Raw genomic sequence first — 56,573 nt, forward strand, 5'->3', positions numbered from 1 at the left:
AGCGAATGATCAAACTCCTGGTGTTACTACACTTAAAGGTGCTATGGCTATGATGGATATAGTTGAAACTGCTACAGCAAATCTTGATGCTATCAGAGCTGACATCGGTGCGGTGCAAAATCAAATCACAGCTACACTTAATAACATCAGTGTAACTCAAGTAAATATTAAATCAGCTGAATCAAACATCAGAGATGTAGACTTTGCAGCAGAAAGTGCAAACTTTTCTAAGTATAACATCTTAGCTCAAAGTGGATCTTATGCTATGAGTCAGGCTAATGCTGTACAACAAAATGTTCTAAAACTTTTACAATAAATCCAAAGTGGGTTTTTCCCACTTTATATTAAATTTCTTTTTTCTAAGATATCTTGTAAAGGCATAATAGCTATTTTCAAAGCTTTTTCTTGAATCAAGGTTAATTCTGCAATGTCTTCAAGCCAAGTTTTATGTGCTAGTATCCAAGCTGTAAGTTTGTTTTGTTTATCACTTTCATTATGTATAGGAGTAACATAAATTTGAGAAATAGTACTTTCTAAATGAAATAAAGAAGGAGAGATAACTTCTCTTAAAAAAATATATTTTTGACTTTCTAGTGTTGCTTTGAGAGTGTCTATTTGAGCGCTTAATTCTTGAGGAGTGTAGCGGATCTTGCTTTGATTATTAAGTGCTTTGTGTAATCTTTTACACTCTTTAAAAAATTTATTACTTGCTTTGATGTGTTGTTTGATTTTTTTATAAGCTTGTAACATAAGTTCATTACTATTTTTGCGTTTTGGTTTTTGTATTTTTGGAAAAGGCTTTTTGATTTCATTAGTAAGTAAATTTTTGCAAAGTTCTTTAAAAGGTTTTTCTATGGTTCCTTCTATTCTAGCTCCACCCTCTGTAGCATTATAAATTTTTGCTTTTGTTTGTTTGTGGAATAAATTTTCAAAAATTTGTTTAAAAATAAGCCATATTTCAGAGCTTTGCACATAGCCTTTTCCGCCATATGCTAGGGTTTCATATTTACCATGATCGCGCTCAAAATCCCCCTCATGATAACTTTCGTGTAAAAAGCCATCGCTGTGTGTTTTGCCATCATTAGCATAGGCTAAGTCTTGTCCTATTAAAATGATATTATCATGCCCTAATAATTGAGCTAGCTCATAATTTAGATGAGCAACACTCATTCCTCCGCTAACATAGCCAAAATCATGCAAACCCAAAGAATAAGCAAACGCATAAGCTCTAGAAACTAAAATATATTTTCTTTTATTTTTTTCTAAAAAATTAATACTATCTTGATGGACCAAAGAAACTAAAATAAAAGTTATATCTTTATCAAAATCACCAAAATCATTATCAAAACATTTAGCTACTATATCATCTCTTTCAAGCATACAAACATAATCAGGTTTTATACCTGCTTTTGCTAAGATAGGATAAGCACTATCAGCACAAAAGATAGTTGCTTTATTTGCATATTTCTTAAGCAAAGGAAGTTGTTTTTGTAGTGATGGTCCTGTAGCCACTAATATAGCGTTTTTGCTTTTATGACTTCTTTTTTGTTTTAACTCTTTAAAGCTTGGGTGTGTAAGCATTTTGGGTAAGTTTAAAACAAATTGCTCCACTCCTTGCATAGCATCTATTGGGTCATTTCCTTTTCGTAAGGCTATATTTTTGATTACTTTGGAATTTAAGGTGTTGATGTATCGAATTTCTTTTTTTTGATCTTCATAAAAATATGAGTGAATATGCAAATCATAAGTTCTTAAAAACAAACCTAATAAACTACAAATTAAATCCGCTTTAACATAATTTAATTCTTTGGTATGAACGACAATTAATCTTCCCTCTAAAAGTTCTTTGGAAAAATCAATCATATTAAAGACTAAAAATATAAGCTCTATATCTTTTTCATAAACAATAACCCTTTCATGGGTTTTATTGGTTAATAAATTTTTATAAAAAATTCCATTACCTAAGCCATAAAAAAATAACACAGGGTATCTTAGGTATTTTTTATTAAAAATTTCTATTTGCTCTTGTAATTCTTTTAGTGGATCTTTATATATATTTTTCAAATTTTTATAACAAATATTGCAGTTTAAAGGATCTTTATCAAAAACGTAAATATAATCTTTTGCTTCTTTAATTTTATCTAATTTTCTTTTTAAGCTCTGGTGTTCGCTTCCTTTTAAAGCTTTGATATTTTTTTTAAAAATTTCTGTTTTCATATTACCCTTTCACTTAAAGAAAATCGTCATTTTTTCAAATAAAAATAGTGTAGTTTTTTTGCTTAGAAAATAAAAATTTTAAATATATTTGTTTATTTATTATCAAGATTTTCCTTAATAGTCTCATTGTATTTTTCTAGGTATAAAATGATTTCCTCAAAAAAGTCAATTTGCTGAGATAAAAAAAATTCTAAATCTTTGACTTTCGTAACTTTGTGTTTTAAAACTTCACATTCGTTTTGAAAACACCTAGCTTGCACAATATCTGAAAAAAAATCACTTTTTGGTAGTTTTAATCTCAGTTTTTCTAGTTTTTCTAAGTTTTTTTCTTTAATAGCTTTTTTGCATTCATTAATAAATATTTCACATTGTTTTGTTTGTTTGATAAGTTTTTCTTTGCTTTGTTTGATTTTTTTTTGAGGATTTTTTGGTTTTGTTAAAGCGATGTTTTTGTCAATTTTTTCTTTTAACATTTCTTCACAAACTTCTTTAAAAGGCTTTTCTATGGTTCCTTCTATCTTAGCTCCGCCTTCTGTAGCATTGTATGTTTTTATATTTAGGATATTTTTTGCAAGAGCAATATCTTTTTCAAAACTTTTTAAAAACAAATACCAAGTGAGTTGTGTTTTAACCTTTCCGTTACCACCATAAGCAGTTATTTCCTTATAGACTACTTCCTCATCTCCTTGATCACCATATAGGTGTTCTTTTGGGTGTGATTTGCCATCATCACTATAGGCTAAGTCTTGTCCTATTAAAATGATGTTTTCAAATCTTAAAGCACCAGCTAATTCATAAGCCATATTGGCAACACTCATAGCATTTCCTAAAAAGCCATACTCATTTAAACCAAGCTTGCTTTCAAAAAATAAAGGTCTTAAAACAAGTATATAATTTCTATTATTTTTTTCTAAATACTCTATGGTTTTAGGATGAGTTAAAGAAGCAATGATAAATAATATATCTTTATCAAAATCTCCAAAATCATTATTAAAAAATTCACTTGTAAAGTCTACTCTTTCTAGTGAAAAAACATAATCAGGTTTGATTCCTTCTTTTGCTAAAATCGCATAAGAGCTATCAGCACTAAAAATAACAGCATTTTCTTGGTATTTTTTTAAAAGAGGAAGTTGTTTGATTAAAGAAGGGCCTGTTGAAACTATTATAGCGTTTTTTGCCTTTGTTTTTCTGTCTTTTATTAGACTTTTAAAAGGGGTGTGGGTGATGATTTTTTCTAGGTTTATAACATTATGTTTTATTCCTATTAAAGCATCTTTTGGGTCATTTCCTCGAGTAAGCATGAGTGTTTTGATTATATTTAGTAAAGTTTGCATTATATTTTGGGCGTTAGATGAGTAAAAATTGGTGTAAAATTCATTATAAAAATGAAAGTTAAAAATTTTTAATGTATGTTTGATGTTTGGATAATTAAATAAAACTTTGATTTGAGCGGTGTTAATATTTGGTGTAAAAAATAAAATCAATTTTTCCTTTCTTAAAAATGCAGAAAAATCAATCATATGAAAGGCTAAATATAAAATTTCTAATTCATCTTCAAAGATTACGATGTGCTTTAAGTGTTGATTTTTTAAAAGTTCTAAGAAAAATTTTCCATCACCAAAGCCGTAAAAAAACAATACTGGATATAGCTCAAATTTTTCAAAGTCAAAAGAGTGATTTTCGTCTAAAAGAATTTGATTGTGTGTATCATAAATTTTATTTTCTATAAGTTGAAACCGTTGAGTGTTAGTTAATTTTCTTAATTCATAAGCTAATATTTGATCAACTTCAAAAAGGGCTTGAGTGTTTTTTAAAAATAATTCTTTATTCATTAATATCCATTTTTATTTTAATTATAACAAAATTATATTGAATGTACTTTATATTAATCAACAGCTTTGTAGTTTTGTTGCTTTTATTTTATTTACATATTTTTCAAAGTTATTTTTGATCAGAAAATTTTCTAAATTTAATATATTTGTTTCTAAGGTTATTTTTAATGCAATAATATGTTCGTTAATAATTTCAATAAAAGATAAGTATTCTTTAATCCAAAGAAGCATTTTGTTAAAATTATCTTCTTGCGTTTTAGGGTTAAGCACTTGAATTCTTGCTAAATTAAGCTCAAATTGAACACTAATAGCGCTTGTTAGCTCTTTTAAAATATCTACTTTGATAAGTTTTGTTTTATAATTTTCTATTTCTTGTATTAAACTAATAAAATTTTTTTCATCACTCATTAAAAAACAAATACGATTGAGTATATATAAATTTTCTTTATGTAAAAACTCACAAAGCTTGATGGCTTGTTGTGTTTTATAAAATGTTTTAAGCATGAGTTCATTTTTTTTATTTTGTGTGATTTTATCAAGTTGTATGAATGATTTTGGTGTGGTGTTTTCAAATAAAGCTTCACAAAGCTCTTTAAAAGGCTTTTCTATGGTTCCTTCTATCCTTGCTCCGCCTTCAGTGGCATTATAAGTTTGGATGTTTTGTTTTTTATTATCAGCAATAGCTTCTTCTAGATAATGTTTAAACACCATCCATATTTCGTGTGTTTTCACCATGCTGTTACCACCATAACCCAAAGTTTGAATATGTTCATAATGACTTTCGCAGTCTGCCTTATAATGATAATCTTGAGGATGTGAAAATCCATCATCAGAATAAGCTAAATCTTGTCCTATTAAAATGATATTTTTGTGTTGTAAGCAAGATGCTATGAAATAAGCCATATTTGCCACGCTTGGAGTATTTATTAAGCTATCCAGGTCTTTTAAATGAAAAAGTTTACTAAAATCACCTATTTTTTGTATAAAAATAAAATCCCTATTGTTTTCTTTTAAATATTTAGGGGTGTTTTTATATACAATTTCAGTTAAGATGAATAATATATCTTTATCAAAATCTCCAAAATTATTATTAAAAAATTCACTTGTTTTTTCTATTCTCTCTAAAGATAAAACATAATCAGGTTTTATATTATGTTTTGCTAGTATAGGATAAGCACTATCAGCGCAAAAGATAGTTGCTTTATTTGCATATTTTTTAAGCAGAGGGAGTTGTTTGATTAAAGAAGGACCCGTTGAAACTATAATAGCGTTTTGGTAGGTGTTTTTTCGTTTTGATAATAATTCTTTAAAAGAATGATTTAAAAAAAGATCTGGTAGGTTATAAATAAAATTTTCTATACCTTTTAAAGCATCTTTTGAAGAATTGCCAAATTTTAAAATAGATTTTTTTATATAAGTTTGCATAGTTTCGTTTGTTTTTAAAATATCATTGTGAAATTTTTCATAATAATCACAATGGATATCTAAAAAATAAGTTCTTAAGAAATTAAAAAACGGCGAGCTATTGCATAAAATTTGAAAATGTGTATAGTTTATATTGTTTATATCTAAAATAATTAGTCGACAGTCTTTTAACTCTTCACTAAAATCTAAAAGATGAAAACTCAGATAAATAAATTCTATTTCTTTTTCAAAAATAACAATTTTTTGTCTATTTTTGTTTTGCAAGAGAATTTTATACAAAATTCCGTTGCCAAAACCAAAAAAATATAATATTGGATATAATAAATATTTATCATTGTATAGATTTATTTTTTCGTTTAACTCATCAAGTGTATTATTATATAACGCTTGTTCTCTTTTATGATGAATAAAATTAATATCCAAAGGATCAGATCCTTGTTTTATTTTAAAATTATTTTGCTTGAAATTTGTTAGTTTTTCTTTTAAATCTTTATTACTTAGAGCTTTTAAATTTTTATTAAAAATATTTTCTTGCATAATTACTCCAAAAAATCTTCTTTTTTTAACGCTTGTCCAAATTCTATATCACAACTTGCTTTTTTACCAAGTATGATAGGTAAAAATTTAGGATGTAAGCCTAGGTTTGGTCTTATGCTTTTTACATTTTCTTGTGTAAAAACCTCACCTTTTTTTATATCTTTACTAGCATATAAGCTTCTTGCAAAATGACGATTTTTTAAAGTTTTTTCATCCATGCTAAATTCTTTGTTTCCTAAAGCTTGCTCGCTTAAACGCACCATAGAACACATTTTCTTAAACTCTTCATAATCAAGACTAAATTTAGCATCGGCACTATTTAAGCTTTTATCTAATATAAAATGTTTTTCTATGACTCTTGCTCCAAGAGCTACTGCTAAAGTAGGTGCTAAAAAACCCTCACTATGATCGCTTAAGCCTACTATGGTTTTAAATTTTTCTTGTAAAGTTTTGATGGCGTTTAAATTTAAATCACAAATTTGTGAAGGATAAGCCGAAGTGCATTTAAGCAAAATTAGATTTGGGTTGTTTTCTTCTTGGAAAATTTTAACAACCATTTCAAGCTCTTCTTCATAAGCTATACCCGTAGAAACCAAAGTAGGTTTGTTTTCTTTTGCCACATAACGCACAAAATCATAATCATTTACTTCAAAAGAAGCGATTTTATAAGCTGGGGGATTAAATTGTTTTAAAAAATTCACATCCTCTTTAGAGAAAGGACTAGAAAAGCAGATTAGCCCTTCATTTTTAGCACATTCAAAAAGTTTTTCATGCCACTCATAAGGCGTTTTAGCTTCTTTGTATAATTCGTATAGTTTGCATCCATGCCACAAACCACCTTCGATAATAAAATCTTTTTTGTCAGAATTTAGCGTTAAGCTATCTGGGGTGTAGGTTTGAATTTTTATAGCATCAGCCCCTGCTTTTTTAGCTGCTTGTATGGTTTTTAAAGCCATTTCAAGACTGTTTGTATGGTTGGCTGAAAGCTCGGCAATGATAAAAACTTTTTCATCTAAATTAAAATTTTCTATAAACATTAAAAGCCTTTTAGCAAATCAAAATTATAGTATTTTATATTTTAATTATTAATTATGATTAAAGGTTTATTTAGTAAAATAAATTTATTATAAGTTTATTAAGGAAAAGCTATGACTAAAACACTTGAGTATTCGATTTATCATTTTTTTGAGCATATTTTAAAATTAAAAATTTCACAAAAAAGCGTGATTAGAGGCGAGCTTTATGGGGCTTCTATACCTTTGTATTTTAAAGATGAGGAATATAGTTTTTATTTGTTTTTTCAAAAACAAGCTTTAAATGAAATTGCACAATTTTTATTACATGAAGAATTAAAAGAAGATGGATTGGCAGATTTAGTTAAAGAAGTGGCTAATCAAATCATAGGCTATGCTAAAAAGCTACTTAATGATACTAATGGAAAAGATGAGTATCGTTTAGGTGTTCCTGAGTATTTAGGGCGTATTGATGGATTTTCAAAAATTAAACTCAAAGAAAAATTTACTTATGAAGTAAAAAATGCTTCCTTTAGAATAGGTTATAAAAAAATATGATAGAAGATCATTTAGGATTATTACAATCTTATGAAGATATTTTAGATATTAGTGTTGATTTTGTTAGTGAGCTTGGCACGACTAATATGAGTGTGAGAGAACTCTTAAAGCTAGAAGTTGGTTCTGTGATAGATCTTGAAAAGCCAGCAGGAGAAAGTGTGGAGCTTTACTTGAATAAAAGAATTTTTGGTAAAGGCGAGGTGATGGTGTATGAAAAAAACCTTGCCATAAGAATTAATGAGATTTTAGATTCTAAATCAGTATTGCAGTATTTTAAAAAAGAATTGCAATGAGATTTATTTGGATTTTACTACTTGCTTTGCCTCTTTTTGGGGCAAAAATTCTTGATTATAATATCTATCCTAGAGAAGATAGGGTGGATATTACTTTTTCATTTGATATTCCTTATAAAGAAGGCATTAGTCAAAAGAGAAAAGGCGATATTATTATCTTTACACTAAATGCTCAAAGTGTTAAAGAAGAAGATAAGACGTTAAATTCTAGCATAATTAAAAAAATAAAAATTTTTTCAGAAGGTAAAAAAACTTTTATAGCCTTAAGTGTTGGTGATAAGATACAAATTAATGCAGATACGATTGGTGAATATGGATTAAGACTACGCGCTCAAAAAGAAGGTATGAATTTAGCAACTAAAAATAGCTTAGAAGAAAAAAATGAGGAGATAAAAATGCAAGAGTATGATTTTACAAATTATATTTTAGTTGTAAGTGTTTTGATACTTTTGCTTGTTGGACTTTGGTTTTTAAAAATGTATTTAAGGCAAAAACATCCTTTAGATAGAAATTTTACTTTGATTTTTCAAAGACCACTTGATAGACATAACCAACTTGTAGTCTTTGAGTATGGCTTAAAACGCTATACTATGATCATAGGAAATTCTAATGTGGTATTAGAAACAAGTGAAGCTATGATGAAAAATGAGGAACAAAACAAAACATCCCAAAAACCAAAAGAAAAAGACTTTGATTCTTATTTTGAAGAAAATAAACAAAGATTGCAAAATTTACTTTTAAAACAAAATGCTTAATTAGATTGATTAAAGGCTAAAACAATAAGTTTTGGCTTTGAAATTTTTTTGATTTCTTCTCTTGAAAAATAAATTTGTTTTTTTGTTGAATAAATATATAAGGTATGATTTTTTAATGTAAAATCAAGATTTTCATCACTATCTTTAGCAAGTTTTTTTGCTAGTGCTAGAATAAAATTAAGCCAAGCTAATATATGGTTATTTGGTAATAATTCTTTAACATGTTCCATAGCAAGGGGATTTATTTTTTTACCATTGGCTTTTAAAAGAGTTGCAATAAGCAAAATTTCTTTGTGTGAAAAGCCAAAGTTTAAGCCACTCATTGCCATATAGGCGCTATGTTCATTAGCAAAATAAAAATTAATTTTTTCACCTATATGGGCTAATTTAGCAGCGCTTAAAAGATCTTTTTTAAAATCTGAACTTATTTTGTGAATAGGTGAAAGCACATCAAATAATTTACTTGCAAAATAAGCACTTTTATCTTTATAATCAACACCAAAGCGATCTTGTAAGGATTTTAAACTTGGGTTGAAATTTGGCGGAAATTTGGCATTAAATTGCGAAAAGTCATTAGTGTCGTTTTTTATTTTGGCGTATTTTTGAAAAAGATTAGATAAAAACACGCCTTCTCTGACACCTACTGCAGAAGTGATGATATTTTTAGCTTTGAGTTTTTTAGCTAAGGCTAAAAATATAACACAACCTTCTTTTATAGTATCAAAGCGATCTTTTTTGATATCAAAATCTGTTAAATTTTTTGCATTTTGAATTTTTTCTATATAATTTTTTTCTCTTTCAAAGCTGTAGCTGAAATTATGGATTATTTTTAAAGGATAGGAATTTTTTTTCATTATAGAATTTGACAATGCTCTTAAGCTTCCACCTATGGCAATAATATTTTCACTTTGAAAATGTTTTGGAACTTGCATTAGAGCTTCTTGTATGAATTGATCTAGAGCATTTAATCTTTTAGTATCATAAAAAATCTCTTTTAATCTTACGGTTCCTAGATCAAGCGAAATACAATCTATAATTTTACCTTCTTTAATCAAGCAAAGCTCGGTTGATCCTCCACCTATGTCTATGGTGGTGGCATTTTGAATATTTGATAGTAAATTTAATGCAGCAAGACCACCTAAAAATGATTCTGTTTTACCATTAATGCATTTTATGTTTAAACCCACATTTTTTGATATTCTAGTAATAAATTCTTTTGCATTAGGCGCATCTCTTAGCGCAGAAGTTCCAACAGCAATAATTTTCCTACATTTTTCTTTTACAGCTTTTTCTTTAAAATAAGCTAGTGCCTTCTCGGCCTTAAACATGGCTTCTTCTTGGAGGATTTTGTTGTTATTATAAGCATTTTCTCCAAGTCTTACTTTCTTTTTGTGTTCACTGCAAATAAAAAAACCATATCTTGAGGTTCTTTCAAAAACAACCATACGAACGGAGTTAGAGCCAAGATCAATTACTGCTGTTTTTTTAGCCATTAAATATCTTTATTTTTATGTTTTAAGCGAAGCTCATCAATACTTTCTACATTATCAGGATCAGGTATGATACAATCTACTGGACAGGCCACTATACAGGCTGGTTCTGAAAATTCATTCACACATTCAGTACATAAATCAGGATCTATGACATAGATTGGATCATTATCATAAATTGCTTCATCTGGGCATTCTTCTCTGCATGCATCACAGGATATACATTCTCTAGTGATTAAAAGTGACATACTTTTCCTTTTATTGATAATAAAGCAAACTTATACTATATAAAAACTTATAGCTAATTTAAAAAGAGATAAAAATATTTAATTTTTAGAATGATTAAATCATTCTAAAAATTTTTAGTTAGTTTTTTTAGGAAAACAAAAGCGATATCCTCTGCGGCGCACAGTTTCTATAGTGGAAATATTAAGAGGTTTATCCATTTTTTGTCTTATTTGATTGATTGCAACTTCTATAACATTTGGAGTTACAAGTTCAGGTTCTTCCCAAATAGCATCTAAAAGTTGTTCTTTTGATACGATTTGATCAGAGTGTCTAGCAAGGTGAGTTAAAACTTCAAAAGGCTTTCCTTTTAACTCTATGTCTTTTCCTTGATAAGTGATTTTTTCTTCATCAGGATCAATCACTAAATCATCAATCTTAATCACATTTGTCCCGCCAAATCTAAGTCTAGCTTCGATTCTTGCCATTAAAATTTCAAAATCCAAAGGTTTTTTTATATAATCATCTGCTCCAGCTTTTAAAGCTTTGATTTCATTTTCTTTATCTGCTTTTGTACACATTGTTACTATAGCAGTTCTTGGAGATTTTTGTTTGATAGCATTGATCAAATCGCTTGCATCATTATTGCCTATAGTCCAATTTGATAATACTAAATCATAATGTCTAATACCTATAAAATACTCAGCGTCTTTAAAATTTTCTGAAGTGTCGCTTTGGTAGCCAAACTCATTTAAAGTGTTTGATAAGGTTTTATTAAGCGATGCTTCATCTTCTACAACTAAAATACGCATTTTATTCCTTTGAAGATAGTTTTAGTGCAAAAGTATAACACAAATTAAGCAAATGTTCAAAATTCTTTAAAAAATTTTTAATATTTTTTGCTTAAACTAGCTCCAACGCATGCATTTTTGATGATATCGGGCTTATAACAAGTAATATTTATAAATTGAAGTTTTTTATGATGTTTTTTGATATCTTTGCATATATATTTTAAAGATTTTTCTATAGTCTTAAATTTTTTCTTTTTATAGATTTTTTCTATTCTAGTGCATAATTTTGCATAATCTAAAAATTTCTTACTTTTAGCTTCTAATTCTATTAGGACTTTTTGCTCTTGGATTCTTTCAAAATCCAAAAGCCCTATAATGCATTTAAATTCTAAGCTAACTTTTATATGACTTTGCATTCTTGTTTTCCAATAAGCCTTAAAATATTTGGTATGTGTTTATAAACTACTATAAAAGCGATGATAAATATCGGCGCATGGGTATTAATCACAGGCATATCATAATGAAATATAAAAGAAGTTGCAATTAAAACAATTAAAGCTCCAAGTGAGGCCAAGCTTGAAATTTTAAATACCTTACCTATAATAAACCAAGCCAAAAGTGCACATATAATCTCAAAAGGTAAAAATACTGCTAAAACCCCAGCTCCAGTAGCTACTCCTTTGCCACCTTCAAATTTTAAATAAGGAGAAAAACAATGGCCAAATACTGCTAAAACCGCCATAGTCCATAAGATATTTTCATCATAGCCTAAAATTTTTGCTACTAATATAGGTGCAATTCCTTTAAGTGCATCTAAGACAATTGTTGCAACAGCAAGTGTTTTGGCAAGCTTAGGATCGCTTTCTTTTACTACTCTTAAAACATTGGTAGCACCTATGCTTTTACTGCCTGCATTTTTGATATTTGTTTTGGCAAAAATTTGAGCTAGTAAAAGACCAAAAGGTATAGCACCTATAAGATAAGCTAAAAGATAAATTATTAAATTTTCCATTTACTTTCTATCCTAATTCTATAAAGATTTATAATAATGATAGCAAAAAACTCTGAAATAAATATTTAAGAGATATTTTATCCTATAATAATTTTTATTTTTAAATATAAATTTTTTATTTTATTTAAAGAAAATTATAGATATATTTTCAATAAGTTTATTTTAAATAGGCTTTATTTTATCTTATTTAGGAGTGAATAATGAAAAAAATTTCATTATTAGTTGCATCATCATTATTAGTTGCATCAACTGCTTTTGCTAACGATAAAGCTTTGCTTGATGAAGCAAAAGCAGCAGGTTTAGCACCTTTGCCAAAGGATCAAGCAGGCGTTGAAAAACTATTAAAAGAAATGGGCGTTAAAGCTAGCAAGTTTTCTAAAGAAAAAGCTAATCTTGGTAAAAAGCTGTATTTTGAACCAAGACTTTCTAAAAGTGGTTTGATTTCTTGTAATACCTGTCACAACTTAGGTATGGGTGGTGCTGATGGTATAGCAGCAGCTGTAGGACACAAATGGACTGCTAATCCTCATCATTTAAATTCGCCAACAGTTTATAATTCTGTTTTAAATTCAACTCAATTTTGGGATGGTAGAGCAGGTACTTTAGCAGATCAAGCAAAAGGACCAATCGAGGCAGAACCTGAAATGGCAACTCCTGCTAAGTTAGCAGTAGAAAAAATTTCTTCTATGCCAGAATATGTTAAAGAATTTAAAAAAATATATGGTAATGATGGGGTAACTTTTGATAATATAGCAGATGCTATTGCTACATTTGAAAGAACACTTCTAACTCCATCTAAATTTGATAAATTCTTAGAAGGTGATACAAAAGCTTTAAGCAAAAAAGAAAAAGAAGGTTTAAAAACTTTCATCGATAAAGGCTGTACAGCTTGTCATACAGGAGTAAATTTAGGTGGTAGCATGCAAGCTTTCCAAGTGGCAGCTAAATATAAATTTGCAAATGTAGGTGATTTTAAAGGTGATGCAAATGGTTTAGTTAAAACTCCAACTTTAAGAAATATTGCCGAAACAGCTCCATACTTCCATAATGGCGCTATTTGGTCTTTACAAGATGCGATTAAAGAAATGGGTAGTGTGCAACTTGGCATAGAAATTTCTGACAAAGAAGCAGCTTCTATAGAAACTTTCTTACATGCTCTAACAGGCAAAAAACCAAGCATTACTTATCCTCAACTTCCAAAAGCTACTGAAAAAACTCCAAAACCAGAGCTTTAATTAAAATTTTCCCTAAAGATATTTCTTTAGGGAATGTTGTTTTTTTGTTTATTTTTTATATATAATACATTCTTAATTTTTAATTAGGAATTGGCTATGAAAAATAAAATTTTATTTAGTGTGATTGCATTAACAGCTATTTTATTTAGTGCGTGTGCTAATCATGCAAAAGTAAACAATGAATTAGAGCAAAAGTTAACCCAAAAGATATGTTCTGATGAATTTTTTACTCAAGAAATGACTAAGGTAGATAAAAAAGATGATCCAGTATATGTAGGATTAAATGCAGGTTTAATCGCAAAAAATTGTGGAGATTTTAATCTTAGTAATGAATTTTTTGATAAGGTTGAGGAATCTTATCAAGTTGATGTGGATTTAAGAAGTGGCGCTCAAAAAATTGCTAAAACAGCTGTAACTACATTAATAAATGATTCCATATTAGACTATGATGGCTCTTTATATGAAAGAATAATGGTAAATACATATAAGGGTTTAAATTTTATGAGTGAGGGTGATTATAATAATGCAAGAGTGGAGTTTAAAAGAGCTTTATTGCGTCAAGATAGAGCAAAAGATTATTTTAAAGCTCAAATTGCTAAAAATAAAGCAGAATTAGAAAAGGCCAAAAAAGAAGATCCAAATTTTAATAAAAATTTTAGTGAATCAACAAAACAAATAAATGCTCAATATGAAGTTTTGTTTGAAGAATTTTCAACAAGTAAAAATTTTACCAATCCTTATGCAACTTACTTAGCTTCGATTTTTTATTATATGAGTAAAGATTATACTTTGGCTAAAGATTTATTTAAAGAAATAAAGATTTTAAACCCAAAAAATAAAGAAATTAATAAAGAGTGGAAAGCAATTAGCAATGCTAAATCAAAAAATAAATATGTTTTTATTGTTTATGAGAATGGTTTTGGTGTGATAAAGGATGAGTTTAAATTAACTCTGCCTTTGATTTTAAATGACACTCTTACGACAACTTCTATTGCTCTACCTAAGCTAAAAAAAAGAAGTCAGTCTTTTGAGTATTTAAGTGTAAATGATACTAATACTACAAAATTAGTTGATTTGGATAATGTTGTAGCAAGCGAGTTTAAGTTCGAGCAACCATCAATAGTTACAAAAGCAATAGTTTCAGCTATCTTAAAAACTACTTTCAATGCAGCAGTAGCTAATAATGACTCAACAGGAGGTTTTTTAAGCCTTGCTAGTGGTATCATGAATGCAGCAACTACTCAAGCTGATGTTAGATCTTGGAGAGGATTGCCACAAAATATTGGTGTTGTTATGATTAAAAATACAGGTAAAATTATTATCAAAACTCCAAGTAATGATGTGCTATTTGAAAGACAGATTAATCCAAAGAAAAATGCATTGGTTGTAGTGCGTTCTTTTGCACCTAATATTGCTCCAAGTATAAATATTATAGAAAAATGAAAAAGATAATTTTTTTATTGTTATTAAATTGTATGTTATTGGTTTCGCAAGATACTTTTGATGCAAATTTTAAACATACAAATGTAAAAAGTATAAAAGAAAGAATAAATAATGCAGGATTATTAGAAGTGCAGATTACTTTTTATAGTTCTGTTGATAAAAAGCTTTCTTATAAAATAGAATGGTTTGATAAGGATGGGTTTGTTATAAAAAATACTATTGATAAAAACTATAAAAATATAAGATTATTAGCTAAACAAGAGTATATTATACAAAATATAGCTAGCAATAAGGAAGCAAAAAAATATAAAATATATATTAAATAAAAAAGGATAAAAAATGCAAAAAATTAAAATTTTAACAAGTGTAGTGGCTATAGGTGTTTTATTTAGTGCGTGTATGCAACAACCTATTTATGTAGATGGAACTGCGACAAAAGTAAAACAAGGCGATTCTTTAAGCATGGCTTTAACTGGTGAAGATTTTGACAATACAGCTAAAGAAATGTTAAATAGTTTGTTTAATTCAAGTTATGTTGTGAATAAAATAGGAAATTCAGGTAAGGCTATTGTGGCAGTTTATGATGTGGTAAATGATACGGCTTTAAGAATAGATACTAGAAATTTGACTGATTTGATGGTAGAAGAACTTATAAATTCAGGTAAATTTGCAGCTTCAGCTACTCAAGGCAATGATAGTGCTACTCAAAATAATATGGATGATGTAACGAGCGATAAAGATGATGATAGATATGATAAAGCTACAGTATCTAAAAATCATACGCAAATTAGTGCTTCTTTGACTTTACAAGGAAGAATTGGTCAGCAAAATATAAAATTAAGCAACGGTAAAACCCAGGTTGAATACTTTTTTGTTATGAAATTAGCTGAAAAGGGTAGTGGTTTGGTAGTATGGCAAAAAACTAATAGAATCAATAAACTAGGATCTAGTAAAACTGTAAGCTGGTAATATAAAACAACAAGGAAAGATATGATGAAAAAAAGATTTGTTATTGGATCATTATTGGTAGCGAGTTTTCTTTATGCTCAAGCAACTCCACAAGTTGAAATTACTCAAGAAGATATTAAAATTCAAAATGAAATGTCAGATGCTAGCTCTAAAGATATTACTCCAAAATCTTTAGATGATTTTTTTGAAGAATTTGCAGATAATTTTGGTATAGAATATGGTATTACAAAAGATGGAAAAACCTTTTATACGGGTAGAAGTGTAGTTGCGCTAAGCGATAGCGATCCTCAATTTGCTCAAGCTTTGCAAAATGCTTACCAAAAAGCTATGCTTAATTTACAGTCTGATTTTATTGAAGATGCCTTTGGAAGAATGGCAGTGAGTAAAATTCAAAATTACGAAGCTGATAATTCTACTAATGCAAAAGAATTTGAAGAACTACCAAAAGGAAGTGTTGTAGGGCAAATTTTTGATAAACTGGTTCAATTAAGTGGTGCAAAATTAGATAAAGCTTTGAGAGATTTGGGTATTAATGTAGAAGGTTTAACAGAGGAAAGAAAGAAGATTTTATTAAAAGAAGAGTTTCTTAATAAAACAATTACTAGTGCAGTTGGCTCAATGAGCGGTTTAATTCCTGTGCAAACTATAGTTACGCAAAGAAGAGGGCAATATGATATTGGTGTAATTGCAGTTGTTTCTAAAAAAACTCGTCAACTTGCTAAAGATATGTCTTTAGCGCGTCAAAGCAAGATCAAAGGTAAAGGAAAAAATATCAACGAGTATTTACCAAAAGACAATAAAAGCTTTCTTAATGAATATGGCATTCGCTTAGTTTATGATGAAAAAGGTTCACCGGTTATTTTAAGCTATGGAAATTGGGGTTATATTGCTGATGCAAATAATGCCAAGAAGACAAATATATTAGAAGATAGGGCTAAAGATACAGCTTCAACTATGGCTGATGCAGCTATAATTGAATTTATCAATACAAATTTAAGTTTAAAAGATGAAAAAACTACAGGTGAAAGTTATGAAGAAATCATCAAGCAAAGCTTAAATATCAATGACAACACTACTCAAGAACAAATTCAAGATTTCACAAATATTGTAGAAAAAATCAATACAAAAATAAAAGCAAGTGCTAGCGGAAAAATCAAAGGCATAGGAACACTTAAAAGATGGAATTATACAAGCGAAAATGGTATAGAACATGTAGGTGTTGTAAGATTTTATTCTTATGATAATGTGGCAAATATTAACGAAGCTTTAAAATCAAATTCAAACACTAGTGTCCCAAAAACTGAACCTAAAAAGTCTTCTAATATACAAAGAAGTTCTAATGTTGTAAATGATATAGATGATTTTTAGGAAAAATTTATGAAGATATTACAAATTTGTATTTTGATTTTATGTTTTCATTTGAGTTTATATGCCAAAATAATCACCACAAGCACTACCAATTCAAGTACAGGCGAGGGTATAGGAGCTAGCAGAGAAGAGGCAATAAATAATGCCATAATAGAAGCTATTGGTAAATTAAATGGTGTTAATATTGACTCAACCAAGCAGTCTTTTGTCGGGGTAAATTCAAATAATAAAAAGACTAATATAGAAGATAGCTATAAAGAGCAAATCATAAAAGCTACAAAAGGCAGAGTTGATGCATATGAAATTGATAGTGTGGTTCAAGAAAACGACAAATACATAGCAAATGTAACCATTTTTAAAACTACTACTCATAAAAAATATCAAATACCAGGTTATAAGCCAGATAGTAGAAGAAGTATTACGGTATTTAATACCTCTTCTAAATACCAAGAGCTTGGAAATATTTTACAGCAAAAAATTATCACAGATTTACTTCAAAGTAGGAAATTTAATGTTTTAGATAGAGATTCTAAAGGTTATTATGAAATGGAGAAAGCTTTGATAAATTCATCTAATACGCATAAAGATGAAATTTACAAACTTAAGAATGTTTTAGCTACTGATTATATATTATTATTTAATGTTGGTGGAGTTGATCTTAAAACCAAAGGAAATAAAAATAAAATAGATGTTGTGGTGGATTATCGCGTGCTTTTATTTGCCACCAGACAAATTAAATTTTCAAATACTTTAACCATGTCAGCTTCTGTTAAAGGTGATTCTTTAGTAGCTAGTGAAAAGCTAAGTGAAAAAATTGCAAAGAAAATTTCAGATGATATTTTAAATGCTATTTATCCTTTAAAAGTTGCACAAGTTAGTAATAATGAAGTAGTCTTCTCGCAAACTTTGAGTAATGATGAAATTTATGAGTGTTATTCTTTGGGTGAAGTGATAAAGGATGCTTATACTAAAGAAAATACAGCAAGAATAGAAACAAAAAGTGGAAAGGTTCAAATTATCCGCTCAACACCAAAACTATCATATGCTAAAATTCTTGAAGGAAGTGTTAAAAAAGATGATATTTGTAGACCTTTAGATGATAGCGGTGTTGGAATGGAAAAACAACATAGTGTAAATCCAAATGGTACAGTAAATTTAGGTTGGTAATTAACCTAAATTTAAAATTATTTTGAGTATAATCTCAAGTTTTAACCACTAAAGCTTTTTAAATTTATGTTTTATACATAATGCTTTATGGTGCTACCAAAATATTTTAAGAAAGGATAGCTGTATGTATGCTATTATAAAACACAGTGGAAAACAATATAGAGTAAGCCAAGGTGATGAGCTTAAACTAGATCGTTTTGAAGCTGAAGCAAAATCAAGCGTAGAAGTAAGTGAAGTTCTTGCTGTATGCGATAAAGAATTAAAGGTAGGTGCGCCGTTTGTTGCGGGTGCAAAAGTTGTTTTAGAAGTGATTGCTCATGGAAAAGACAAAAAAGTTGTGATTTATAAAAAAAGACGTAGAAAAGACTCAAAATTAAAACGCGGTTTTAGAAGACAATTTACTCGCGTTAGAGTAGTAGATATTAAAGCTTAAGGAGTAAAGAATGGCACACAAGAAAGGTCAAGGTTCAACTCAGAATAATCGTGATTCTATAGGTCGTCGTCTAGGTGTTAAAAAATTTGGTGGAGAATTTGTTCGCGCTGGTAACATCATCATTCGCCAAAGAGGAACAGCAACTCATGCAGGTAATAACGTAGGCATGGGAAAAGATCATACAATTTTTGCTTTAATTGATGGTTTTGTAAAATTTGAAAGAAAAGATAAAAATAGAAAAAAAGTTTCTGTTTATCCTGCATAATTTTTAAGGCTACTTTGTAGCCTTTTTCTTCTTTTTAATCTTAATATATTAAAAAAAATATAATATCATTTTAAAAATTTATACTTTGGTGATTGTATGTTTATAGATAATGTAAAATTAGTTTTAAGTTCAGGTAATGGTGGTAAAGGTGCTGTGAGTTTTCGCCGTGAAAAACATGTTCCACTTGGTGGACCTGATGGTGGCGATGGTGGAAATGGTGGCGATGTGTATTTTATATGTGATAACAATACCCATACCCTAGCGCACTTTAAAGGCAAAAAAGAACTTAAAGCACAAAATGGCCAACCGGGTTTAGGTCGTAATAAAAATGGTAAAAGAGGGGAGAGTTTAGAGTTGATTGTCCCTCAAGGCACTCAAGTAATTGATGCACAAAGTGGGGAAGTTTTACTTGATATGCTAGTAGAAGGCCAAAAAGAACTCTTTTTAAAAGGCGGTAAAGGTGGTCTTGGTAATACTCACTTTAAAAACTCTACTAATCAACGCCCAGATTATGCCCAACCAGGCGTGGCAGGAAAAACCTTAAGTGTGTGCTTAGAGTTAAAACTCATAGCAGATGTTGGGCTTGTAGGCTTTCCAAATGTAGGAAAATCTACTCTTATAAGCGTAGTGTCTAATGCAAGACCTGAAATAGCTAATTATGAATTTACTACTTTAACTCCAAAACTTGGTATGGTTGAAGTAGATGATTGTAATTCTTTTGTAATGGCAGATATCCCAGGTATTATAGAAGGTGCAAGCGATGGTAGGGGTTTGGGACTTGAATTTTTAAGACACATAGAAAGAACTTCTTTTTTACTTTTTGTGCTTGATCCATTAAGAGATATGAGTTTAAAAGAACAATTTTGCATTTTAAGAAAAGAATTAGAAAAATTTTCAAGCAAACTTTATGCAAGAAATTTTGGCTTAATGCTTTCAAAAAGTGATAGTGTAAATTTAGGTGAGGAATTTGCACAAAAAATGGAAGATGATTATAATGAGTTAAAAGCTTATTTGCAAAGTCAAAATAATCCACAAAGCTTTTTTGTTAAAGTATCAAGCCTTGAAAAAACAGGTTTAAAAGAGCTTAAATTTATGCTTTTAGAAGAAGTTAAAAAAATTAGAAGTCAAAATAATCTTTGATGAGTGAAAATTTAACTATAGATTTTATCCAAGAATATATCAAGTCCAATTTTAAAGGTTTGGTATATAAATTTACCTATAAAGAACATAGCTTTTTTTATAATCCCGATAAGGTTTTAAAAAACGGAGTTTATTTTTGTACTATTAAAGAAAATGATGGCATAAATGATAAAGCTTCGAATTTAAATAGAGAAGGTGTGTTTCGTCTAAGTTGCTCTCTTTGTGATCAAGATTACCAAAATCTTTTTGGTCAAAAACCTAAAAAAGCTTTAAAGGGTGAAATTGTTAGTTTAAATTATGATTTTTCTATGCTTGATCTTATCATGCCTCATCCAATTTATGCTTATATGGGATATATTTGTATTAACAATCCTTCAAGAAAAAATTTTGAAATTTTTAAAGATTATCTTGAGCTTTCATATCAAAAAGCTATAAAAACTTATCAAAAAAGGATAGTGGCGCTATGAAAAATATCATTTTTATGGGAACTCCCTCTTATGCAACATGTATTTTAAAAGAGCTTGTTGATAAAGGGTTTAATGTCCAAGCTTTATTTACCCAGCCTGATAAACCTGTGGGAAGAAAGCAAATTTTAACTCCAAGTGATACTAAAAAGTTTGTTTTGGAAAATAATTTAAATATAGAAATTTTCACTCCAAAAAGCTTAAAAGATGAAAACACAATCAATGGAATAAAAAGCTTAAAACCTGACTTTATAGTTGTTGCTGCTTATGGGAAGATTTTACCAAAAGAAATTTTAGATATTGCTCCTTGTATCAATTTACATGCTTCCTTGCTTCCTAAATATCGTGGCGCTTCGCCTATACAAAGTGCTATTTTAAATGGGGATAAAATAAGCGGGGTTTGCACTATGCTTATGGAAGAAGGGCTTGATAGTGGTGCTATTTTAGAAAACATAAAATGTGATATAGAAGGTAAAAATTCAGCTGAAGTTTTTATTATGCTTTCCAATTTAGCAGCTAAGCTTACTATTTCTACACTTTTGAATTTTGAAAAAATTGTCCCAAAAAAGCAAGATGAAAGTTTAGTTACACATTGTAAAAAAATTAAAAAAGAAGATGGCTTGATTGCTTTAAATAATGCAAGTGAAATTTATCAAAAATTTCTAGCTTTTGCACCTTGGCCTGGAATTTTTTTAGAAAATGGTTTGAAATTTTTAGACATAGAGCTAATTGATAGTGAAAAAACTCAAAAACCAGGTGTGATTTTACAAATAGAAAAGGAAAGCTTTTTGCTTTCATGTACAAAAGGTATTTTAAGGATTAAAACTTTACAAGAAAGTGGAAAAAAAGTTTTAGACGCTAAGACTTATTTAAATGGAAAAAGGTTAAAACTTGGAGATAGTTTATTTTGATGAACTTGAATCAACTCAAGTTTATTTAAGTGAAAAAATTCGTAGCGGAGAAATTACTAACAATACAGCCATTTGTGCTTTTATCCAAAGTGCTGGTATAGGTAGTAGGGATAATACTTGGCAAAGCAAGCAAGGAAATTTACATGTATCTTTTTGCATAAAAACTCAAGAATTAGCACAAGATCTTCCTTTGGCTTCTGCTAGTATATACTTTGCGTTTTTAATGAAAGAAGTATTGCAAAGACAAAATTCAAAAGTATGGATTAAATGGCCTAATGATTTTTATATAGAAGATAAAAAAATAGGCGGATTGATGAGTTCTAAAATCAATGATTTTTTGGTTGTAGGAATGGGGATTAATCTTAAATACGCCCCATTTAATGCTGAAATTTTAGATATAGAAGTGGATATAGCAAAACTTTTAAATGAGTATTTTTCTTATGTAGATGAGAAAATTTTATGGAAGAATATTTTTAGCAAGTATATGCTAGAATTTGAAAAATCAAGAAATTTTTTTATACATAATGAAGGTAAGATTTTATCTTTAAAAGATGCTTTGTTGTATAAAGATGGTTCTATATTGTTAGATAATAAAAGGATATATAGTTTAAGATGAGTGAGATAATAACTATTGCAAATCAAAAAGGTGGGGTAGGTAAAACTACTACCGCTATTAATCTAGCGGCTTCTTTGGCAGTAGCTGAAAAAAAGGTTCTTTTGATAGATATTGATCCACAAGCTAATGCTACAACAGGACTTGGTTTTAATAGAAGTAATTATGAATATAATATTTACCATGTTTTTATAGGTAGGAAAAAACTTTCTGAAATTATTTTAAAAACTGAGCTTCCGCAATTATATTTAGCTCCATCGAATATTTCTTTGGTTGGAATTGAGCAAGAAGTAGTAAAAGAAAGCGGAGAATATAGAACAATTTTAAGAGAAAAAATCAAAGAAATTGCCAAAGATTATGATTTTATTATCATTGACTCACCTCCTGCGCTTGGAAGCATTACGGTAAATGCTTTTGCGGCAAGCGATAGTGTTATTATCCCTATACAATGTGAGTTTTATGCGCTTGAGGGTGTTGCGATGGTTTTAAACACTATTAAATTTGTGAAAAAAACTATCAATCCAAAACTAAAAATAAAAGGCTTTTTGCCAACTATGTATAGCTCACAAAATAATCTTTCAAAAGATACTGTGGAAGATTTAAAACAAAATTTCAAACAAAAGCTATTTAGAACAGGTGATAATGAAGATGATTTCATCATCATACCAAGAAATGTAAAACTTGCTGAAAGTCCAAGCTATGGAAAGCCTATTATACTTTATGATATAAAATCTCCAGGTTCAGTGGCATATCAAAATTTAGCACATTCTATATTAGGATAAAAAATGGCAAAAAAAAGTGCATTAGGAAGAGGTTTAAGTAGCATTTTGGCTGATATTGATGAGGTTTATGAAAAAGAATTAGGCTCTAATGAAGGCAGAATAGAAGAAATTGATATAGATTTAATTAGTCCAAACCCTTATCAGCCAAGAAAAAATTTTGATACCCAAGCTCTAGAAGAACTTGCAGGTTCTATTAAAGAATATGGTTTGATTCAGCCTGTTGTGGTTTTTAAAAAAGATGAATTTGATTATATTTTAATAGCAGGTGAGAGAAGATTTAGGGCATGTAAGCTTTTAGAAAAAGAACAAATTAAAGCTGTAGTTTTAAACGTAGATGATATAAAATTACGTGAGCTTGCTTTAATAGAAAATATTCAAAGAGAAAATTTAAACCCTATAGAATTAGCACATTCTTATAAAGAGTTATTAGAAATTCATGATATCACTCAAGAAAAATTAGCAGATCTTATTCACAAATCAAGACCTCAAATTGCTAATACCTTAAGACTTTTAAATTTAAACGAGCAAACGCAAAATTTCATTATAGAAGGTAAAATTTCACAAGGTCATGCAAAAGTTTTAGTGGGACTTGAAAAAGAAGAAGAAAAAATGATAGTTGATACTATCATAGGGCAAAAACTCAATGTAAGAGATACCGAAAAGTTAATTAAAAATTTTAAAAACACAAACCAATTAGAAAAAAACACAACTTTAAACAAACAATATCAAACTATAATAAATTTAAAAGAAAAAATTGAATCTTTAGGCTTAAAAGTAAATGCAAAAGATTTAAAAATTACTATAAATTTTGAAAATGAAGATGAGGTTAGGGAATTTCTAAAGACATTAAATTAAATATGTTTTTAGGTATGTTTTGCTATAATTTCGCGTTTTATTTAGATTTATTTAGGAGTATTAATGTTTAATGATGTACATTTTTCCATCATGATAGCCACCGGTGTCATTTTTTTGCTTATGATAGCGATTTTAAATTCTATGCTCTATAAACCTTTGATTAAATTTATGGATTCTAGAGATTTAACCATAAAAAATGATGAAGAAAAAATGAAAAAAAATTCCGACGATGTTTCAAATGTGGAAAGTGAGTTGGAAAAAATTCATATCCAAACAAGAGATGAAATCAATCAAATCAAAGCAAAAGCCATAGAAGAAGCTAAATTAAAACAAGAAAAAGAATTATCAACAAGAAAAAGAGAATTAGAAGATCAAATGCTTGTTTTTCTTAAAAGTCTAAAAGAAAAAGAAAAAGAGTTAAAAGAAGAAATGCGTTTAAAAATGCCAGAATTTAAACAAAGCTTTAAAAATAGCTTGAGTAAAATTTAAGGAAGATAAATGTTGAAAAAAATTACATTATTATCAATACTTCCTTTTTATGCTTTTGCAGCAGGTAATGGAAGTGGTGAGTATGATATTATTCCAAGAGCGGTGAATTTTGTTTTATTTGCTGCTATTTTGTATTATTTCATAGCAACACCTTTGAAAAATTTCTATAATGGTAGAATTGCAAAGATTGCATCTAGAATGAATGAAATTCAAGAAAAACTTATTGCAAGTAAAAATCATAAATTAGAAATGATGAAAAAATTAGATTTAGCCAAACAAGAAGCTGTTAATGCAATTGCTCTTGCAAAAAAAGAGGCAGAAATTATTACTGAAAAAATCGAGAATGAAACAAAAATGGAAATTAAAGCTCTAGAAAAAACTTACGAAGAGCACAAAGAATATGAAATAAGAAAAATGGAAAAAGAAGTTGTGCAAGCAGTTTTAGAAGAAATTTTTGAAGATCAAAATTTACAGCTACAACAAAAAGAAATTTTAAATATCATGATGAAAAAGGTGTCTTGATGGAAAAAGTAATTGCTAAAACATATGCAAAGGCAATATTAGAAAGAAATGATTTTGAAGATTTTTATTCTAATTTGTTAGAGTTAAGCTCAGCTTTTGCATCTAATAAATTTATAGATATTTTAAATTCATACGAAATAAAACAAGACAAAAAATTAGAGTTAATACTTTCATTATTGAATAATCCAAGTGATGCTTTTAAAAATTTTATAAATTTGATTGTGGATAATAAAAGAGAAATGCTAATTCCAGAAATCACTAAAGAATTAAGTGAACAAAAAGCATCAAAAGAAAATACATTTTTAGGACAGGTTTACTCAAAAGAAAAATTAAGCGAAGAAGAAATTAAAAATTTAGAGGAAAAACTTAGTCTTAAATTTAATGCAAAAATTAGATTAGATAGTAAAATAAGTGATAATGACAGTGTGAAAATTAGCTTAGATGGACTTGGATATGAAATTTCATTTTCAATGCAAAGCTTAAAAGCTAAGATGAATGAATATATATTAAAAGCAATTTAAGGAGATTTGATGAAATTTAAAGCAGATGAAATTAGTTCTATTATAAAAGAAAGAATTGAAAAATTTGACTTTAATCTTGAAATAGAAGAAACCGGTAAAATTATTTCAGTTGCCGATGGTGTTGCTAAGGTATATGGCCTTAAAAATGCTATGGCTGGAGAGATGGTTGAATTTGAAAATGGCGAAAAAGGAATGGTTCTTAACCTTGAAGAATCAAGTGTTGGTATTGTTATCTTAGGTAAAGGACTTGGACTTAAAGAAGGAAGTTCTGTAAAAAGATTAAAAAAACTTTTAAAAGTTCCAGTTGGAGATGCGTTAATAGGACGTGTTGTAAATGCTTTAGGAGAGCCAATTGATGCTAAAGGCGTAATTGAAGCGAGCGAATATCGTTTTGTAGAAGAAAAAGCAAAAGGTATTATGGCTAGAAAAAGCGTTCATGAGCCATTACATACGGGTATTAAAGCTATTGATGCTTTAGTTCCAATTGGTAGAGGACAAAGAGAATTAATCATCGGTGATAGACAAACAGGTAAAACAACTGTAGCAATTGATACAATTATTAGTCAAAAAGGTAAAGATGTTATTTGTATTTATGTTGCAATTGGTCAAAAACAAAGTACTGTAGCTCAAGTAGTTAAAAAGCTTGAAGAATATGGTGCAATGGATTATACTATAGTGGTAAATGCGGGTGCATCAGATCCTGCTGCGTTACAGTATCTTGCGCCATATGCTGGGGTAACTATGGGTGAATATTTTAGAGATAATTCAAGACATGCATTGATCGTTTATGATGATTTAAGTAAACATGCTGTTGCATACCGTGAAATGTCTTTGATTTTACGTCGTCCTCCAGGTCGTGAGGCTTATCCTGGTGATGTGTTCTATCTACATTCAAGATTGCTTGAAAGAGCAAGTAAGTTAAGTGATGAGCTTGGCGCGGGAAGCTTGACTGCACTTCCTATTATTGAAACTCAAGCAGGGGATGTTTCAGCTTATATTCCAACCAATGTTATTTCAATTACAGATGGTCAAATTTTCTTAGAAACAGATTTATTTAACTCAGGTATTCGTCCTGCGATTAATGTTGGTTTATCTGTATCTCGTGTTGGTGGTGCCGCGCAAATTAAAGCAACAAAACAAGTTTCAGGTACATTAAGACTTGATTTAGCTCAGTATAGAGAATTGCAAGCTTTTGCACAATTTGCAAGTGATTTGGATGAAGCTAGTAGAAAACAACTTGAGCGTGGACAAAGAATGGTTGAAGTTTTAAAGCAACCTCCATATTCTCCACTTTCACCAGAAAATCAAGTTGTGATTATTTTTGCAGGCACTAAAGGTTATTTAGATGATGTTGCAGTTTCGAAAATTGGAGAATTTGAAGCAGCTTTATATCCATTTATTGAGGCTAAGTATCCAGAAATTTTTGAGCAAATTAGAACTAAAAAAGCTTTAGATAAAGATTTAGAAGAAAAACTAGCTAAAGCATTGAGTGAGTTTAAAGCAAACCATATATAAGGTTTTTAAATGTCTAATTTAAAAGAAATTAAAAGAAAAATAAAAAGTGTTCACAATACACAAAAGACAACCAATGCGATGAAGCTTGTCTCTACTGCTAAACTAAGAAAAGCAGAAGAGGCAGCTAAAAAATCAAAGGTTTTTGCTCAAAAAATCGATGAAGTTTTATCAGAAATTGCGTTCAAGATCAATCAATACGATGGGCTTGATGACAAACTTCCATTTTTTAGAAAAAAAGATAATATAGAAAAAATGGATATTATTTTTGTCACAGCCGATAAGGGTTTGTGTGGTGGATTTAATATTAAAACCATTAAAGCCGTAAATGAAATGCTTGAAGATTGCAAAACAAAAAAAATCAAGGTAAGATTAAGAGCTATTGGTAAAACAGGTATAGAATATTTTAATTTTCAAAATATAGAAATTTTGGAAAAATATTTAGATACAAGTTCAAGTCCAGATTATGATAAGGCTTGTGCTATTATCCAAAAAGCTGTTGATGATTTTGTAAATGGCGTGACAGATAAAATTGTAATCATTCACAATGGTTATAAAAATATGATTTCTCAAGAAATTTGTATTAATGAGTTGTTGCCAGTAGAAGCTATTGTTGGTAAAGAAGAACAAAAGTCTGAATCTTTAATGGACTTAGAACCAGAAGATGAAGAAATTTTAAACGATTTGTTAAAAACTTATTTTGAATATAACATGTATTTTTCTTTAGTTGATTCTTTGGCAGCTGAACATAGTGCTAGAATGCAAGCCATGGATAATGCAACCAATAATGCAAAAGCTAGAGTTAAGCAGCTTAATTTAGCTTATAATAAAGCAAGACAAGAATCTATTACCACCGAGTTGATAGAAATCATCAGCGGTGTTGAGTCAATGAAATAAATTTAGGAGTGATGATGCAAGGTTTTATTTCTCAAGTTTTAGGACCAGTGGTTGATGTTGAATTTAAAGACTATCTTCCACAAATTAATGAAGCTATTATTGTTAATTATGAATTAGAAGGAAAAGAATGCAAGCTAGTTCTTGAAGTAGCTGCACATTTAGGTGATAATAAAGTAAGAACCATCGCTATGGATATGACGGATGGTCTTGTTAGAGGTTTAACAGCTGTTGCAACTGGAAATCCAATTAGCGTTCCAGTAGGCGAAAAAGTTCTTGGAAGAATTTTTAATGTAACGGGTGATTTGATTGATGAGGGCGAAGAAATCAATTTTGATAAACACTGGTCAATTCATAGAGATCCGCCTCCATTTGAAGAGCAAAGTACAAAAAGTGAAATCTTTGAAACAGGTATAAAGGTTGTTGATTTGCTAGCTCCTTATGCTAAGGGTGGTAAAGTTGGTCTTTTTGGTGGTGCAGGTGTTGGTAAAACCGTTATTATTATGGAATTAATTCACAACGTTGCATTTAAACACAGCGGATATTCGGTTTTTGCAGGTGTTGGCGAAAGAACTCGTGAGGGTAATGACCTTTATAATGAAATGAAAGAAAGTAACGTATTGGATAAAGTTGCATTGTGCTATGGTCAAATGAATGAACCACCAGGAGCAAGAAATCGTATTGCGTTAACAGGTCTTACTATGGCTGAGTATTTTAGAGATGAAATGGGACTTGATGTTTTAATGTTTATTGATAATATTTTTAGATTTTCTCAATCAGGTTCAGAAATGTCAGCGCTTTTAGGAAGAATTCCTTCAGCTGTTGGTTATCAACCAACCCTAGCTAGCGAAATGGGTAAGTTCCAAGAAAGAATTACTTCAACCAAAAAAGGATCTATTACTTCAGTTCAAGCAGTTTATGTGCCAGCAGATGACTTAACAGACCCTGCGCCAGCAACAGTTTTTGCACACTTGGATGCAACAACAGTTTTAAATAGATCAATTGCTGAAAAAGGTATTTATCCAGCTGTTGATCCACTTGATTCTACTTCAAGAATGCTTGATCCGCAAATTATTGGTGAAGAGCACTATAAAGTAGCACGTGGAGTACAATCAGTATTACAAAAATATAAAGATTTGCAAGATATTATTGCTATTTTGGGTATGGATGAGTTAAGCGAAGAAGATAAATTGATTGTTGAAAGAGCAAGAAAAATTGAAAAATTCCTATCTCAACCATTCTTCGTTGCTGAAGTTTTCACAGGTAGCCCTGGAAAATATATCAGCTTAGAAGATACAATTGCAGGATTTAAAGGTATTTTAGAAGGTAAATATGATGATTTACCAGAAAATGCTTTTTATATGGTTGGTAATATAGATGAAGCTATAGCAAAAGCTGAAACACTTAAAGAAGTTAGCAGAAAAGACGTTTGTTTAGATAATTGTAAAGTGGATAAGGCTAAAAAAGGTTAATTTATGCAAGATTTAATATCTTTAGAAATCATTACACCCCTTGGTATGATTTATCAAGGGGATGCAAGATTGGTAGTTCTTCCTGGAAGCGAGGGTGAATTTGGTGTTTTAAAAGGACATGCATCTTTAATCTCTTCTTTAAAAGCAGGAATTATAGATATAGAAAAATCAGATTCAACTCATGAATTAGTTGCTATTGATTCAGGTCATGCAAAAGTTTCTGAAACTAAAGTGAGTGTTTTAGCAAAAGGCGCTGTATGGGTTGGAGGAAATAGTGATAGTGAAATAGCAAAAAGATTAGAAGAAGCAAAAGATTTAATTAAATCTATGAGCAGTGATAGTATTGCACTTGCTTCTACTTTTGCTAAAATGGATAATAATGTAAGGCAAAAATAGTGGATTTTCAAGCAATTTTTCATTTTTTTGAAAATACAAGCTTAATCACTTATATAGTATTAGCTTGGCTTTCGGTGTATTTTATACTTAGTTTTAGTATATTATTTTCAAGGTTGATGCTTATTAATAAATGGACTCAAAATGAAAGCCAAGCTTTAGAAGCTTTAATGAGAGGCGAAAAAGATTTAAGTCAAAGTGCATCAATTTTAAAAAAATGTGTTGAAGTTGATGAAACAAAGATGAATATTTATAAAAATTCTGTAGAAAAAAAAGCCACAATAGGATTAACTTGGCTTAGTATTATCGCTTCAACCTCTCCTTTTATAGGTCTTTTTGGCACGGTTATTTCTATACTTGAAACTTTTGGTGGCTTAGAGATGCAAAATTCTTTAAGCATTATAGCTCCTAAAATCAGTGAAGCTTTAGTGGCTACAGGTTGTGGAATTTTAGTGGCAATCCCTGCATATAGCTTTCATTTGATTATCAAACGCAAAGCTTATGAGTTGATTAATATCTTAGATAGTGAAATCAAGGTGCTGGTAAGTTCTATAAAGGCTTAATTTATGTTTTTAGAAGAAAAACCTGAACTCAATATTACACCTTTGGTAGATATTATGCTTGTGTTGCTTGCTATTTTAATGGTAACAGCACCAAGTATCACATATGAAGAAAAAGTTCAACTTCCTCAAGGTTCGCAAAAAACTTCAAGTGCGCCAAATATTAAAAGTTTGATTATAACAATTAATGCAAAAAAAGAAATTTTTATAGGAAAAGATAAATTTGATTTTATAAGTTTTGCGGATAATATGAATGCTTTAAAAGTTCAGTATAATACTCAAGAGACAGTTTTTATCAGAGCGGATAAGAATCTAAAATATGATGATGTAATGAGTGTTTTAAGAACAATGAAACATTTAGGTTTCCAAAAAGTTGCTTTGCAAACTGAGTAAAAAATGGAAGAAAATTCTACACATAATCTTAAAGCTTTTATTTATGCAACTTTAGTTTATTTTTTTGTTGTTTTTTTGGTATTTTTTAAGTTGGTTGAGTATAAACCAAAAGCCATTGAATATACTGATGATCCTAATAGTTTTATCAATATAGAACTTGGAGATAGCATAAATCAAAATCAAGTAAATATGATACAAGAATTACAAAAAGAAAATCTACAAAGTTTATTTGAAGAAAATCTTCTACAAAAATACACTACCAATAAAAGCGTTAACACCCAAAATATAGAACAACAAGCAAGTGTTTTTAATGAGTTGTTTGGTAAAATAGAAGACTATCAAGAAGAAAAAACGACTAAAGTGCAATCTTCTATGCCTTCAAAAAAACCTACTTTTGCCCAAAGAGAAAAAATCAATGATTTTTCTAAGCAACTCAATGAAAATTTAAAAATAAATCAAGAATTAGGTCAATCTGTCATGGAGCAAAAAGTAGGGGTTTATGATCAATTCTTAGGCGCTGTTAGAAAATATCTTGAAGATAGATGGAGGATTTATAATCCTAGTGGTAACTTAAGTATAGAAGTAGAATTTGTAATTGATAATAATGGTTATTTTTACCTGTTAAACACTACTAGTGCACATAGTGATAATTTTGATAAAAAAGCAAAAGAATTTTTACAAAATTTAGAAGGAAAATACATAACTTTACCTCCAAATGGTAAAATAAGAAAAATTAAAATGCAACTTAGTGATATAATTGAGTTTAAAACGGAGAAACAATGAAAAAAATACTAGTATTTTTATTTTTTTGTTCAGTATTATTTGGACAAGATGCAACAATATCTGTTGTTAATAAAGGTATGCAATTGCCAAAAATTTATATTAAAGATCAGTCTAAATTGAATGATTTAGATCTTAAAAAAAGTTTTTATAACATGCTTGTTAATGATATAAAAGTAAGTTCAAATTTTGAGATAACTCAAGATGAAAAACAAGGTGATTATATTTTTTCTTATATATTAAATAAAAACGGCAAACTTTTAGATATTGATGTTGAAATTTTAGCTGCAAATGAAACTAAAACAAGATTTTATGAACAAATTCTTTCCATCGAAGAGTATCCATTTTTAGCACATAGAAGTGTTGCTCAAATGAATAAAAAGTTAGGTTTTGCTCCGGTTGATTGGATGGATCATAAAATTTTAATAGCTAGAACACAAGGTAGTAAGCAAAGTGATATTTTATTAGCAGATTATACTTTAACTTACCAAAAAGTATTGATTTCAAAAGGTTTAAATTTGTTTCCTAAATGGGCAAATAAAGAACAAAATGCATTTTATTTTACTGCCTATGAAGATGAGATTCCAACTCTTTATAAATATAATATGAAAAATAAAAATATAACAAAAATTATTGCTAGCAAAGGTATGATGGTTGCTTCTGATGTGAGTGATGATGGTAAAAAAATTTTACTTACCATGGCTCCAAAAGACCAACCTGATGTATACTTGTATGATGCAGATTCAAAAAATCTGACACAAATTACAAACTATATGGGTATTGATGTAAATGGCAATTTTGTTGATGGTGATAAAAAAATTGTATTTGTGTCTGATCGCTTAGGCTATCCAAATATTTTTATGCAAAATTTAGATTCAAATTTAACAGAACAAGTTGTTTTTCATGGTAAAAATAATTCTTCGGTTTCTACTTATAAACACTACATGGTTTATTCTAGTAGAGAAGTAAATCAAAGCGGAGTTTTTAATCTTTATTTAATGTCAACCCAAAGCGATTACATAAGACAACTCACTGCAAATGGTAAAAATCTTTTTCCAAGATTTTCAAGTGATGGAGAAAGTGTTGTGTTTATTAAGTACTTAGGCTCTCAAAGTGCTTTAGGTGTTATTCGAATTAATGCAAATAAAGCTTTTCATTATGGCTTAAAAGTGGGTAAAATTCAATCAATTGATTGGTAAAATACTAAAATCATATTTTTTTTGTTATAATTAAATTATGATTTTTAAATAAACAAAAGGGGAAATCAATGAAAAAAATCATTTTTGCTTCAATTACTGCATTTGCTGTTATTGTAAGTGGTTGTGCTACTAAAAACACTAGCGTTAGTAGTTCAAGTAGTGTAGATGGCTCAAAAGGTAGCGGTGGATCTGATAGATTTGAAAATCTTGAATCTTTAAATTCTGTAGCAAATGTATATTTTGATTTTGATAAATTTAATGTTAGATCAGATATGCAAAAGGTTATTGCAAATAATGCTGAAATCTTTAATAAAGAAGCTGCTAATGCTGCAATAGTAGTTGAAGGAAACTGCGATGAGTGGGGGACTGATGAGTATAATCAAGCTTTAGGTTTAAAAAGAGCTAAAGCAGTAAAAGAATCTTTAGTAGCTCAAGGTGTTAGCGCAGATAGAATTAGCGTTAAAAGCTACGGAGAAACTAATCCTGTATGTACTGAAAGAACAAAAACTTGCGATGCTCAAAATCGCCGTGCAGAATTCAAATTATCAAAATAAGTTTTAAATAAATGAAATTAAAATTATTATCAGTAGCTCTTTTAGGAGCTACTTTTTTACACGCTGAAATTTCAGCTTTTGATGCAGGAAAAGTAGATACAAAAACACCTTATGGTTTAACTCAAAATGAAAAATTACAATATGAAAATCAAGAACGCCTAAGAGCACTGAATGAATATTATACAAATTTAACAAGTAAAATAAATACAGCAGTAGAGAATATAGAAGGATTGCAAAGTGTAACAGAGGGTTTGAATGCTCAATATTCAAAAGCTAACACAAAATTGCTTTCATTAGAAGAAACTTATCAAAATTTTGACGCAAACATAACTCAAGAAATTCAAAATTTAAGAGCTTATGTGGAGGAAAATAGGCAAATTCAAGAAAAAAATCATCAAGAAATTCAAAAAGTTTTAAGTGAAATTACAACTTTGATTAATAAAATCAACGATGATTATATTTCAAAAGAAGATATGAATAAAACCATAACCTTCTTTCAGTCTGAAATAGCTAGAGTGCAAAATCAAACAAAAATTACTTCGGTTGTTCCTGTTGTAAGTGATGATAATAAAACCGAAGAAATTATTCAAGATGTAAATGAAACTCAAGATGAAGTGATTGAAGTAAAAGATGATAGTTGGAAAAAATTGCAATCTAGTGAAATTTTGAAAAAAGCGATAGAAGAAACTAATAAAAATCAATTTGAGGATGCAAAAGAAAAATTTGAACATCTAATAAGTATTCACTACAAACCTGCTAGATCTACTTTTTGGCTTGGAGAAATAAGATATAAACAGCAAGATTACGCAGGTGCTTTGGGGTTTTATAAGAAAAGTTCTGCTATAAGCACTAAAGGAGATTATGTACCGAAATTGCTTTATCATACAGCCATTAGCTTAGATAAGGTTGGGGATCCAAAAAGTGCAAATAAATTTTATAAAGCTTTAAAGACGGCTTATCCTGATAGTCCTGAAGCAAAAGTTTCGCCAGATAGAAAATAACAAAGGAGATAAAATGGCTATAGAAAAAAATAGTGTAGTTTCAATGTTTTATGAATTAAAAGATGCAAATACTAATGAAGTTTTAGAATCAAATATTTATGCTGAACCTATTTCTTTTATTTTAGGTAAGGGTCAAATTTTAGAAGGATTAGAAGAAGAAATTCAAAAGCTTAATGCTCCTTGTAATGCTGATATTGTGATAAAAAAAGAAAATGCTTTGGGCGAATATGATGCAAATGCATTACAAACTTTACCAAAAGAGCAGTTTGCAGGGATTGATTTGCAAGTTGGTATGGAGCTTTTTGGCGAAGGTGAAGATGGTAATACGGTAAGAGTAATTGTTAGAGAAATCACCGAAAATGAAGTTACTATTGATTACAATCATGCTTATGCAGGAAAAGACCTGTTGTTTTCAATCAATATTGTAGATGTTAGAGCTGCAAGTGAAGATGAAATTTTAACAGGAATTATTGCAGGCAGTAGAAGCTGTGGATGTGGTGGTGGAGGACATCATCATGATCATCATCACGGACATGGTGGCGGTGGATGTTGTGGTGGCCACGGACATGGCGGCGGCGGTTGCTGCGGTGGTCATTAATGAATAGCGCATTTATTTTCCCAGGTCAAGGTTCTCAAAGTGTTGGCATGGGTTTGAGTTTTTATGATAATTCTAAAAAAGCGAAAGAATTATTAGATAATGCTAGTGATTTTTGTAAAATTGATTTTAAAAATTTGCTTTTTAAGGAAAATGAAAATTTAAATAAAAGCGAATTTACACAAATGGCCATAGTATTAAACTCACTAATGGCTTATGAAGCTTTGAAAGAGCAAGTTGATATAGAAGCTAAGTACAGCCTAGGTCATTCGCTAGGAGAATTCAGTGCTTTGGCAACCCAAAATGCATTTAGCTTTTTAGATGTTATAGCGCTTGTTAATAAACGCGGTAAGTTTATGCAAGAAGATTGCTCTAAAATAGAAGCTGGTATGATGGTGATTTTAGGGCTTGAAGATAAAGTGGTAGAAGAACTTTGTCAAAAAGCATTGAGTGAGAAAAAAAACATTTTTGCGGCTAATTATAATTGTGATGGGCAAATTGTAGTAGCAGGTTTAAAGCCTGATTTAGCTTTTTATGAGAGTGAGTTTAAAAATGCAGGAGCTAAAAGAGCTATGCTTTTGAACATGAGCGTTGCAAGTCATTGTCCATTATTAAAAAATGCTTCTTTAAAACTTACAAAAGAATTAGAACCTATTTTAAAAGAGAGCTTTAAAAGCGTAGTGTCAAATGTTAATGCAAAAGTGTATAATGATAAAAATCAAGCTCTAATGCTTTTAAGCGAGCAACTCATCAAGCCTGTTCTTTATAAACAAAGTATTAAAGCAATAGATGAAGAAGTAGATTTTTATATAGAATTTGGTGCAAATGTGTTAAAGGGATTAAATAAAAAAATCACTCAAAAAGAAACTTATACTTTGAGTAAAATAGAAGACATTGATGAAATTTTAAAGGTAATTAAATGAAAATAGCTATTTTAGGAGCTATGCCTGAAGAGGTCACTCCTTTACTAGAAACATTAAAAGAGTATCAAACAATAGAATATGCAAATAATACTTATTATCTTGCAAAATATAAAAATCATGAATTAATTATTGCTTATTCTAAGATAGGGAAAGTCAATTCTACCCTTAGTGCGACTATTATGATAGAAAAATTTAAAGCCGAGCTTTTACTCTTTACGGGTGTGGCTGGTGCTTTTAATCCTAGTTTAGAAATAGGGGATTTAATCTATGCTACAAAATTAGCTCAATATGATTTAGATATCACAGCTTTTGGGCATCCGCTTGGCTATGTTCCTGGTAATGAAATTTTTATAAAAACAGATGATAAGCTAAATAATCTTGCCATAGAAGTTGCTAAAGAACTTGGTATTAAATTACAATCAGGTGTTATCGCTACGGGTGATGAGTTTATTTGTGATGAGAATAAAAAAGCAAAAATTAGAGAAATTTTTAATGCAGATGCTTGTGAAATGGAAGGAGCTAGTGTGGCTTTGGTGTGTGATGCTTTAAAAATTCCATGTTTGATTTTAAGATCTATGAGTGATAAAGCAGGTGAGAAAGCTGAATTTGACTTTGATGAGTTTGTAGAAAAATCAGCCAAAATTTCAGCTAATTTTGTTTTAAAAATTTGTGAGAAATTATGATAAATCTTAGTAAAAAACTAATCAGAGAAGTAGCTAAAGCTAATGCTAAATTTTCTTTAATAGGAGACAATGATAAAGTTTTATTAGGACTTAGCGGTGGAAAAGATTCGCTTGCCTTAGCACATCTTTTAAAGCGTATGCAAGCACATGCGCCTTTTAAATTTGAACTTAAAGCAGTAACTTTAAGCTATGGCATGGGTGAAGATTATACTAAACTTCATAATCACTGCAAAGAACATGATATTGATCATGAAGTGATTGATTCTAATATTTATGAAATTTCAGGTGATACGATTAGAAAAAATTCAAGTTTTTGTAGCTATTTTTCAAGAATGAGGCGTGGTGCTTTATATACTTATGCTTTGGAAAATGGTTTTAATAAATTAGCTATAGCTCACCATTTAGATGATGCGGTAGAGAGTTTTTTTATGAATTTTATTTATAATGGCTCTCTTAGGAGTCTAGCTCCCAAGTATAAAAGCAAAAGAGGTGTAGAGGTTATTCGTCCTTTGATTTTTGTAAGAGAAAGACAATTAAGAGAAAATGCTATTAATAATGAATTAGAAGTAATTGGTAATGAATTTTGTCCTGGCATGAAATTAAGTGAAAAAAATGTAAAATTTCCTCATGCAAGAGAAGAAGCTAAGCAGCTTTTGGCAAATTTAGAAAAAGAAAATCCAAAATTATTTACAAGTTTAAAAACTGCATTTGAAAATATCCACACGGATAGCTTTTTTATGGTCAAGGATAATGGCTAATCTTTTAGTTGTTGTTGATTATCAAAATGATTTTATCGATGGTAGCTTGGGTTTTGAAGAAGCTACCAAGATAAAAGATAATATTCTTGCTCTTTTAAAAAATCATCAAGGTGATATTGTTTTTACTTTTGATACGCATGATGAAAATTATTTAAAAACTCAAGAAGGAAAAAATTTACCTACTTATCATTGCATTAGAGATACTTTAGGTTGGCAAATGCCAGGTGATTTTGATGTGTATTTAAAAAATGCAAAAAAAATATTTTATAAGAATGCTTTTGGTAGCTTAGAATTAGCCAATTTTTTAAAACAAAATTATTATGAAAGTATAGAATTTTGTGGTCTTGTTTCACATATTTGTGTATTTAGTAATATTATTTTAGCTCAAAGCGCTAGCATTAACTCAAAAATTATATTACATAAAAATGCAACAGCGAGTTTTAGTAAGTCTTTGGAAAATAGTGCATATGAAATTTTGCAAGCTTATGGCATAGAACTTTTATAAAATGCAAGGGTATATTTTACACACTCAGAGTGTAAAAGATGAGGATTTAATCGTTTATCTTTTAAGTACTAAAAAAGTTATTAAAAGTTATAGATTTTATGGCATGCGTCATTCTAATATACTAAGTGGGTATAAGATTGATTTTGAGCTTGAAGAAAGTTCGAGATTTTTACCACGTTTAAAAGATGTTTTACATATTGGTTTTTCTTGGATTTTAGATAGAGAGAGAATGTTTTTTTGGCAGGAATTTATTAGACTTTTTTATTGGCATTTAAAAGATGTTGAGGAAATTGATAGTTTTTATTTTGAGCTTTTAGAAGATTGTGCTAAGCGTTTTGAAAAGCAAGATTGCAAACGTGTTATAGTGGATGCTTATTTAAAAATTTTAGATTTTGAAGGGCGTTTGCATAAAAGTTTTGTATGTTTTTATTGTGATGAGTATATTCAAAAAAATGTTGTACTAGTAAGAGCTTTTTTGCCCGCTCATAAAAAATGTGCTTTTGGTTATGAGTTTAATGCTAAAGATCTTGTAAAATTATATAGGAGTTTTAATTCATCGCATTTTAGCGATGAATATATTGATAATTTATATAAAATTATCAAAGAGGGTTTTTAAGGGTAATATCATACATCATAATGACTTCTTGTCTTAATCTTGCAATGATATTTGCACTATCTTTGTGTATATTTTTTGTGATAGTATCTTGGCTATTTTTAATATTTTCAAGCAAATTTTCAAGTTCTTTTTGAGAATTTTGTAAACAAGTTTTTATACATTTTGGTTGGGTTTGTTGTAAAACTTGCTCGAAATTTAAACTTTGATTGTTAAGCTTTGAAGCATGTGCTGCTAAATTATTCGCACTTGTTCTAATGCCACCTAATGCTTTGTAAATCCCTTTTGAATTGATATGAGCTGCCATGAACCTTCCTTGTTTTATGGTATCTCTTCATTCATATTGCTTGATAATTTACAAGCAAAAATCATTCCTTATTGAAAAATTCTTGAATATATTTTCGCATAATTTCTGCATCATTAATGCGATTAACACAATCTCTAAAATTAGAAGCATCATCATAGCCCTTAGAATACTCATGTAAGTGTTTTCTAAAGATGCTTATGCCTTGTTCTTTATAATGCTTTAACATTTCTTCAAAATGTGCAAAAATGATTTTATTTTTCATAGCTTTTTCGATTTTTTTACCAGTTTTTATCTCATAAAATATCCAAGGTTTTCCTACACTTGCACGTCCTATCATCAAAGCATCACAATTTGTTATTTTAAACACTTCTTTGGCATTATCTTCACTAATATCACCATTTGCAACTAAAGGAATTTTGATATTTTCTTTGGCTAAAGCTATGGCTTCATAATCAGCATTTCCACTATACATTTGTTTTCTAGTGCGACCATGCATACTGATAAAATCTACTCCAGCATTTTCACACGCTTTAGCGATGGCGATGGGATCTTTTTTATCAAATCCTAATCTTACTTTGACACTAGTTAGTTTTTTGTTGCTTGCTTTTTTGATAAGTTCTAAAATTCTTTGTAATTTATCAAGATCTTGTAAAAGAGCACTACCTGCGCATTGTTTTATAACCTTATTTACAGGACAACCACAATTAAAATCAATCCCATCTATAAAATCAAAACGATTTAAAATTTCTACCGCTTTTTGAATTACACTTTCATCTGAGCCTGCAATTTGAACTATGTAAGGATTTTCAAGTTCAGCTTTTTCTAGCATTTTAAGAGTTTTTGAGCTCTCATATACTAAGGCATTAGAACTTATCATTTCACTAATGGTTACATCAGCCCCAAATTGTTTAACTAAATTTCTCAAAGGCAAGTCAGAAAAACCTGCCATAGGGGCTAAAAATAAAGGCTTTTTATTAAAATCTATCATTGTATTAATTTTTCAAGTTCTATTTTTTTATTATGTTCTCTTAAAAAGAGCAAGAGTCTAAAGTCTTTATGCTCATTTTGATCATTTCCTAATTCATTAAGCAATTCATCATACATACCAAATTCTGCCAAAGTATAAAGATAAGCTCTTAAAGCTTGAGAATAATTATCTTTTAACTTTTTAAATAAAGCAATCAACACTTGAGGTTCTATTTTTTTACAAAGTATTTTAGCACAGCGTAAATATGACTTATCATCCAAAGTATTCATACTAAGTAAAACTTCGATTTCAGCGTGATTTAATTCTAAGTTTTCTTTTTCAAATCTATCCAAAAGCAATAAAATATCATCTTGGTTTTTTTGAACTTTTAGTGTTTTAATCTGACTATAAGGCGCATTTTCTAATACCATTTTATAAGCAAAAATTTCTAGCTCACTAGCTAAGGTATCTTTGTTTTTGATAAAAGAAAAAGCATAATTGCTATCATTTTGAAAGCGATTTTTTTCATTTAAAATGAAAATTTCATTATTTGAATCTAATTTATATTTTTTTAATTCCACAAATTCTTTTTTATCTAAGTGTTCAAAAATATCAATAATTTCATCTATTTTGGGATTTTGAATTTTTTCTTTAAAACAAAGAGCTTGCGTATCTTTTGCAATGTTTTGAAATTCTTGAGTTTTGAATTTAACCCTGCTTATTTTTTTTAAAAAAATATCAATAATAAAATTTTCATAATTTTTACTATCTTTAATTAGATTTTTATATTGTAAATGTTTTAAAAAGCCATAAAAACTCATATGTGCTAAAGCTAGTATCATCAAAAGTAAAGCAGGCAAAACAACCCATAAGCTAATAGGCAAATTTAATTCAAAAGTGGAAATTGTAAAAGTATAATTTCCTAAATTTAGATTATAAACTAAGGCTGCGATGATTAGAAGATAAACTAAACTTGCAAAGAAAAATAATCTAATTTTCATAGCTCTTTCCTTTTTTCTAAATTTTCACGACAATTTATGCAATATTTTGCGTGAGGTTTAACCTTAAGTCTTTCAGGATGAATATCATCTTCACAATATTCACAAATACCATAAGTATTGTTATCTATTTTGCTTAATGAATGTTTAATTTCTTCTAGTTCAGCTTTTAAATTTTCATTGATTTTAAAGTCGATATGAGAGCTATTGTCAATTTGCTGTAAATCAACTTCATCTCTAGGTTCACTATCTTGTAGATTATGGATATTGTCTATATTGCCTTGAAGTTCTTGTAAAATTTCTTTTTGTCTTTGAAGTAATATATTTTTAAATTCTTCAAGATTTAATTCTTGCATAAACGCTCCTATTTGTGATATGGGTGATTTGTATTAATGCAAAATGCACGATAAATTTGCTCTAAAAGCATAGTTTTAGCAAATTTATGCACCAAGGTCATTTTGCTAAGAGCTATACTTGTATGCATTTGTGCAATAAATTCTTGCTCAAATCCATAAGCACCGCCTATAAAAAATGTAATTTCATTTTTATCTTGCAATAATTTTGCAAATTCTACACTTGTAAATTCTTTACCCTTTTCGTCTAATGCTATGCAAAAACCTTTTTTGTAAGGACTTAGTGCATTTGTATAAGATTTTTTTGCTTCTATGGCGTTAGTATTTTGTGCTTGATTAATTTTGTTATTAAAAACACATATATCATTAAAACTACAAAATTTCTTAATAAGCTTAGTATAATGCTCATCTATCTTGCTAAATTCATCATTATTATTTTTTTGAATGCTTAAAAGATTAATTTGCATTTTTAGTTTTTAGAAAAAAATCTTAAAAAGTCTGCTATAAATTTTTTATGTTCACTTCTTTCTACAATCGCATCAATCAACCCATGTTCAAGTAAAAATTCAGCCTTTTGAAAGCCTTCTGGTAAATCAGCCCCTATGGTTTGTTTGATTACCCTAGCTCCTGCAAAGCCTACTAGGGCACCAGGTTCAGCCATGATGATATCTCCAAGCCAAGCAAAAGACGCGCTTACGCCACCCATAGTTGGATCAGTTAATACTGAAATATAAGGAAGTTTTTCTTCTGCTAGCAGTTTTAATGCTGCACTTGTTTTGCTCATTTGCATTAAAGAATAAGTGCTTTCTTGCATCCTAGCTCCACCGCTTGCGCTCACTATAACAACAGGGGTTTTTTTCTCAATCGCTCTTTCAATAGCTCTAAGAATTTTTTCACCTTCTACTGAGCCTAAGCTTCCACCCATGAAAGAAAAATCAAAAACAACTAATTGAGTTTTTATCCCATCTATGGTGCATTCCCCGCTTATTATAGCACTTTTTCTACCTGTTTTTTCTTCATTTTCTGCTAATCTTTTTTTATACGATTTGCTATCTACAAATTTAAGTGGATCGATTGCATGTAAGTCTTTATCCATTTCCACAAAAGAGCCTTCATCGCTAAGTAATTCAATGCGTTTTAGAGGGTTTAATCTCATATGAAAATTACATTTAGGACAAACATTATAACAAGTTTCTATTTCTTTATAATACATTAACGCATGACAAGAATTACATTTTACCCAGTGATTTGGAGCTTCGCTTGGAGCGGCTTGCTTGCGTCTTATACTAGAAAAAATATCTAAAAAATTCATTATCTCTACCTAAAATAAAATTTCAAAATTATAGCAAGATTTTATTGCTTTTAAAATCTTGCACCCAACATAAACTCAAATTTGCTCAAATCATCTTTTGAGCTAGTATTAAATGGTTTAGCAAAAACTAAATTTAAAGCACCTAGTGGGGTTAACCACTCAAAGCCAACGCCTGTACTCCATCTTTGAATTTGATTTAAAGAACTCTCTCCTATAGCACCATAATCAAAAAATACACTACCTCTAAGTTTGATTCTATCAAAGATTGGAAAGCTAAGTTCTACAGAATTTGCAAAAGCCACTGTACCACCTGTTTCATCACCCCATTCATTTTTAGGACTCACACTTCTTCTATCAAAACCTCTAATAGTTCCTATACCACCAAGATATAATTTTTCATTGATAGGTAAATAGCCTTGATCCCATACTTTATAAAAACTCGCTTTATAACGATAAATCAAATCCCAACCTATAAACTCTTCCAAGCCTTGATAATAATTAAATTTAGTAGTAGAACTTATGAATTCTTGATCCCCGCCTAAGCCTGCATATTCAAGCGAAGTTGAGGCGATAAAACCTGATCTTGGTAAATAATAATCATCTGTATTGTTAAACACTATCGAAGGAGTGATAGAACTTTTATAAGTTTTACCAAGTTTATATCCTTGAGCGATTAAGCGATCACTTAAATGATAAATATCACTTTGTTCAAGATTATAAGTTAAATCTATGCTTGTATATCTTCCTAAAGTTTTACCAACGCTTATGTCAAAACCATAGTTTCTCTCATCATAGCTATCCCATTCTAAACGATCCGAATATAATGATCCTCCAAGAGAATAATCACTATCATTTACTCTAGGATTTCTTAAAGATACTCTACCAGAAAGTGTATCATCGCCTTTGTCTATACTCACACTTCCTTTCATACCAGAGCCTAAGATATTTGCATCAGATAATGAAGCGCTAAGTAAAATTCCATCACTAGTTCCATAACCAATACCACCTGAAATGGCTCCAGTTGAAGCTTCCTTGACTTCTACTATCAAATCAATATGCGTATCATCTACTCTTTGTTCTTTAATATCTACATTTTCAAAATATGCAGTTCTTCTTAAGGCATTTCTTGAGTCTATTAAATCAGTTCTATTGTAAAGATTACCTTCGGTTAGGTAAAGCTCTCTACGAATAACTCTATCAACTGTTTTGGTATTGCCTGAAATTTCAACATTTCTAACATATACTTTTTCATTAGGTATGACTTTAAAAATAATCATAGCTTCATGATTTTCTTTATCTTTTTGTATATCAGGTATAACCTGTACAAAAGCATAGCCTAAATCTGCTGTTTTAGTTTCTATAGTCTTTATATCTTCTCTTAGTTTTTCTATATTAACTATTTTTCCAACACTTAATTTTAAATCATTTACCAAAGCTTCATTTTCTTCATCACTAAAAATTGGATTAAAAATTTTAATCCCTTTGACTTTATAAACCTCACCCTCGTTGATAAAATAAGTTAAATCAGCTTGATAAGTATCCGTGTAAGTATTTAAAAAAGCAGGAGATACGCTCACATCAAGATAACCTTCTTTTAAATATACATCTGAAATTCTTGAGCTATCATTTGCTAAATCAAAGATTTTAAGCTTACCATCATTAAAGCCCCACATCCAGCCTAGGGCTTCTCTTTGTTTATTTGCTACCGCAGGTTCAATATCTGAATAGCTTAAATTTTTTGCACCACTTAAATGCACTTTTTCTATGATGATATTTTCCCCACGATTTACAACAAAAGTAAGTTTTAATGAGCTTGAATTACTTAATTTTTCATCTTTGATTTCTACAACAGTATCATAAAAACCTTTGGCTTGATAAAAAAGTTTGATTTTTTCGGCTGCATCTTTGGCTGAATTTTCATCATATAAAATTCCAGGTTTTAAGCCAACAAGGCTTTCTATTTGTTTTCTATCATTACTTGCTATACCTTGAATATCTATTTTTCCAATGGAAGGTTTTTCTACTACTTTAAAAATCAGCACCCCATTTTTTTCTTCTACTACTATGTCTTTAAAATAATTTCTATCAAAAAGATTTTTAATCGCTGTATCTATACTAGCAGGATCAATTTTTTGTCCTATTTTTAATTTAGAAATCGCAATAGCACTTTCTTTAGAAAGTTGCGATAAGCCTTCAAATTTTATATCTTTAATCGTAGCTGCACATAAAGAACTTGAGAGTGCAAAGAAAACAAACCATTTTTTCATCAAATCTACCTAAATTTTTATATACAAAATCGTTATAATACCAAAATATTTTTAACTAATGCTTTTTAAGGAAAATTTATGAAAGTAGGTATAATCGGACTTGGCTTAATAGGTGGATCTTTGGGTCTTAGCTTAAGAGAGAATAAATTAATAGATTTAGTTTGTGGATATGATATAAACAAAGAATTTGAGCAAATCGCACTAGAGCGAAAATTAATAGATAAAATTGTTTCTTTTGAAGAATTAAAAAAATGTGATGTGATTTTTTTAGCTATTCCTGTAAGAGCTATTGTAAAAATCTTAAAAGAATTTCAAGGCATTTCTAAAGATTGTACTATCATCGAGCTTGGAAGTACAAAAGAAGAAATTATTAAAAATTTACCTTCTTATTTGAAAAGTCAATTTATCGCAGCTCATCCTATGGCAGGAACTGAAAATAGTGGTCCAAATGCAGCTATAAAAGACTTATATAAAAATGCAGTTTGTGTTTTATGTGATGTGCAAAATGCTGATCATATTCATCAAAAAAGAGCTATAGAAATTTTTTCAGATTTAGGAATGAAGCTTGTATTTATGGATAGTATCGCGCATGATCACCATGCTTCTATCATTTCACACTTACCGCATGTGATTAGTTTTTCTTTGGCAAATTTTGTGATGAAAGAAGAAAATAAAAAAAATATAGCTCACTTAGGAGGTCCTTCTTTTAAAGATATGTGCAGGATTGCTAAGTCAAACCCTCAAATGTGGAGTGGTATTTTTGAGCAAAATAAACAAAATTTATTAAATTCTATTGATTTATTTCAAAAAGAATTACAAGAATGTAAAAAAATGATAGAAAAATGTGATATAAATGAGCTTGAAACTTGGATTAAAAGTGCAAATAAATTAAGAGAAATTCTATAAAATTTTTTATAATTTACTCTTAATTTGCTAAAGAATAATATATTTTTAAAAAAATAGATTGAAAGTGAAAATATGGTTTTTGCGCGTAAAAGATCAAATAAAAAATGGATTTTTGTAGTTTTTTTAATACTTTTAGCTTTTGTGGTGTTTGTTTTAAATACAAAGTTGTTTGAAAAAAATCCTCCGTTGATTCAAACAAAATCAGATGTAATTTATAGTAATCTAACAGATCCTGTATCTATAGAAATAAGCGATGAAAGTGTTTTAAAAGATATAAAAGTTACTTTATTTAAGGCAAATGAGTTAAATGGTGAAATACTTGTTAATGAGCATGTTAAAGGCAATAAAAAAAGCATTCATTTTGATTTAAAATTACCAAAACCAGCTTATAAAGAAAAAGTCGATTCATATAAACTTGTAATAGAAGCAAGTGATAGTAGTTTTTGGAATTTCTTTTTAGGAAATCAAGCACTTAAAGAAGTAAAAGTTATCATTGATACCAAAAAACCGCTTGTAGAAATTTTAGATAATTCTTACCAAATCGAGCAAGGTGGAGTAGGTAGTGTGGTATTTAAAGCAAGTGATGAGAATTTACAAGAAGTTTATATCACAACCGATAAAGATAAAATTTTTAAAGCAACTCCTTATGTGAAAGAAGGATATTATGTTGCTTTGATTCCTTGGGAGGCGACTGATGAGCACTTTAGAGCTTATGTAGTGGCAGTAGATAAAGCAGGTAACGTAAACAAGCAAAGAATTAGATATTATTTTACCAATAAAAAATACCGTGTATCAAATATAAAAGTAAGTGATAGATTTTTAGATGGTAAGATTGAATTTTTAGCACAAAAATATGCTCCAAAAGATAGAGAATTAAGCAGGCTTGAAAAATTTAAATTTGTTAATGAAGATTTAAGAGCTTCTAATGAAGTTATCATTCATGATATTACAAGCAAAGTTCCTGATACTATGATTAATAATTTTAAAGTTAATCTTTTCAAGCCTTTAAAAAATGGCCAAAAAGTAGCTGATTATGCTGATCATAGATTTTATTCTTATAATAATCAAGCATTTAGTAGCTCTTATCATATGGGGCTCGATTTAGCAAGCATAAAAGAAGCACCTATTATTAGTAATAACGATGGTGAAGTGGTATTTGTACAAGAAAATGGAATTTATGGATTAAATATTATTATTTATCATGGCTTTGGTATTTATACTCTTTATGGACACTGCACTAATGTGGATGTAAATGTGGGCGATAGAGTTAGAGCAGGTGATGTTATAGGCACTACAGGCACTACAGGCTTAGCACTTGGAGATCATGTGCATTTTGGTGTTTTGGTGCAAGGTGTTGAAGTGCGTCCTGAGCAATGGCAAGATGCAAAATGGATAAAAGAAAATATCTATAATGTATTAGAGTCAAGCAAAAAAAGAATTTTGAGTGAATAAAAATGAATCAAACAACAATAGCAAAAGAAGTTAAAGGTGTTGGCATAGGTTTGCATAAGGGTGAGCCTATTAGCATAAAATTAGAGCCATTAGAAGCTGGCAGTGGTGTAGTGTTTTATAGAAGTGATTTGGGAATTTCTTATGAAGCAAAGCCTGAAAATGTCATCGATACGCAAATGGCTACTGTAATAGGCGATCATAGGGGTTATGTTTCTACTATAGAGCATTTAATGAGTGCAATTAATGCTTATGGTATTGACAATGTGCGTATAGTTTTAGATGCTAATGAAGCTCCTGTAATGGATGGTAGTAGCATAGGCTTTTGTATGATGCTTGAAGAAGCAGGCATAAAAGAGCTTGACGTGGCTAAAAAAATTTTAGTGATTAAAAAAATTGTAGAAGTAAAAGAAGGTAATAAATTTGTGCGTTTAAGTCCTACGGATATGCCTATTATAAACTATACAATCGAATTTGATAATCCTATTATAGGTAAGCAAAATTATTGTTTTGAATTTAGCAAACAAAACTACATAGAGCAAATAGCAAGAGCAAGAACCTTTGGCTTTTTAAAGGATGTTCAAGCTTTAAGAGCTATGAATTTAGGTCTTGGTGGAAGCTTAGAAAATGCTGTTGTAATTGATGATAATCGTATTTTAAACCCTGAAGGTTTGCGTTTTAAAGATGAATTTGTGCGTCATAAAATTTTAGATGCCATAGGTGATTTAACCTTGCTTGGATGTAGAGTTTTTGGAGACTATACTTCTTATGCAGGTTCGCACAAACTTAATCATCTTTTAACCAAAGAACTTTTAAAAGATCCTAGTGCTTATGAAGTGGTAAGTTTAGAAAAAAGTGCATATAAAGTTTATGAAAAGGTTTTTGCATAAAAAAGGTTACTTTGCTTTTAAATGCCATAGCAAAACCTTTAATGCTTGGTATTTATGAAAATGATGTATTGATAAAAACCATTGAGAATGATTTAAAAGTTAGTGAAGTTTTGCCAAAAATACTGCAAGATTTACTTTCACAATATGAGTTTGAAAAGCTTATTTATGTACATGGACCAGGCTCTTACATGGGTATAAAAATTTCTTATGTTTCTTTTAAAACCCTAGCTATAGTTAAAAATATACCTTTAAAAGCTATTAGTGCTTTTGAGCTAAATAATAACGCTCCTATAGCCGCTAATAAACATTTATGTTTTGTAAAAAAAGATGATGATGAAATTATTTTAGAAAAGACACAAGCGGGAAATTTTTTTATGCCCCAAAGTTTAAAAGGTTTAAATTTCAGTAAAGAAAATACACCTTTTTATGTTTTAGATGCGATTAATTAAGGTAAAAAATGAAAATTTTAGTTCCTGCTACAAGTGCAAATTTAGGTCCTGGTTTTGATTGTTTGGGTTTGAGTTTAAAATATTTTAATCAAACTACAGTTGAAAAATCTAAATTTTTTAGTATTAGCATACACGGAGAAGGTGAAAATAATATCTATCTTAAAAAAAACAATAGTTTTGTCAATATTTTTTATGAAATTTATCAAAGACTTAGTGGTAAAAAAGATAATTTCCGCTTTGTTTTCCAAAATAATATCCCTTTAGCCAGAGGCATGGGAAGTTCTTCTGCTGTGATAGTTGGAGCCATTGCTTGTGCTTATGAATTAAGTGGGTTTAAAGCGGATAAAAATATCATTTTAAATGAAGCTTTAAAATATGAAAACCATCCAGATAACATAGCTCCAGCAACACTTGGGGGTTTTGTGTGTGCATTAACTCATAATGAAAAAGTTTTAGCTATAAAAAAAGAAGTAGATAAAGACTTACAAGCTGTTATAACCATACCAAATGTAGCGATGAATACTCAAAAATCAAGAGCAGTTTTAGCTAAAAAAATCAACCTAGAAGATGGTGTTTTTAATCTTTGCCATGCTTCATTTTTAACCGCTTGCTTTTTAGAGAAAAAATATGATTTATTAAAATATGCAAGTTTGGATAAACTTCATCAAAACCAAAGAATGAAGCTTTTGCCCGAGCTTTTTGAAGTGCAAAAACTAGCTTTAGATAATAATGCTCTCATGAGCACGCTTTCAGGTTCAGGCTCGAGTTTTTTTACTCTAGCTTATAAAGATGATGCTAAACAAATCAAAGAAAAAATCAAAAATAAATTTGCTAAATTTAGAGTTGAGCTTTTAGAATTTGATGATGAGGGCTTTAAAATTTGCTAAAAATTCCAAAAAAAAGATATAATTTTGAAAAATCATATACCCATTAGAATGTGCATTGTTTGCAAAGGCCGTTATGAAAAGCAAGATTTGCAACAATTTCAAATAAAAAATTCTCAAATTATCACTAAAGTGAAATTTGGCAGGAGTTTGTATATTTGTAATTCATGTTTTGATAAAGATGAAAAAACATTGCAAAGGGCTTTTATGAGAGCTTGCAAAGGCAATTTTCATGGTAATATAAATCAGCAGGATTTAAAGGAGATATTTTTTAATGGCAGATGTAAAGATTAGCGAGATCGCTCAAGAGTTAGGATATACAAGTAAAGAAATTATAGAAAAAGCCAATGAAATGGGCTTAGAAGATATCAAATCCCCTAACAAAAAAGTATCTTCTGAAATCGCAGAAGCGATTTATCAATACGTTCAATCCGGTGAAATACTAGATGTGGTAAAAAAAGTAGCCAAACCTAAAAAAGAAAGTACAGCAAAAAAAACTTCAACTAAAAAAGAAGAAAGCAAAAAAGAAGAGAAAAAAACCACTACTAAAAAAGAAAGTAAAGGTTCTGTTAAAGCAGTAAGTGAAAAAAAAGATGAAACAAAAAAAGAAGAAAAACAACCTGAAAATCCTATAAAAAATGAAGTATTAGAAGAAAAAAAAGAAGAAATTAAACTCGATGAAAAGCTAGGTTCTAATTTAAATTTAGCCAAAAGAAGAGGCTTGGTCATCGTTAAAAAGAAAAAGGAAGAAAGCAAAGAAACTCAAATAAATAAAGAAGAAAAACTTAGTACACAAACTACTCAAGGTTTAAGCCTTAGTATGATTTTTTCAAATTCAGATGAGAATTTAAAAAGAAAGAAAAAAGAAAAGAAAAATCATCCTGTAGTAAGCAAAAAAGAAAGCACTACTAAAATGGATCTTTTAGGAGATAAAGACTTTGCTGATATCTCTTTAGAAGATGATGATATGGTAGTTTTACCTGATTTTAGTGTAAAAGAAAACAAACCAGCACAACCAGCAAACAAAAAACAACCAAATATCTTAAAGCAATCTTTAAATAATTCTATCAATCCATTTGGCGAGGGTGGTATACAAAGAAGAAGTCGTAAAAAACCACCTAAAAAGGTAGAAAAAAAAGAAAGTGAAGCGATCACAAGTGTAAGTATACCTAAAGAAATTCGTGTGTATGAATTTGCTGAAAAACTTGGTAAAAACACTGGAGAAGTTATCTCTAAACTTTTTATGCTTGGTATGATGACGACTAAAAATGACTTTTTGGATGAAGATGCTATAGAAATTCTTGCTGCTGAATTTGGAGTGGAGATTAATATCATTGATGAGGCTGATGAGTTTGATTATGTAAAAGATTATGATGAAAATCAAACAGAAGAAAATTTAAGCCAAAGAGCCCCGGTTATCACTATTATGGGGCATGTTGATCATGGTAAGACTTCTTTGCTTGATTATATAAGAAAATCACGCATTGCAAGTGGCGAAGCAGGTGGGATTACTCAGCATGTGGGCGCTTATATGGTGGAAAAAAATGGTAGAAAAATCACTTTTATCGATACTCCAGGCCATGAGGCATTTACTGCTATGCGTGCAAGGGGAGCTAGTATAACGGATATTGTTATTATCGTAGTAGCTGCAGATGATGGGGTAAAACCACAAACTAAAGAAGCGATCAATCATGCAAAAGCAGCTAATGTACCTATCATCATTGCTATTAATAAAATGGATAAAGAAAACGCAAATCCTGACATGGTAAAAACCCAGCTAGCAGAAATGGACATCATGCCAGTAGAATGGGGCGGAAGCCATGAGTTTGTGCCAGTTTCAGCTAAAAAGGGTGATGGTATAGAGGATTTACTTGAAATTGTATTATTACAAGCTGATATTTTAGAGCTTAAAGCAAATCCAAAAGCCCACGCTAAAGCAAGTATTATAGAATCTTCGGTTCAAAAAGGTAGAGGCCCTGTGGCTACTATCATCGTGCAAAATGGTACTTTAAGAGTAGGAAATACTGTTGTAGCAGGGGAAGCTTATGGTAAAGTGCGTGCTATGAGTGATGATCAAGGCAAAGCTTTAAAAGAAATAGGTCCAGGTGAGTGCGGGGTGATCATAGGTCTTAGTGAAGTAGCTGATGCAGGAGAAACGCTAATAGCTGTAGATAGCGATAAACAAGCAAGAGAATATGCTAATAAACGCCATGAATACAACCGCCAAAAAGAACTAAGCAAATCCACTAAAGTAAGCATAGATGAACTTGGTGCTAAAATCAAAGAAGGTAATTTAAAAGCCCTTCCTGTGATTTTAAAAGCAGATGTGCAAGGTTCACTTGAAGCGATTAAGGCTAGTTTAGAAAAACTCAAAAACGATGAGATTAAGGTTAATATCATCCATAGTGGGGTAGGTGGAATTACTCAAAGTGATATAGAGCTTGCAAGTGCTAGTGAAAACTCTATCGTTTTAGGCTTTAATATACGCCCAACTGGTGAGATCAAAGAACGTGCTAAAGATAAAGGCGTAGAGATAAAAACTTATAATGTTATTTACAATTTGCTTGATGATGTAAAAGCCTTATTAGGCGGTATGATGAGTCCTATCATCTCTGAAGAACAACTTGGTCAAGCTGAAATTCGTCAAGTGATCAATGTACCAAAACTAGGACAAATCGCAGGTTGTATGGTGACAGAAGGCACGATCAATCGTGGTGCTAAAATCAGGCTCATTAGAGATGGAGTTGTGGTATTTGAAGGTAATGTAAGCTCACTTAAACGCTTTAAAGATGATGTAAGAGAAGTTGCAAAAGGCTATGAATGCGGTGTAGGCATAGAAGGTTGTAATGATATGAGAGTGGGCGATTATATAGAAAGTTACAAAGAAGTTGAGGAACAAGTAAGCCTATGAATCCAGCTGAAATCAAAAAGCTACGCACAGAAAGCATTTTAAAAGAACTTATACCAGAAGCTTTAGCAAATTTAGACAACGAAGCTTTAAAAAATTTGTGCGTAGTGGATGTAGAGTGTAAAAAAGGCAGATATGATGCTTTTGTGTATTTAGATAAAATGTTTTTTAATACCCAAGAGCAAGAAATCATACTCAATCAGCTTAAAAAAGCTGCCCGTGCTTTGCAAAATTACTGCATGAGCGAGCAAGGGTGGTATAGATGTCCGAATTTTCACTTTAAATTTGATGATAGATTAGAGTATCAAAACCATATGGATGCTTTATTTGAAAAAATCAAAAAGGAACAAAATGAATCTTGAAGCACTTTGTAAAGAAGCAGGACTTGGCTTTTATGATGATGAACTAGTCAGTGAAAATGGTAGAAAGATTTATAGAATTTATGTGCAAAAAGAAGGTGGGGTAAATCTTGATGATTGTGCTAGACTTAGTGAGATTTTATCGCCTATTTTTGATGTAGAGCCACCTGTGAGTGGGGAGTATTTTTTAGAAGTATCAAGCTGTGGACTTGAAAGAAAACTTAGCAAAATCGAGCATTTTGCAAAAAGCATTAATGAGCTTGTAAAAATCACAACTAGTGAAAAAGAAAAAATCGAAGCAAAAATCATAGCCGTAGATGATGAAAATATCACTTTAGAAAATTTAGAAACTCAAGAAAAAACTACTATAAAATTTAGCGATATAAGAAAAGCTAAAACCTTCATACAATGGTAAAAATTTAGAAATCTAAATTTTTACTCATCTTTTGTATAATTGAATTTAAACATAAAAACAAAAAGCTATAAAAATTTTATATTTGCAGATTAAAGGGAAATAGTATGAATATTGTTGAATTTCACTTTTTAAATGAAAATAAAATACAAGCACAAATAGAAAATTCAAATGAAAATTTTTAGGATATTTTTGGAAAAAAGTAAAAAGTACAATTAATATATTAAAGCCTTACAAATATTTAGTAAATTTGATTTTTTAAATTATGAGATATATGTCTTAGTTTTAAAATTTTTAAGATGCTTTGATTATTGAATTTGTTTTCTTAGTGTGTGAATTTTATCCTTTCCTAAAGCAAAATAATGTCTTTGTTTTTTCTACAAAAAATTTAAGACTGGCAAGTATTTATTTCTTAGTGAGTAAGAACAAAAATTAGAGAAAATAAAAGTGCAGTTTTTGCATTTTTATTTTTGTATTAAAATTGATAGTGTAATCTAGTTTTTTCTATTTTTAAAATATACTTTTGAAGATGCATATTTTTTAATTCATTTTCTATATTTATAATATTTTTTTTCAAAGTATTTTTTAATACTTTTATATGGCTATTTATTGTGAGTATCCATTCTAAGTGTTCTTTAATCCAAAGATGGTTTTTATTGAAAGCCTCTTCTTTTGTTTTTGGATTAAATATATAAATTCTAGCAAGATTGAGTTCAAATTGAGCATTTAAAGAATCTGCAATAGAACGTAATATTAATACTTTGTGTATTTTTTCTTTGAAGATATCTAATTGGTTTATAATATTATTAAAATTTTTCTCATCATTGCTTAAAAAATACAAAGTATTAAAAGTGAGAGTGCATTCTTTTTCTAAAATATTGCATATTTTTATAGCTTTATGAACTTTGTAAAACGACTTTAACATAAGTTCTATTTGTTTATTAAGGTTAGATTTTTCAAGTTTGGTAAAATATTTTTTTGGTTCTTTTTCAAGAATTTTTTGACAAACTTCTTTAAAAGGTTTTTCTATAGTTTCCTCTATTCTAGCTCCACCTTCGGTGCAGTTATATGTCGTTATATTAAGAAAATTTTTTGCATATAATATTTTTTTCTCCAATTCGGTTTTAAACATAATCCATGTATTTGTTGTTGGAATAAGGTTTTTGCCACCATAAGCTAATATTTTTAAGTTGTAATGGATTTCTTGAGGATTATAGGTATCATATTTTCCGTAGTGATATTCTTCTGGATGTGAAGATCCATCACTGCCATAAGCTAGATCCTGTCCTACTAAAAAGATATTTTTATATTCTAGTTTTAGTGCTAAAAAATAAGCCATATTTGCAACACTGGGGCATCCCGTTGAGTATTCAAATTGCTTTAAGTGAAAATATTTATCCAAAGGTAGCATTCTTTGGATAAATATAAATTTACGATGATTTTGTTTTAAATATTTGACCGTGTTAAGATGTGTGACACTTGATAAAATAAAAATTATATCTTGATCAAATTCTCCAAAATCATTATTAAAAAATTCACTAGTTTCTTTAATTCTTTATACAGATAAAACATAATCAGGTTTTATGTCATGTTTTGCTAGTATAGGATAAGCACTATCAGCACAAAAAATAGTTGCTTTGTCTGCATATTTTTTAAGTAAAGGAAGTTGTTTAATTAAAGAAGGGCCTGTTGAAACTACAATAGCGTGTTTGGAACCACCTTTTCTTTTAAGCATTAATTCTTTGAATGAAAAATTTGAAATAATATCCGGAAGGTTGTAAATAAAATTTTCTATACCCTTGAGAGCATCTTGAGAGTCGGTTCCTTTTGCTAATATAGCTTGTTTTATATGTATTTGCATATTTTGATTCGTTTTTATAATATCTTCTTGGTATCTTTCATAATAATCACAATGAATATCTAAAAAATAAACACGTAAAGTTGAAAAAAGGACTATTTGAACAGATGTTGTTATATGTGTTAATATCAATTGATTCTATATCTAAAATAACTAATCGGCGATCTTTTAATTCTTCACTAAAATCTATACATTGAAAACTTAGATAAATAAATTCTATTTCTTTTTCAAAAATAACTATTTTTTGTCTATATTTGTTTTATAAAAGGGCTTTATATAAAATTCCATTTCCAAAACCATAAAAATAAAGCACAGGATATAAAAGATATTTATCATTATATAAGTTTAGTTTTTCATTTAACTCACTAAGAGTATTACTATATAGCGTACACTCTTTCCCATGGTGTATAAAATTAATATCTAGAGAATCTTTTCCTTGTAGAATTTGGAATTTTTGAGGTTTAAAATTTTCTAATTTTTCTTTTAATATTTTATTGTTTAAGGCTTCTAGATTTTTATTAAATAAAAATAAATTCATTTTTTATCCTTTAAAATGTTCATGATTTTATTATACTTAAATTTTAAATTATTGATAAGTGGTTAATATATTTTGCTATATTTTTAAAAGTAAAACGATAGAAGGTAGTATGAATCACGAATTTTATATGAATTTAGCCATAGATGAAGCTTGGAAATATCAGCTTTTAACCTACCCCAATCCAGCCGTAGGCTGTGTGATCTTAGATAAAAATGGCAAAATTTTAAGCATAGAAGCACACAAAGAAGCAGGCAAGGCTCATGCAGAACTTGAAGCAGTGAGTAAAGCCTTAAAAGCACTTAATCTAAATTTAGATTTACCACAAAATGCAAATGATTTGCATGAGTTTATTTGTCAAAATCATCAAGGCTTGCTAAAAGGCGCTAGTGCTTATGTGAGTTTAGAACCTTGCAATCATCAGGGTAAAACCCCACCTTGTGCGAAACTTTTTAGCACGCTTGGTTTTAGCGAAGTTTTTATCGCTACTAAAGATGAGCATAAGCTCGCAAGCGGTGGAGCAGAGTTTTTAAAAAATCAAGGCGTAAAAGTTCACATGGGAATTTGCGAGCAAAGAGCCAAAGAGCTTTTAAAGCCTTTTTTAAAATGGCAAAAGTCAAGTTTTAAATTTTTTAAACTAGCCCTTTCTTTAAATGGCTCTGCTTATGGTAAAATCGTAAGTTCTAAAGCAAGTAGAACCTATGCTCATGCATTACGTTCAAAGCTTGATTTGCTTGTAGTGGGCGGAGAAACTATAAGGCATGATAGGCCTATTTTAGATGCAAGATTAGTTCAAGCTAAAGCACCAAATTTATGCATACTAAGCCATCAAAATTTAGAAAGTTTTGATCCAAACATTCCTTTATTTAGCGTGCCCAAAAGAGAAATTTTTACAAGTATTCCTAGTGAAGCCAAGTTTATCATGTATGAGGGTGGGGAGAACTTTTTAAAAGCCTTTAAAGATGAGTTAGATATGCTTTTGATTTTTTCAAGCTCAAATTTAAATACCTTTGAAAATGTTAAGTTAGATTTAAAGCTAAAGCCTTTATACAAAGGCTTTTTAGAAAATGATACTTATGGATTTTATGAGATTATTAAATCTTAATAAATTTTTTGTGAGCTTACTTGTGTGAAAAATCGTGCTAAAGTGTTAGCAAAAAATCCAGCACTTTGCTCTTCTAATCGTTTTAAAAACTTATCTATGGCATCTTCTTTTTGCCAGATAGGGTTTTGTACTTTAGCTAGTTTTTCTAGCTCTTTTTTGGCTTGCTCATAATTGCCTATTTTATCAATGAGTTTTAATTTTAAAGCCTCATTAGCTAAAAACACTTTTGCATCAGCCCATGAGTTTGTTTGATTTAAGTCTAATTTGCGATTTTTAGCGACAAATTGCGTGAAAAGTTCATAGCTTTGATTAGCTAAATTTTGTAAAAAGTCTTTTTCATCTTCACTCCATTTACGCATAAAAGTTCCTGCTTCTTTATAGCTTCCTACTTTGATAGTTTGCTCATTTATACCAAGTTTTTGTGCAAGCTCACTTACTTCAAAGCCTTGCATGA

General features: G+C 29.5%; 64 protein-coding genes and 1 pseudogene (1 of these 65 running past the window's edge). 47 read left to right on the top strand and 18 right to left on the bottom strand.

Annotation, left to right across the window (positions count from 1 at the left end; genetic code table 11):
- Positions 1-316, top strand: a 316-nt coding sequence (locus CAMP5118_RS02510; RefSeq protein ID WP_337205832.1) for a flagellin, incomplete at its 5' end; no start/stop codon positions are given.
- Positions 317-339: 23 nt separating this feature from the next.
- Here CAMP5118_RS02510 and CAMP5118_RS02515 read toward each other — a convergent pair.
- The 4 genes from CAMP5118_RS02515 to pseI all read right to left on the bottom strand — a co-directional run bounded on the left by CAMP5118_RS02515 (position 340) and on the right by pseI (position 7,048).
- Positions 340-2,217 (bottom strand): motility associated factor glycosyltransferase family protein, encoded by a 1,878-nt coding sequence (locus tag CAMP5118_RS02515; protein WP_337216540.1) that lies wholly within the window; start codon positions 2,215-2,217, stop codon positions 340-342.
- Positions 2,218-2,309: 92 nt separating this feature from the next.
- Positions 2,310-4,049 (bottom strand): motility associated factor glycosyltransferase family protein, encoded by a 1,740-nt coding sequence (locus tag CAMP5118_RS02520; protein ID WP_337216541.1) that lies wholly within the window; start codon positions 4,047-4,049, stop codon positions 2,310-2,312.
- A 57-nt stretch (positions 4,050-4,106) separates the two neighbouring features.
- Positions 4,107-6,011 carry a motility associated factor glycosyltransferase family protein gene (locus tag CAMP5118_RS02525; protein ID WP_337216542.1) on the bottom strand — a complete coding sequence of 635 codons (1,905 nt, stop codon included), beginning with the start codon at positions 6,009-6,011 and terminating at the stop codon, positions 4,107-4,109.
- A gap of 2 nt (positions 6,012-6,013) precedes the next feature.
- Positions 6,014-7,048 (bottom strand): pseudaminic acid synthase, encoded by a 1,035-nt coding sequence (pseI, locus tag CAMP5118_RS02530; protein WP_337216543.1) that lies wholly within the window; start codon positions 7,046-7,048, stop codon positions 6,014-6,016.
- A gap of 111 nt (positions 7,049-7,159) precedes the next feature.
- On the opposite strand from pseI, the gene CAMP5118_RS02535 reads away from it, so the two are divergent.
- Genes CAMP5118_RS02535 through CAMP5118_RS02545 form a run of 3 tightly spaced genes read left to right on the top strand, consistent with a single transcriptional unit; the run spans position 7,160 to position 8,630 of the window.
- Positions 7,160-7,582 carry a hypothetical protein gene (locus CAMP5118_RS02535; protein ID WP_012660918.1) on the top strand — a complete coding sequence of 141 codons (423 nt, stop codon included), beginning with the start codon at positions 7,160-7,162 and terminating at the stop codon, positions 7,580-7,582.
- A complete protein-coding gene (gene fliN / locus CAMP5118_RS02540; protein WP_012660919.1) occupies positions 7,579-7,875 on the top strand; it encodes a flagellar motor switch protein FliN in 297 nt (98 codons plus the stop codon). The genes CAMP5118_RS02535 and fliN overlap by 4 nt, the downstream gene beginning before the upstream one ends.
- Positions 7,872-8,630, top strand: coding sequence for a hypothetical protein (locus CAMP5118_RS02545; RefSeq protein ID WP_263708316.1), 759 nt, complete (start codon positions 7,872-7,874; stop codon positions 8,628-8,630). Before fliN ends, CAMP5118_RS02545 begins: the two co-directional genes overlap by 4 nt.
- Here the strand turns inward: CAMP5118_RS02545 and CAMP5118_RS02550 are convergent.
- The 5 genes from CAMP5118_RS02550 to plsY form a co-directional block, all read right to left on the bottom strand.
- Positions 8,627-10,123 (bottom strand): Ppx/GppA phosphatase family protein, encoded by a 1,497-nt coding sequence (locus CAMP5118_RS02550; RefSeq protein ID WP_337216544.1) that lies wholly within the window; start codon positions 10,121-10,123, stop codon positions 8,627-8,629. The two genes, CAMP5118_RS02545 and CAMP5118_RS02550, sit on opposite strands and share 4 nt — an antisense overlap.
- Positions 10,123-10,368: a YfhL family 4Fe-4S dicluster ferredoxin gene (locus CAMP5118_RS02555; protein WP_012660922.1), complete on the bottom strand. Its 246-nt coding sequence runs from the start codon at positions 10,366-10,368 to the stop codon at positions 10,123-10,125. The genes CAMP5118_RS02550 and CAMP5118_RS02555 overlap by 1 nt, the downstream gene beginning before the upstream one ends.
- Before the next feature lie 114 nt (positions 10,369-10,482).
- The gene (gene hsrA, locus CAMP5118_RS02560) at positions 10,483-11,157 is read right to left on the bottom strand and encodes a homeostatic response regulator transcription factor HsrA (RefSeq protein ID WP_039667907.1); all 675 of its coding nucleotides are present in this window, start codon (positions 11,155-11,157) and stop codon (positions 10,483-10,485) included.
- 77 nt (positions 11,158-11,234) lie between these two features.
- Positions 11,235-11,552: a dihydroneopterin aldolase gene (locus tag CAMP5118_RS02565; RefSeq protein WP_173787072.1), complete on the bottom strand. Its 318-nt coding sequence runs from the start codon at positions 11,550-11,552 to the stop codon at positions 11,235-11,237.
- Positions 11,537-12,148, bottom strand: coding sequence for a glycerol-3-phosphate 1-O-acyltransferase PlsY (gene plsY, locus CAMP5118_RS02570; protein ID WP_263678371.1), 612 nt, complete (start codon positions 12,146-12,148; stop codon positions 11,537-11,539). The genes CAMP5118_RS02565 and plsY overlap by 16 nt, the downstream gene beginning before the upstream one ends.
- Before the next feature lie 200 nt (positions 12,149-12,348).
- Between plsY and CAMP5118_RS02575 the strand changes: the two genes are divergently transcribed.
- From CAMP5118_RS02575 to recO, 33 genes are all read left to right on the top strand, one after another.
- Positions 12,349-13,383, top strand: a complete 1,035-nt coding sequence (locus CAMP5118_RS02575; protein WP_173787074.1) for a cytochrome-c peroxidase — start codon at positions 12,349-12,351, stop codon at positions 13,381-13,383.
- A 96-nt stretch (positions 13,384-13,479) separates the two neighbouring features.
- Positions 13,480-14,826 (top strand): COG3014 family protein, encoded by a 1,347-nt coding sequence (locus CAMP5118_RS02580; RefSeq protein WP_337216545.1) that lies wholly within the window; start codon positions 13,480-13,482, stop codon positions 14,824-14,826.
- Positions 14,823-15,152 carry a YcfL family protein gene (locus tag CAMP5118_RS02585; protein ID WP_337205823.1) on the top strand — a complete coding sequence of 110 codons (330 nt, stop codon included), beginning with the start codon at positions 14,823-14,825 and terminating at the stop codon, positions 15,150-15,152. Before CAMP5118_RS02580 ends, CAMP5118_RS02585 begins: the two co-directional genes overlap by 4 nt.
- A 13-nt stretch (positions 15,153-15,165) precedes the next feature.
- The gene (locus tag CAMP5118_RS02590) at positions 15,166-15,795 is read left to right on the top strand and encodes a penicillin-binding protein activator LpoB (protein ID WP_337216546.1); all 630 of its coding nucleotides are present in this window, start codon (positions 15,166-15,168) and stop codon (positions 15,793-15,795) included.
- Positions 15,796-15,819: 24 nt separating this feature from the next.
- Positions 15,820-17,163: a DUF6844 domain-containing protein gene (locus CAMP5118_RS02595; protein ID WP_263678598.1), complete on the top strand. Its 1,344-nt coding sequence runs from the start codon at positions 15,820-15,822 to the stop codon at positions 17,161-17,163.
- Positions 17,164-17,172: 9 nt separating this feature from the next.
- Positions 17,173-18,330 (top strand): hypothetical protein, encoded by a 1,158-nt coding sequence (locus CAMP5118_RS02600; protein WP_337216547.1) that lies wholly within the window; start codon positions 17,173-17,175, stop codon positions 18,328-18,330.
- A 124-nt stretch (positions 18,331-18,454) separates the two neighbouring features.
- Complete coding sequence (gene rplU / locus CAMP5118_RS02605; RefSeq protein ID WP_039617324.1) at positions 18,455-18,763, top strand: 50S ribosomal protein L21; 309 nt, start codon at positions 18,455-18,457, stop codon at positions 18,761-18,763.
- A gap of 10 nt (positions 18,764-18,773) precedes the next feature.
- Positions 18,774-19,028 (top strand): 50S ribosomal protein L27, encoded by a 255-nt coding sequence (rpmA, locus tag CAMP5118_RS02610; protein ID WP_002862355.1) that lies wholly within the window; start codon positions 18,774-18,776, stop codon positions 19,026-19,028.
- A gap of 96 nt (positions 19,029-19,124) precedes the next feature.
- The gene (obgE, locus tag CAMP5118_RS02615) at positions 19,125-20,168 is read left to right on the top strand and encodes a GTPase ObgE (protein WP_337216548.1); all 1,044 of its coding nucleotides are present in this window, start codon (positions 19,125-19,127) and stop codon (positions 20,166-20,168) included.
- Positions 20,168-20,635, top strand: a complete 468-nt coding sequence (locus tag CAMP5118_RS02620) for a DUF6194 family protein (RefSeq protein ID WP_257941899.1) — start codon at positions 20,168-20,170, stop codon at positions 20,633-20,635. The genes obgE and CAMP5118_RS02620 overlap by 1 nt, the downstream gene beginning before the upstream one ends.
- Positions 20,632-21,543: a methionyl-tRNA formyltransferase gene (fmt, locus tag CAMP5118_RS02625; protein WP_337216549.1), complete on the top strand. Its 912-nt coding sequence runs from the start codon at positions 20,632-20,634 to the stop codon at positions 21,541-21,543. Before CAMP5118_RS02620 ends, fmt begins: the two co-directional genes overlap by 4 nt.
- Positions 21,524-22,159: a biotin--[acetyl-CoA-carboxylase] ligase gene (locus CAMP5118_RS02630; protein WP_263706438.1), complete on the top strand. Its 636-nt coding sequence runs from the start codon at positions 21,524-21,526 to the stop codon at positions 22,157-22,159. The genes fmt and CAMP5118_RS02630 overlap by 20 nt, the downstream gene beginning before the upstream one ends.
- Positions 22,156-22,938, top strand: a complete 783-nt coding sequence (locus CAMP5118_RS02635) for a ParA family protein (protein ID WP_012660935.1) — start codon at positions 22,156-22,158, stop codon at positions 22,936-22,938. The genes CAMP5118_RS02630 and CAMP5118_RS02635 overlap by 4 nt, the downstream gene beginning before the upstream one ends.
- A gap of 3 nt (positions 22,939-22,941) precedes the next feature.
- Positions 22,942-23,793 carry a ParB/RepB/Spo0J family partition protein gene (locus tag CAMP5118_RS02640; RefSeq protein WP_263678387.1) on the top strand — a complete coding sequence of 284 codons (852 nt, stop codon included), beginning with the start codon at positions 22,942-22,944 and terminating at the stop codon, positions 23,791-23,793.
- 63 nt (positions 23,794-23,856) lie between these two features.
- On the top strand, positions 23,857-24,282 hold the full coding sequence (locus tag CAMP5118_RS02645) for a FoF1 ATP synthase subunit B' (RefSeq protein WP_173787084.1): 426 nt from the start codon (positions 23,857-23,859) through the stop codon (positions 24,280-24,282).
- Between the two features lie 9 nt (positions 24,283-24,291).
- Complete coding sequence (locus CAMP5118_RS02650) at positions 24,292-24,804, top strand: F0F1 ATP synthase subunit B (RefSeq protein ID WP_173787085.1); 513 nt, start codon at positions 24,292-24,294, stop codon at positions 24,802-24,804.
- Positions 24,804-25,325 (top strand): F0F1 ATP synthase subunit delta, encoded by a 522-nt coding sequence (locus CAMP5118_RS02655; RefSeq protein ID WP_263678389.1) that lies wholly within the window; start codon positions 24,804-24,806, stop codon positions 25,323-25,325. Before CAMP5118_RS02650 ends, CAMP5118_RS02655 begins: the two co-directional genes overlap by 1 nt.
- Before the next feature lie 9 nt (positions 25,326-25,334).
- Entirely contained in the window at positions 25,335-26,840 is a 1,506-nt protein-coding gene (atpA, locus tag CAMP5118_RS02660) for a F0F1 ATP synthase subunit alpha (protein WP_012660940.1), read from the top strand.
- 9 nt (positions 26,841-26,849) lie between these two features.
- Positions 26,850-27,734, top strand: a complete 885-nt coding sequence (gene atpG, locus CAMP5118_RS02665; RefSeq protein ID WP_263678391.1) for an ATP synthase F1 subunit gamma — start codon at positions 26,850-26,852, stop codon at positions 27,732-27,734.
- Between the two features lie 14 nt (positions 27,735-27,748).
- Positions 27,749-29,203 (top strand): F0F1 ATP synthase subunit beta, encoded by a 1,455-nt coding sequence (gene atpD, locus CAMP5118_RS02670; RefSeq protein ID WP_039667925.1) that lies wholly within the window; start codon positions 27,749-27,751, stop codon positions 29,201-29,203.
- A gap of 3 nt (positions 29,204-29,206) precedes the next feature.
- Positions 29,207-29,599: an ATP synthase F1 subunit epsilon gene (gene atpC / locus CAMP5118_RS02675; protein WP_012660943.1), complete on the top strand. Its 393-nt coding sequence runs from the start codon at positions 29,207-29,209 to the stop codon at positions 29,597-29,599.
- Positions 29,599-30,159: a MotA/TolQ/ExbB proton channel family protein gene (locus CAMP5118_RS02680; RefSeq protein ID WP_263682553.1), complete on the top strand. Its 561-nt coding sequence runs from the start codon at positions 29,599-29,601 to the stop codon at positions 30,157-30,159. Before atpC ends, CAMP5118_RS02680 begins: the two co-directional genes overlap by 1 nt.
- Before the next feature lie 3 nt (positions 30,160-30,162).
- Positions 30,163-30,549 carry an ExbD/TolR family protein gene (locus tag CAMP5118_RS02685; protein ID WP_012660945.1) on the top strand — a complete coding sequence of 129 codons (387 nt, stop codon included), beginning with the start codon at positions 30,163-30,165 and terminating at the stop codon, positions 30,547-30,549.
- Between the two features lie 3 nt (positions 30,550-30,552).
- Positions 30,553-31,332 (top strand): Tol-Pal system subunit TolA, encoded by a 780-nt coding sequence (locus CAMP5118_RS02690; protein ID WP_039667927.1) that lies wholly within the window; start codon positions 30,553-30,555, stop codon positions 31,330-31,332.
- Positions 31,329-32,528, top strand: coding sequence for a Tol-Pal system protein TolB (tolB, locus tag CAMP5118_RS02695; RefSeq protein ID WP_263678393.1), 1,200 nt, complete (start codon positions 31,329-31,331; stop codon positions 32,526-32,528). Before CAMP5118_RS02690 ends, tolB begins: the two co-directional genes overlap by 4 nt.
- A 68-nt stretch (positions 32,529-32,596) precedes the next feature.
- The gene (gene pal / locus CAMP5118_RS02700; RefSeq protein ID WP_263678394.1) at positions 32,597-33,082 is read left to right on the top strand and encodes a peptidoglycan-associated lipoprotein Pal; all 486 of its coding nucleotides are present in this window, start codon (positions 32,597-32,599) and stop codon (positions 33,080-33,082) included.
- 11 nt (positions 33,083-33,093) lie between these two features.
- Positions 33,094-34,083, top strand: a complete 990-nt coding sequence (locus CAMP5118_RS02705) for a tetratricopeptide repeat protein (RefSeq protein ID WP_263706448.1) — start codon at positions 33,094-33,096, stop codon at positions 34,081-34,083.
- A gap of 13 nt (positions 34,084-34,096) precedes the next feature.
- Positions 34,097-34,681, top strand: coding sequence for an FKBP-type peptidyl-prolyl cis-trans isomerase (locus CAMP5118_RS02710; RefSeq protein WP_039617371.1), 585 nt, complete (start codon positions 34,097-34,099; stop codon positions 34,679-34,681).
- Positions 34,681-35,601, top strand: coding sequence for an ACP S-malonyltransferase (fabD, locus tag CAMP5118_RS02715; RefSeq protein ID WP_263678396.1), 921 nt, complete (start codon positions 34,681-34,683; stop codon positions 35,599-35,601). Before CAMP5118_RS02710 ends, fabD begins: the two co-directional genes overlap by 1 nt.
- Positions 35,598-36,284, top strand: coding sequence for a 5'-methylthioadenosine/adenosylhomocysteine nucleosidase (locus tag CAMP5118_RS02720; protein WP_263678397.1), 687 nt, complete (start codon positions 35,598-35,600; stop codon positions 36,282-36,284). Before fabD ends, CAMP5118_RS02720 begins: the two co-directional genes overlap by 4 nt.
- A complete protein-coding gene (locus CAMP5118_RS02725; protein WP_263678398.1) occupies positions 36,281-37,042 on the top strand; it encodes an ATP-binding protein in 762 nt (253 codons plus the stop codon). Before CAMP5118_RS02720 ends, CAMP5118_RS02725 begins: the two co-directional genes overlap by 4 nt.
- On the top strand, positions 37,035-37,547 hold the full coding sequence (locus CAMP5118_RS02730; protein ID WP_263678400.1) for a cysteine hydrolase family protein: 513 nt from the start codon (positions 37,035-37,037) through the stop codon (positions 37,545-37,547). Before CAMP5118_RS02725 ends, CAMP5118_RS02730 begins: the two co-directional genes overlap by 8 nt.
- A gap of 1 nt (position 37,548) precedes the next feature.
- The gene (recO, locus tag CAMP5118_RS02735; protein ID WP_263678402.1) at positions 37,549-38,163 is read left to right on the top strand and encodes a recombination protein RecO; all 615 of its coding nucleotides are present in this window, start codon (positions 37,549-37,551) and stop codon (positions 38,161-38,163) included.
- Here the strand turns inward: recO and CAMP5118_RS02740 are convergent.
- The 7 genes from CAMP5118_RS02740 to bamA all read right to left on the bottom strand — a co-directional run bounded on the left by CAMP5118_RS02740 (position 38,147) and on the right by bamA (position 44,364).
- Positions 38,147-38,467, bottom strand: coding sequence for a hypothetical protein (locus tag CAMP5118_RS02740; RefSeq protein WP_070256278.1), 321 nt, complete (start codon positions 38,465-38,467; stop codon positions 38,147-38,149). The two genes, recO and CAMP5118_RS02740, sit on opposite strands and share 17 nt — an antisense overlap.
- 61 nt (positions 38,468-38,528) lie before the next feature.
- A complete protein-coding gene (locus tag CAMP5118_RS02745) occupies positions 38,529-39,455 on the bottom strand; it encodes a tRNA dihydrouridine synthase (RefSeq protein ID WP_263678404.1) in 927 nt (308 codons plus the stop codon).
- Entirely contained in the window at positions 39,452-40,435 is a 984-nt protein-coding gene (locus CAMP5118_RS02750) for a hypothetical protein (RefSeq protein WP_263708296.1), read from the bottom strand. Before CAMP5118_RS02750 ends, CAMP5118_RS02745 begins: the two co-directional genes overlap by 4 nt.
- Entirely contained in the window at positions 40,432-40,788 is a 357-nt protein-coding gene (gene dksA / locus CAMP5118_RS02755; RefSeq protein ID WP_012660959.1) for an RNA polymerase-binding protein DksA, read from the bottom strand. The genes CAMP5118_RS02750 and dksA overlap by 4 nt, the downstream gene beginning before the upstream one ends.
- An 8-nt stretch (positions 40,789-40,796) precedes the next feature.
- Entirely contained in the window at positions 40,797-41,252 is a 456-nt protein-coding gene (locus tag CAMP5118_RS02760) for a 23S rRNA (pseudouridine(1915)-N(3))-methyltransferase RlmH (protein ID WP_263678409.1), read from the bottom strand.
- A gap of 2 nt (positions 41,253-41,254) precedes the next feature.
- Positions 41,255-42,097 carry an acetyl-CoA carboxylase, carboxyltransferase subunit beta gene (gene accD / locus CAMP5118_RS02765; RefSeq protein WP_012660961.1) on the bottom strand — a complete coding sequence of 281 codons (843 nt, stop codon included), beginning with the start codon at positions 42,095-42,097 and terminating at the stop codon, positions 41,255-41,257.
- 50 nt (positions 42,098-42,147) lie between these two features.
- Positions 42,148-44,364: an outer membrane protein assembly factor BamA gene (gene bamA, locus CAMP5118_RS02770; protein ID WP_337216550.1), complete on the bottom strand. Its 2,217-nt coding sequence runs from the start codon at positions 44,362-44,364 to the stop codon at positions 42,148-42,150.
- Between the two features lie 78 nt (positions 44,365-44,442).
- On the opposite strand from bamA, the gene CAMP5118_RS02775 reads away from it, so the two are divergent.
- From CAMP5118_RS02775 to rimP, 9 genes are all read left to right on the top strand, one after another.
- Entirely contained in the window at positions 44,443-45,270 is an 828-nt protein-coding gene (locus CAMP5118_RS02775) for a prephenate dehydrogenase (RefSeq protein ID WP_263702711.1), read from the top strand.
- A 72-nt stretch (positions 45,271-45,342) separates the two neighbouring features.
- Positions 45,343-46,722 carry a M23 family metallopeptidase gene (locus CAMP5118_RS02780; protein WP_337216551.1) on the top strand — a complete coding sequence of 460 codons (1,380 nt, stop codon included), beginning with the start codon at positions 45,343-45,345 and terminating at the stop codon, positions 46,720-46,722.
- A 2-nt stretch (positions 46,723-46,724) separates the two neighbouring features.
- Positions 46,725-47,609, top strand: a complete 885-nt coding sequence (gene lpxC / locus CAMP5118_RS02785) for a UDP-3-O-acyl-N-acetylglucosamine deacetylase (protein ID WP_263678415.1) — start codon at positions 46,725-46,727, stop codon at positions 47,607-47,609.
- Between the two features lie 41 nt (positions 47,610-47,650).
- On the top strand, positions 47,651-48,058 hold the full coding sequence (locus CAMP5118_RS02790) for a tRNA threonylcarbamoyladenosine biosynthesis protein TsaB (RefSeq protein WP_337216598.1): 408 nt from the start codon (positions 47,651-47,653) through the stop codon (positions 48,056-48,058).
- An 8-nt stretch (positions 48,059-48,066) separates the two neighbouring features.
- Entirely contained in the window at positions 48,067-48,945 is an 879-nt protein-coding gene (gene thrB / locus CAMP5118_RS02795) for a homoserine kinase (RefSeq protein ID WP_337216552.1), read from the top strand.
- Between the two features lie 24 nt (positions 48,946-48,969).
- The gene (locus CAMP5118_RS02800) at positions 48,970-49,236 is read left to right on the top strand and encodes a DUF448 domain-containing protein (protein WP_337216553.1); all 267 of its coding nucleotides are present in this window, start codon (positions 48,970-48,972) and stop codon (positions 49,234-49,236) included.
- Positions 49,217-51,853: a translation initiation factor IF-2 gene (infB, locus tag CAMP5118_RS02805; protein ID WP_337216554.1), complete on the top strand. Its 2,637-nt coding sequence runs from the start codon at positions 49,217-49,219 to the stop codon at positions 51,851-51,853. Before CAMP5118_RS02800 ends, infB begins: the two co-directional genes overlap by 20 nt.
- Positions 51,850-52,212, top strand: a complete 363-nt coding sequence (rbfA, locus tag CAMP5118_RS02810; RefSeq protein ID WP_039617407.1) for a 30S ribosome-binding factor RbfA — start codon at positions 51,850-51,852, stop codon at positions 52,210-52,212. The genes infB and rbfA overlap by 4 nt, the downstream gene beginning before the upstream one ends.
- On the top strand, positions 52,202-52,624 hold the full coding sequence (gene rimP / locus CAMP5118_RS02815; RefSeq protein WP_263678420.1) for a ribosome maturation factor RimP: 423 nt from the start codon (positions 52,202-52,204) through the stop codon (positions 52,622-52,624). Before rbfA ends, rimP begins: the two co-directional genes overlap by 11 nt.
- Positions 52,625-53,096: 472 nt before the next feature.
- Here rimP and CAMP5118_RS02820 read toward each other — a convergent pair.
- Positions 53,097-55,017 (bottom strand): annotated as a pseudogene (locus CAMP5118_RS02820) (motility associated factor glycosyltransferase family protein).
- 109 nt (positions 55,018-55,126) lie between these two features.
- On the opposite strand from CAMP5118_RS02820, the gene ribD reads away from it, so the two are divergent.
- Positions 55,127-56,119, top strand: coding sequence for a bifunctional diaminohydroxyphosphoribosylaminopyrimidine deaminase/5-amino-6-(5-phosphoribosylamino)uracil reductase RibD (gene ribD / locus CAMP5118_RS02825; protein ID WP_337216555.1), 993 nt, complete (start codon positions 55,127-55,129; stop codon positions 56,117-56,119).
- On the opposite strand, the gene sppA is transcribed toward ribD, so the two are convergent.
- Positions 56,116-56,573 carry the 3' portion of a signal peptide peptidase SppA gene (gene sppA, locus CAMP5118_RS02830; protein ID WP_337216556.1) on the bottom strand. The gene runs 436 nt beyond the window's last position, so 458 of the gene's 894 nt are visible here — the last part of the coding sequence; the start codon falls outside the window, past its right edge; its stop codon occupies positions 56,116-56,118. The genes ribD and sppA overlap by 4 nt on opposite strands.

The organism is Campylobacter sp. LMG 7929, assembly GCF_024723595.1.
GTDB lineage: Bacteria > Campylobacterota > Campylobacteria > Campylobacterales > Campylobacteraceae > Campylobacter_D.

Excerpts from the sequence above, each read along its gene's own strand:
- CAMP5118_RS02515 (WP_337216540.1), bottom strand. The coding sequence starts at position 2,217 with ATGAAAACAGAAATTTTTAAAAAAAATATCAAAGCTTTAAAAGGAAGC.
- CAMP5118_RS02745 (WP_263678404.1), bottom strand. The coding sequence starts at position 39,455 with ATGATAGATTTTAATAAAAAGCCTTTATTTTTAGCCCCTATGGCAGGT.
- CAMP5118_RS02565 (WP_173787072.1), bottom strand. The coding sequence starts at position 11,552 with ATGCAAAGTCATATAAAAGTTAGCTTAGAATTTAAATGCATTATAGGG.
- thrB (WP_337216552.1), top strand. The coding sequence starts at position 48,067 with ATGAAAATTTTAGTTCCTGCTACAAGTGCAAATTTAGGTCCTGGTTTT.
- fmt (WP_337216549.1), top strand. The coding sequence starts at position 20,632 with ATGAAAAATATCATTTTTATGGGAACTCCCTCTTATGCAACATGTATT.
- CAMP5118_RS02550 (WP_337216544.1), bottom strand. The coding sequence starts at position 10,123 with ATGGCTAAAAAAACAGCAGTAATTGATCTTGGCTCTAACTCCGTTCGT.
- CAMP5118_RS02710 (WP_039617371.1), top strand. The coding sequence starts at position 34,097 with ATGGCTATAGAAAAAAATAGTGTAGTTTCAATGTTTTATGAATTAAAA.
- lpxC (WP_263678415.1), top strand. The coding sequence starts at position 46,725 with ATGAATCAAACAACAATAGCAAAAGAAGTTAAAGGTGTTGGCATAGGT.
- rbfA (WP_039617407.1), top strand. The coding sequence starts at position 51,850 with ATGAATCCAGCTGAAATCAAAAAGCTACGCACAGAAAGCATTTTAAAA.
- atpG (WP_263678391.1), top strand. The coding sequence starts at position 26,850 with ATGTCTAATTTAAAAGAAATTAAAAGAAAAATAAAAAGTGTTCACAAT.
- fabD (WP_263678396.1), top strand. The coding sequence starts at position 34,681 with ATGAATAGCGCATTTATTTTCCCAGGTCAAGGTTCTCAAAGTGTTGGC.
- CAMP5118_RS02730 (WP_263678400.1), top strand. The coding sequence starts at position 37,035 with ATGGCTAATCTTTTAGTTGTTGTTGATTATCAAAATGATTTTATCGAT.
- CAMP5118_RS02655 (WP_263678389.1), top strand. The coding sequence starts at position 24,804 with ATGGAAAAAGTAATTGCTAAAACATATGCAAAGGCAATATTAGAAAGA.
- plsY (WP_263678371.1), bottom strand. The coding sequence starts at position 12,148 with ATGGAAAATTTAATAATTTATCTTTTAGCTTATCTTATAGGTGCTATA.
- CAMP5118_RS02520 (WP_337216541.1), bottom strand. The coding sequence starts at position 4,049 with ATGAATAAAGAATTATTTTTAAAAAACACTCAAGCCCTTTTTGAAGTT.
- dksA (WP_012660959.1), bottom strand. The coding sequence starts at position 40,788 with ATGCAAGAATTAAATCTTGAAGAATTTAAAAATATATTACTTCAAAGA.
- pseI (WP_337216543.1), bottom strand. The coding sequence starts at position 7,048 with ATGTTTATAGAAAATTTTAATTTAGATGAAAAAGTTTTTATCATTGCC.
- CAMP5118_RS02640 (WP_263678387.1), top strand. The coding sequence starts at position 22,942 with ATGGCAAAAAAAAGTGCATTAGGAAGAGGTTTAAGTAGCATTTTGGCT.
- CAMP5118_RS02790 (WP_337216598.1), top strand. The coding sequence starts at position 47,651 with ATGCTTGGTATTTATGAAAATGATGTATTGATAAAAACCATTGAGAAT.
- CAMP5118_RS02555 (WP_012660922.1), bottom strand. The coding sequence starts at position 10,368 with ATGTCACTTTTAATCACTAGAGAATGTATATCCTGTGATGCATGCAGA.
- pal (WP_263678394.1), top strand. The coding sequence starts at position 32,597 with ATGAAAAAAATCATTTTTGCTTCAATTACTGCATTTGCTGTTATTGTA.
- CAMP5118_RS02725 (WP_263678398.1), top strand. The coding sequence starts at position 36,281 with ATGATAAATCTTAGTAAAAAACTAATCAGAGAAGTAGCTAAAGCTAAT.
- accD (WP_012660961.1), bottom strand. The coding sequence starts at position 42,097 with ATGAATTTTTTAGATATTTTTTCTAGTATAAGACGCAAGCAAGCCGCT.
- rpmA (WP_002862355.1), top strand. The coding sequence starts at position 18,774 with ATGGCACACAAGAAAGGTCAAGGTTCAACTCAGAATAATCGTGATTCT.
- CAMP5118_RS02750 (WP_263708296.1), bottom strand. The coding sequence starts at position 40,435 with ATGAAAATTAGATTATTTTTCTTTGCAAGTTTAGTTTATCTTCTAATC.
- rimP (WP_263678420.1), top strand. The coding sequence starts at position 52,202 with ATGAATCTTGAAGCACTTTGTAAAGAAGCAGGACTTGGCTTTTATGAT.
- obgE (WP_337216548.1), top strand. The coding sequence starts at position 19,125 with ATGTTTATAGATAATGTAAAATTAGTTTTAAGTTCAGGTAATGGTGGT.
- CAMP5118_RS02545 (WP_263708316.1), top strand. The coding sequence starts at position 7,872 with ATGAGATTTATTTGGATTTTACTACTTGCTTTGCCTCTTTTTGGGGCA.
- CAMP5118_RS02705 (WP_263706448.1), top strand. The coding sequence starts at position 33,094 with ATGAAATTAAAATTATTATCAGTAGCTCTTTTAGGAGCTACTTTTTTA.
- CAMP5118_RS02580 (WP_337216545.1), top strand. The coding sequence starts at position 13,480 with ATGAAAAATAAAATTTTATTTAGTGTGATTGCATTAACAGCTATTTTA.
- CAMP5118_RS02760 (WP_263678409.1), bottom strand. The coding sequence starts at position 41,252 with ATGCAAATTAATCTTTTAAGCATTCAAAAAAATAATAATGATGAATTT.
- hsrA (WP_039667907.1), bottom strand. The coding sequence starts at position 11,157 with ATGCGTATTTTAGTTGTAGAAGATGAAGCATCGCTTAATAAAACCTTA.
- atpA (WP_012660940.1), top strand. The coding sequence starts at position 25,335 with ATGAAATTTAAAGCAGATGAAATTAGTTCTATTATAAAAGAAAGAATT.
- CAMP5118_RS02645 (WP_173787084.1), top strand. The coding sequence starts at position 23,857 with ATGTTTAATGATGTACATTTTTCCATCATGATAGCCACCGGTGTCATT.
- rplU (WP_039617324.1), top strand. The coding sequence starts at position 18,455 with ATGTATGCTATTATAAAACACAGTGGAAAACAATATAGAGTAAGCCAA.
- atpC (WP_012660943.1), top strand. The coding sequence starts at position 29,207 with ATGCAAGATTTAATATCTTTAGAAATCATTACACCCCTTGGTATGATT.
- CAMP5118_RS02535 (WP_012660918.1), top strand. The coding sequence starts at position 7,160 with ATGACTAAAACACTTGAGTATTCGATTTATCATTTTTTTGAGCATATT.
- recO (WP_263678402.1), top strand. The coding sequence starts at position 37,549 with ATGCAAGGGTATATTTTACACACTCAGAGTGTAAAAGATGAGGATTTA.
- CAMP5118_RS02685 (WP_012660945.1), top strand. The coding sequence starts at position 30,163 with ATGTTTTTAGAAGAAAAACCTGAACTCAATATTACACCTTTGGTAGAT.
- fliN (WP_012660919.1), top strand. The coding sequence starts at position 7,579 with ATGATAGAAGATCATTTAGGATTATTACAATCTTATGAAGATATTTTA.
- tolB (WP_263678393.1), top strand. The coding sequence starts at position 31,329 with ATGAAAAAAATACTAGTATTTTTATTTTTTTGTTCAGTATTATTTGGA.
- CAMP5118_RS02600 (WP_337216547.1), top strand. The coding sequence starts at position 17,173 with ATGAAGATATTACAAATTTGTATTTTGATTTTATGTTTTCATTTGAGT.
- CAMP5118_RS02780 (WP_337216551.1), top strand. The coding sequence starts at position 45,343 with ATGGTTTTTGCGCGTAAAAGATCAAATAAAAAATGGATTTTTGTAGTT.
- CAMP5118_RS02585 (WP_337205823.1), top strand. The coding sequence starts at position 14,823 with ATGAAAAAGATAATTTTTTTATTGTTATTAAATTGTATGTTATTGGTT.
- CAMP5118_RS02590 (WP_337216546.1), top strand. The coding sequence starts at position 15,166 with ATGCAAAAAATTAAAATTTTAACAAGTGTAGTGGCTATAGGTGTTTTA.
- CAMP5118_RS02620 (WP_257941899.1), top strand. The coding sequence starts at position 20,168 with ATGAGTGAAAATTTAACTATAGATTTTATCCAAGAATATATCAAGTCC.
- CAMP5118_RS02635 (WP_012660935.1), top strand. The coding sequence starts at position 22,156 with ATGAGTGAGATAATAACTATTGCAAATCAAAAAGGTGGGGTAGGTAAA.
- CAMP5118_RS02595 (WP_263678598.1), top strand. The coding sequence starts at position 15,820 with ATGAAAAAAAGATTTGTTATTGGATCATTATTGGTAGCGAGTTTTCTT.
- atpD (WP_039667925.1), top strand. The coding sequence starts at position 27,749 with ATGCAAGGTTTTATTTCTCAAGTTTTAGGACCAGTGGTTGATGTTGAA.
- CAMP5118_RS02690 (WP_039667927.1), top strand. The coding sequence starts at position 30,553 with ATGGAAGAAAATTCTACACATAATCTTAAAGCTTTTATTTATGCAACT.
- CAMP5118_RS02525 (WP_337216542.1), bottom strand. The coding sequence starts at position 6,011 with ATGCAAGAAAATATTTTTAATAAAAATTTAAAAGCTCTAAGTAATAAA.
- bamA (WP_337216550.1), bottom strand. The coding sequence starts at position 44,364 with ATGAAAAAATGGTTTGTTTTCTTTGCACTCTCAAGTTCTTTATGTGCA.
- CAMP5118_RS02720 (WP_263678397.1), top strand. The coding sequence starts at position 35,598 with ATGAAAATAGCTATTTTAGGAGCTATGCCTGAAGAGGTCACTCCTTTA.
- ribD (WP_337216555.1), top strand. The coding sequence starts at position 55,127 with ATGAATCACGAATTTTATATGAATTTAGCCATAGATGAAGCTTGGAAA.
- CAMP5118_RS02740 (WP_070256278.1), bottom strand. The coding sequence starts at position 38,467 with ATGGCAGCTCATATCAATTCAAAAGGGATTTACAAAGCATTAGGTGGC.
- CAMP5118_RS02775 (WP_263702711.1), top strand. The coding sequence starts at position 44,443 with ATGAAAGTAGGTATAATCGGACTTGGCTTAATAGGTGGATCTTTGGGT.
- CAMP5118_RS02575 (WP_173787074.1), top strand. The coding sequence starts at position 12,349 with ATGAAAAAAATTTCATTATTAGTTGCATCATCATTATTAGTTGCATCA.
- infB (WP_337216554.1), top strand. The coding sequence starts at position 49,217 with ATGGCAGATGTAAAGATTAGCGAGATCGCTCAAGAGTTAGGATATACA.
- CAMP5118_RS02650 (WP_173787085.1), top strand. The coding sequence starts at position 24,292 with ATGTTGAAAAAAATTACATTATTATCAATACTTCCTTTTTATGCTTTT.